This window comes from Rhizobium leguminosarum (assembly GCF_004123835.1).
Classification (GTDB): Bacteria; Pseudomonadota; Alphaproteobacteria; order Rhizobiales; family Rhizobiaceae; genus Rhizobium; species Rhizobium leguminosarum_M.
The window spans coordinates 1-55,411 of sequence record NZ_MZMU01000017.1 but is presented as its reverse complement, the minus strand read 5'-3'; the positions used below and the strand labels follow the sequence as shown (position 1 = coordinate 55,411).

The 55,411-nt window shown below is 60.0% G+C and carries 59 protein-coding genes and 3 pseudogenes (1 of these 62 cut by a window edge); 28 read left to right on the top strand and 34 right to left on the bottom strand.

The genetic code is table 11. The annotated features are described in order from the left end of the window. From B5P46_RS24660 to B5P46_RS24640, 5 genes are all read left to right on the top strand, one after another. Window positions 1–12, top strand: the end of a protein-coding gene (locus tag B5P46_RS24660) for a XapX domain-containing protein (RefSeq protein ID WP_129421020.1). Its footprint begins 279 nt before the window's first position; the window shows 12 of its 291 coding nt (coding positions 280–291); its start codon lies beyond the left edge, outside the window; the stop codon is at window positions 10–12. Next, window positions 12–1,994: an amidohydrolase gene (locus B5P46_RS24655; RefSeq protein ID WP_129421019.1), complete on the top strand. Its 1,983-nt coding sequence runs from the start codon at window positions 12–14 to the stop codon at window positions 1,992–1,994. The genes B5P46_RS24660 and B5P46_RS24655 overlap by 1 nt, the downstream gene beginning before the upstream one ends. 189 nt (window positions 1,995–2,183) lie before the next feature. After that, window positions 2,184–2,627 carry a DoxX family protein gene (locus tag B5P46_RS24650; protein WP_129421018.1) on the top strand — a complete coding sequence of 148 codons (444 nt, stop codon included), beginning with the start codon at window positions 2,184–2,186 and terminating at the stop codon, window positions 2,625–2,627. After that, window positions 2,624–4,222, top strand: coding sequence for an MFS transporter (locus tag B5P46_RS24645; RefSeq protein WP_129421017.1), 1,599 nt, complete (start codon window positions 2,624–2,626; stop codon window positions 4,220–4,222). Before B5P46_RS24650 ends, B5P46_RS24645 begins: the two co-directional genes overlap by 4 nt. A gap of 212 nt (window positions 4,223–4,434) precedes the next feature. Beyond that, on the top strand, window positions 4,435–5,271 hold the full coding sequence (locus tag B5P46_RS24640; RefSeq protein ID WP_432431488.1) for an alpha/beta fold hydrolase: 837 nt from the start codon (window positions 4,435–4,437) through the stop codon (window positions 5,269–5,271). 131 nt (window positions 5,272–5,402) lie between these two features. Here the strand turns inward: B5P46_RS24640 and B5P46_RS24635 are convergent, their stop codons facing one another. Next, the gene (locus tag B5P46_RS24635) at window positions 5,403–6,131 is read right to left on the bottom strand and encodes a helix-turn-helix transcriptional regulator (RefSeq protein ID WP_245456254.1); all 729 of its coding nucleotides are present in this window, start codon (window positions 6,129–6,131) and stop codon (window positions 5,403–5,405) included. Between B5P46_RS24635 and B5P46_RS35090 the strand changes: the two genes are divergently transcribed. Together B5P46_RS35090 and B5P46_RS24630 are read left to right on the top strand one after the other, a co-directional pair. Next, window positions 6,105–6,404: a hypothetical protein gene (locus tag B5P46_RS35090; RefSeq protein WP_245456252.1), complete on the top strand. Its 300-nt coding sequence runs from the start codon at window positions 6,105–6,107 to the stop codon at window positions 6,402–6,404. The two genes, B5P46_RS24635 and B5P46_RS35090, sit on opposite strands and share 27 nt — an antisense overlap. Window positions 6,405–6,598: 194 nt before the next feature. Beyond that, a complete protein-coding gene (locus B5P46_RS24630; protein WP_129421044.1) occupies window positions 6,599–7,432 on the top strand; it encodes a helix-turn-helix domain-containing protein in 834 nt (277 codons plus the stop codon). 95 nt (window positions 7,433–7,527) lie between these two features. On the opposite strand, the gene B5P46_RS24625 is transcribed toward B5P46_RS24630, so the two are convergent. From B5P46_RS24625 to B5P46_RS24615, 3 genes are all read right to left on the bottom strand, one after another. Continuing rightward, complete coding sequence (locus B5P46_RS24625; protein WP_129421015.1) at window positions 7,528–7,821, bottom strand: type II toxin-antitoxin system RelE/ParE family toxin; 294 nt, start codon at window positions 7,819–7,821, stop codon at window positions 7,528–7,530. After that, on the bottom strand, window positions 7,818–8,060 hold the full coding sequence (locus tag B5P46_RS24620; RefSeq protein WP_028739446.1) for a type II toxin-antitoxin system ParD family antitoxin: 243 nt from the start codon (window positions 8,058–8,060) through the stop codon (window positions 7,818–7,820). Before B5P46_RS24620 ends, B5P46_RS24625 begins: the two co-directional genes overlap by 4 nt. A 236-nt stretch (window positions 8,061–8,296) precedes the next feature. Continuing rightward, window positions 8,297–8,689: a winged helix-turn-helix transcriptional regulator gene (locus B5P46_RS24615; RefSeq protein WP_129421014.1), complete on the bottom strand. Its 393-nt coding sequence runs from the start codon at window positions 8,687–8,689 to the stop codon at window positions 8,297–8,299. An 81-nt stretch (window positions 8,690–8,770) separates the two neighbouring features. Here B5P46_RS24615 and B5P46_RS24610 point away from each other — a divergent pair, with 81 nt between their 5' ends. Beyond that, the gene (locus B5P46_RS24610; RefSeq protein ID WP_129421013.1) at window positions 8,771–9,502 is read left to right on the top strand and encodes an SDR family NAD(P)-dependent oxidoreductase; all 732 of its coding nucleotides are present in this window, start codon (window positions 8,771–8,773) and stop codon (window positions 9,500–9,502) included. Window positions 9,503–9,925: 423 nt separating this feature from the next. Here the strand turns inward: B5P46_RS24610 and B5P46_RS24605 are convergent, their stop codons facing one another. Continuing rightward, a complete protein-coding gene (locus B5P46_RS24605; protein WP_129421012.1) occupies window positions 9,926–10,786 on the bottom strand; it encodes a glycosyl hydrolase 53 family protein in 861 nt (286 codons plus the stop codon). A gap of 105 nt (window positions 10,787–10,891) precedes the next feature. Here B5P46_RS24605 and B5P46_RS24600 point away from each other — a divergent pair, with 105 nt between their 5' ends. Further along, on the top strand, window positions 10,892–11,185 hold the full coding sequence (locus B5P46_RS24600; RefSeq protein WP_129421011.1) for an I78 family peptidase inhibitor: 294 nt from the start codon (window positions 10,892–10,894) through the stop codon (window positions 11,183–11,185). Window positions 11,186–11,393: 208 nt separating this feature from the next. Here B5P46_RS24600 and B5P46_RS24595 read toward each other — a convergent pair whose 3' ends face one another. The 6 genes and pseudogenes from B5P46_RS24595 to B5P46_RS24570 all read right to left on the bottom strand — a co-directional run bounded on the left by B5P46_RS24595 (window position 11,394) and on the right by B5P46_RS24570 (window position 16,944). Next, complete coding sequence (locus B5P46_RS24595) at window positions 11,394–11,846, bottom strand: MaoC family dehydratase (RefSeq protein ID WP_129421010.1); 453 nt, start codon at window positions 11,844–11,846, stop codon at window positions 11,394–11,396. Window positions 11,847–12,106: 260 nt separating this feature from the next. Continuing rightward, entirely contained in the window at window positions 12,107–13,084 is a 978-nt protein-coding gene (locus tag B5P46_RS24590) for an aldo/keto reductase (RefSeq protein ID WP_129421009.1), read from the bottom strand. 30 nt (window positions 13,085–13,114) lie between these two features. Beyond that, window positions 13,115–13,961 (bottom strand): annotated as a pseudogene (locus B5P46_RS24585) (alpha/beta fold hydrolase). 28 nt (window positions 13,962–13,989) lie between these two features. Next, window positions 13,990–14,988, bottom strand: a complete 999-nt coding sequence (locus B5P46_RS24580; protein WP_129421008.1) for an NADP-dependent oxidoreductase — start codon at window positions 14,986–14,988, stop codon at window positions 13,990–13,992. Window positions 14,989–15,005: 17 nt separating this feature from the next. Next, a complete protein-coding gene (locus B5P46_RS24575) occupies window positions 15,006–16,100 on the bottom strand; it encodes an alkene reductase (protein WP_129421007.1) in 1,095 nt (364 codons plus the stop codon). A gap of 55 nt (window positions 16,101–16,155) precedes the next feature. After that, window positions 16,156–16,944, bottom strand: coding sequence for an SDR family NAD(P)-dependent oxidoreductase (locus B5P46_RS24570; RefSeq protein WP_129421006.1), 789 nt, complete (start codon window positions 16,942–16,944; stop codon window positions 16,156–16,158). 109 nt (window positions 16,945–17,053) lie between these two features. Here B5P46_RS24570 and B5P46_RS24565 point away from each other — a divergent pair, with 109 nt between their 5' ends. Together B5P46_RS24565 and B5P46_RS24560 are read left to right on the top strand one after the other, a co-directional pair. Beyond that, window positions 17,054–17,647 (top strand): TetR/AcrR family transcriptional regulator, encoded by a 594-nt coding sequence (locus tag B5P46_RS24565; protein ID WP_129421043.1) that lies wholly within the window; start codon window positions 17,054–17,056, stop codon window positions 17,645–17,647. Continuing rightward, window positions 17,634–18,095 carry a PaaI family thioesterase gene (locus B5P46_RS24560; protein ID WP_129421005.1) on the top strand — a complete coding sequence of 154 codons (462 nt, stop codon included), beginning with the start codon at window positions 17,634–17,636 and terminating at the stop codon, window positions 18,093–18,095. Before B5P46_RS24565 ends, B5P46_RS24560 begins: the two co-directional genes overlap by 14 nt. A 575-nt stretch (window positions 18,096–18,670) precedes the next feature. Here B5P46_RS24560 and B5P46_RS24550 read toward each other — a convergent pair. Continuing rightward, on the bottom strand, window positions 18,671–19,594 hold the full coding sequence (locus B5P46_RS24550) for an AraC family transcriptional regulator (protein WP_129421004.1): 924 nt from the start codon (window positions 19,592–19,594) through the stop codon (window positions 18,671–18,673). Between the two features lie 223 nt (window positions 19,595–19,817). On the opposite strand from B5P46_RS24550, the gene B5P46_RS24545 reads away from it, so the two are divergent. From B5P46_RS24545 to B5P46_RS35295, 13 genes are all read left to right on the top strand, one after another. Next, a complete protein-coding gene (locus tag B5P46_RS24545; RefSeq protein ID WP_129421003.1) occupies window positions 19,818–20,330 on the top strand; it encodes a nuclear transport factor 2 family protein in 513 nt (170 codons plus the stop codon). Window positions 20,331–20,562: 232 nt separating this feature from the next. Then, window positions 20,563–21,615 (top strand): aldo/keto reductase, encoded by a 1,053-nt coding sequence (locus B5P46_RS24540; RefSeq protein ID WP_206735397.1) that lies wholly within the window; start codon window positions 20,563–20,565, stop codon window positions 21,613–21,615. Between the two features lie 351 nt (window positions 21,616–21,966). Beyond that, window positions 21,967–22,851 (top strand): NAD(P)H-binding protein, encoded by an 885-nt coding sequence (locus B5P46_RS24535; RefSeq protein ID WP_129421001.1) that lies wholly within the window; start codon window positions 21,967–21,969, stop codon window positions 22,849–22,851. A 55-nt stretch (window positions 22,852–22,906) separates the two neighbouring features. Further along, window positions 22,907–23,662 carry an SDR family oxidoreductase gene (locus B5P46_RS24530; RefSeq protein ID WP_129421000.1) on the top strand — a complete coding sequence of 252 codons (756 nt, stop codon included), beginning with the start codon at window positions 22,907–22,909 and terminating at the stop codon, window positions 23,660–23,662. Window positions 23,663–23,804: 142 nt separating this feature from the next. After that, on the top strand, window positions 23,805–24,278 hold the full coding sequence (locus B5P46_RS24525) for a DUF6152 family protein (RefSeq protein WP_129420999.1): 474 nt from the start codon (window positions 23,805–23,807) through the stop codon (window positions 24,276–24,278). After that, the gene (locus B5P46_RS24520; protein WP_129420998.1) at window positions 24,269–24,742 is read left to right on the top strand and encodes a hypothetical protein; all 474 of its coding nucleotides are present in this window, start codon (window positions 24,269–24,271) and stop codon (window positions 24,740–24,742) included. The genes B5P46_RS24525 and B5P46_RS24520 overlap by 10 nt, the downstream gene beginning before the upstream one ends. A gap of 115 nt (window positions 24,743–24,857) precedes the next feature. Then, window positions 24,858–25,847 (top strand): AraC family transcriptional regulator, encoded by a 990-nt coding sequence (locus B5P46_RS24515; RefSeq protein ID WP_129420997.1) that lies wholly within the window; start codon window positions 24,858–24,860, stop codon window positions 25,845–25,847. A 253-nt stretch (window positions 25,848–26,100) separates the two neighbouring features. Next, window positions 26,101–26,775 carry a (2Fe-2S)-binding protein gene (locus B5P46_RS24510; RefSeq protein ID WP_164986544.1) on the top strand — a complete coding sequence of 225 codons (675 nt, stop codon included), beginning with the start codon at window positions 26,101–26,103 and terminating at the stop codon, window positions 26,773–26,775. Beyond that, complete coding sequence (locus B5P46_RS24505; protein WP_129420996.1) at window positions 26,775–27,779, top strand: FAD binding domain-containing protein; 1,005 nt, start codon at window positions 26,775–26,777, stop codon at window positions 27,777–27,779. The genes B5P46_RS24510 and B5P46_RS24505 overlap by 1 nt, the downstream gene beginning before the upstream one ends. Then, window positions 27,776–29,938 (top strand): xanthine dehydrogenase family protein molybdopterin-binding subunit, encoded by a 2,163-nt coding sequence (locus tag B5P46_RS24500; RefSeq protein ID WP_129420995.1) that lies wholly within the window; start codon window positions 27,776–27,778, stop codon window positions 29,936–29,938. The genes B5P46_RS24505 and B5P46_RS24500 overlap by 4 nt, the downstream gene beginning before the upstream one ends. 390 nt (window positions 29,939–30,328) lie before the next feature. Beyond that, window positions 30,329–31,264 (top strand): XdhC family protein, encoded by a 936-nt coding sequence (locus B5P46_RS24495; RefSeq protein WP_129421041.1) that lies wholly within the window; start codon window positions 30,329–30,331, stop codon window positions 31,262–31,264. 51 nt (window positions 31,265–31,315) lie between these two features. Next, complete coding sequence (locus B5P46_RS35415; RefSeq protein WP_348639866.1) at window positions 31,316–31,690, top strand: nucleotidyltransferase family protein; 375 nt, start codon at window positions 31,316–31,318, stop codon at window positions 31,688–31,690. Further along, a complete protein-coding gene (locus B5P46_RS35295; RefSeq protein WP_281023564.1) occupies window positions 31,687–31,821 on the top strand; it encodes a hypothetical protein in 135 nt (44 codons plus the stop codon). The genes B5P46_RS35415 and B5P46_RS35295 overlap by 4 nt, the downstream gene beginning before the upstream one ends. Before the next feature lie 952 nt (window positions 31,822–32,773). Here B5P46_RS35295 and B5P46_RS24485 read toward each other — a convergent pair. The 3 genes and pseudogenes from B5P46_RS24485 to B5P46_RS24475 all read right to left on the bottom strand — a co-directional run. Beyond that, on the bottom strand, window positions 32,774–33,193 hold the full coding sequence (locus B5P46_RS24485) for a type II toxin-antitoxin system VapC family toxin (RefSeq protein ID WP_129420994.1): 420 nt from the start codon (window positions 33,191–33,193) through the stop codon (window positions 32,774–32,776). Beyond that, entirely contained in the window at window positions 33,190–33,444 is a 255-nt protein-coding gene (locus B5P46_RS24480; protein WP_003550301.1) for a FitA-like ribbon-helix-helix domain-containing protein, read from the bottom strand. Before B5P46_RS24480 ends, B5P46_RS24485 begins: the two co-directional genes overlap by 4 nt. A 66-nt stretch (window positions 33,445–33,510) precedes the next feature. Further along, window positions 33,511–33,691: pseudogene (locus tag B5P46_RS24475) on the bottom strand (LysR family transcriptional regulator); the annotation flags it as partial. A gap of 154 nt (window positions 33,692–33,845) precedes the next feature. Here B5P46_RS24475 and B5P46_RS24470 point away from each other — a divergent pair. Next, window positions 33,846–35,390 carry a Fic family protein gene (locus B5P46_RS24470; protein ID WP_129421039.1) on the top strand — a complete coding sequence of 515 codons (1,545 nt, stop codon included), beginning with the start codon at window positions 33,846–33,848 and terminating at the stop codon, window positions 35,388–35,390. A 316-nt stretch (window positions 35,391–35,706) separates the two neighbouring features. Further along, window positions 35,707–35,874 (top strand): annotated as a pseudogene (locus tag B5P46_RS35085) (ribosome small subunit-dependent GTPase A); the annotation flags it as partial. A gap of 88 nt (window positions 35,875–35,962) precedes the next feature. Here the strand turns inward: B5P46_RS35085 and B5P46_RS35080 are convergent. The 14 genes from B5P46_RS35080 to B5P46_RS24395 all read right to left on the bottom strand — a co-directional run bounded on the left by B5P46_RS35080 (window position 35,963) and on the right by B5P46_RS24395 (window position 48,355). After that, complete coding sequence (locus tag B5P46_RS35080) at window positions 35,963–36,151, bottom strand: hypothetical protein (RefSeq protein WP_129421038.1); 189 nt, start codon at window positions 36,149–36,151, stop codon at window positions 35,963–35,965. 80 nt (window positions 36,152–36,231) lie between these two features. Next, the gene (locus B5P46_RS24455; protein WP_129420993.1) at window positions 36,232–37,593 is read right to left on the bottom strand and encodes an amidase; all 1,362 of its coding nucleotides are present in this window, start codon (window positions 37,591–37,593) and stop codon (window positions 36,232–36,234) included. 12 nt (window positions 37,594–37,605) lie between these two features. Continuing rightward, entirely contained in the window at window positions 37,606–38,826 is a 1,221-nt protein-coding gene (locus B5P46_RS24450; RefSeq protein WP_129420992.1) for an ABC transporter substrate-binding protein, read from the bottom strand. Beyond that, window positions 38,826–39,896: a CobW family GTP-binding protein gene (locus B5P46_RS24445; RefSeq protein ID WP_129420991.1), complete on the bottom strand. Its 1,071-nt coding sequence runs from the start codon at window positions 39,894–39,896 to the stop codon at window positions 38,826–38,828. Before B5P46_RS24445 ends, B5P46_RS24450 begins: the two co-directional genes overlap by 1 nt. Continuing rightward, on the bottom strand, window positions 39,889–40,221 hold the full coding sequence (locus tag B5P46_RS24440) for a hypothetical protein (protein ID WP_129420990.1): 333 nt from the start codon (window positions 40,219–40,221) through the stop codon (window positions 39,889–39,891). Before B5P46_RS24440 ends, B5P46_RS24445 begins: the two co-directional genes overlap by 8 nt. Before the next feature lie 57 nt (window positions 40,222–40,278). Continuing rightward, entirely contained in the window at window positions 40,279–41,160 is an 882-nt protein-coding gene (locus B5P46_RS24435) for a polysaccharide deacetylase family protein (protein WP_129420989.1), read from the bottom strand. A gap of 41 nt (window positions 41,161–41,201) precedes the next feature. Further along, complete coding sequence (locus tag B5P46_RS24430) at window positions 41,202–42,311, bottom strand: ABC transporter ATP-binding protein (protein WP_129420988.1); 1,110 nt, start codon at window positions 42,309–42,311, stop codon at window positions 41,202–41,204. A 74-nt stretch (window positions 42,312–42,385) separates the two neighbouring features. After that, entirely contained in the window at window positions 42,386–43,618 is a 1,233-nt protein-coding gene (locus B5P46_RS24425; RefSeq protein ID WP_129420987.1) for an ABC transporter substrate-binding protein, read from the bottom strand. Between the two features lie 110 nt (window positions 43,619–43,728). After that, window positions 43,729–44,496 (bottom strand): SDR family NAD(P)-dependent oxidoreductase, encoded by a 768-nt coding sequence (locus B5P46_RS24420; protein ID WP_129420986.1) that lies wholly within the window; start codon window positions 44,494–44,496, stop codon window positions 43,729–43,731. A gap of 13 nt (window positions 44,497–44,509) precedes the next feature. Beyond that, window positions 44,510–45,253: an SDR family NAD(P)-dependent oxidoreductase gene (locus B5P46_RS24415; RefSeq protein ID WP_129420985.1), complete on the bottom strand. Its 744-nt coding sequence runs from the start codon at window positions 45,251–45,253 to the stop codon at window positions 44,510–44,512. Then, a complete protein-coding gene (locus B5P46_RS24410; protein ID WP_129420984.1) occupies window positions 45,253–46,098 on the bottom strand; it encodes an ABC transporter permease in 846 nt (281 codons plus the stop codon). Before B5P46_RS24410 ends, B5P46_RS24415 begins: the two co-directional genes overlap by 1 nt. 2 nt (window positions 46,099–46,100) lie before the next feature. Then, a complete protein-coding gene (locus B5P46_RS24405) occupies window positions 46,101–47,000 on the bottom strand; it encodes an ABC transporter permease (RefSeq protein ID WP_129420983.1) in 900 nt (299 codons plus the stop codon). A gap of 60 nt (window positions 47,001–47,060) precedes the next feature. Further along, window positions 47,061–48,134, bottom strand: a complete 1,074-nt coding sequence (locus tag B5P46_RS24400) for an ABC transporter ATP-binding protein (RefSeq protein ID WP_129420982.1) — start codon at window positions 48,132–48,134, stop codon at window positions 47,061–47,063. A 2-nt stretch (window positions 48,135–48,136) separates the two neighbouring features. Continuing rightward, window positions 48,137–48,355 (bottom strand): hypothetical protein, encoded by a 219-nt coding sequence (locus B5P46_RS24395; RefSeq protein ID WP_129420981.1) that lies wholly within the window; start codon window positions 48,353–48,355, stop codon window positions 48,137–48,139. A gap of 374 nt (window positions 48,356–48,729) precedes the next feature. On the opposite strand from B5P46_RS24395, the gene B5P46_RS24390 reads away from it, so the two are divergent. Next, window positions 48,730–49,740 (top strand): GntR family transcriptional regulator, encoded by a 1,011-nt coding sequence (locus B5P46_RS24390; protein ID WP_129420980.1) that lies wholly within the window; start codon window positions 48,730–48,732, stop codon window positions 49,738–49,740. Between the two features lie 72 nt (window positions 49,741–49,812). On the opposite strand, the gene B5P46_RS24385 is transcribed toward B5P46_RS24390, so the two are convergent. Genes B5P46_RS24385 through B5P46_RS24365 form a run of 5 tightly spaced genes read right to left on the bottom strand, consistent with a single transcriptional unit; the run spans window position 49,813 to window position 54,071 of the window. Next, entirely contained in the window at window positions 49,813–50,784 is a 972-nt protein-coding gene (locus tag B5P46_RS24385) for a biotin-dependent carboxyltransferase family protein (protein WP_129420979.1), read from the bottom strand. Further along, window positions 50,774–51,649, bottom strand: coding sequence for a 5-oxoprolinase subunit B family protein (locus tag B5P46_RS24380; RefSeq protein ID WP_129420978.1), 876 nt, complete (start codon window positions 51,647–51,649; stop codon window positions 50,774–50,776). The genes B5P46_RS24385 and B5P46_RS24380 overlap by 11 nt, the downstream gene beginning before the upstream one ends. Continuing rightward, on the bottom strand, window positions 51,649–53,034 hold the full coding sequence (locus B5P46_RS24375; protein WP_129420977.1) for an acetyl-CoA carboxylase biotin carboxylase subunit: 1,386 nt from the start codon (window positions 53,032–53,034) through the stop codon (window positions 51,649–51,651). The genes B5P46_RS24380 and B5P46_RS24375 overlap by 1 nt, the downstream gene beginning before the upstream one ends. After that, a complete protein-coding gene (locus B5P46_RS24370; RefSeq protein WP_129420976.1) occupies window positions 53,031–53,273 on the bottom strand; it encodes an acetyl-CoA carboxylase in 243 nt (80 codons plus the stop codon). Before B5P46_RS24370 ends, B5P46_RS24375 begins: the two co-directional genes overlap by 4 nt. A gap of 21 nt (window positions 53,274–53,294) precedes the next feature. Next, on the bottom strand, window positions 53,295–54,071 hold the full coding sequence (locus B5P46_RS24365) for a 5-oxoprolinase subunit PxpA (protein WP_129420975.1): 777 nt from the start codon (window positions 54,069–54,071) through the stop codon (window positions 53,295–53,297). 284 nt (window positions 54,072–54,355) lie between these two features. Between B5P46_RS24365 and B5P46_RS24360 the strand changes: the two genes are divergently transcribed. Continuing rightward, window positions 54,356–55,264: a LysR family transcriptional regulator gene (locus tag B5P46_RS24360; protein ID WP_129420974.1), complete on the top strand. Its 909-nt coding sequence runs from the start codon at window positions 54,356–54,358 to the stop codon at window positions 55,262–55,264. Window positions 55,265–55,411 lie beyond the last annotated feature (147 nt).

The window sequence follows — 55,411 nt, the reverse complement described above, 5'->3', positions numbered from 1 at the left end:
GGGAAAAGCTGATGACGACACGGCGCAAATTCCTGGGCGCAGCATCAAGCCTCGCCTTTTCAAATCTGTTTACACCGGCCAATGCCGCCGATCCCATCAAGACCGGAGCTGCTTCCATGCACGCCGATATCGTTTTTCACAACGGACTGATCACGACGCTTGATCGCGCAAATCCGAACGCCACCGCTGTCGCCGTGAAAGACGGCCTGTTCCTCGAGGTGGGAACCGACAGCGAGGTGATGACGCTCGCCGGACCGGATACGAAGATCATCGACCTGAAAGGCAAGCGCATGCTGCCGGGTCTGATCGACAACCACACCCACGTCGTGCGCGGCGGCCTCAACTTCAACATGGAACTCCGCTGGGATGGCGTTCGCTCACTCGCCGACGCGATGGACATGCTGAAGCGGCAGGTCGCGATCACGCCGGCTCCGCAATGGGTTCGCGTGGTCGGTGGTTTCACCGAGCATCAGTTTGCCGAGAAGCGCCTGCCGACGATCGACGAGATCAACGCGATCGCGCCCGATACCCCGGTCTTTCTTCTCCATCTCTATGACCGGGCGCTCTTGAACGGCGCAGCACTCCGCGCCGTCGGCTATACCAGAGACACACCGAACCCGCCCGGCGGCGAGATCACCCGCGATGCCAACGGCAATCCGACGGGCCTTCTGCTCGCCAAACCGAATGCGGGCATTCTCTATTCGACCCTTTCCAAGGGACCGAAACTTCCGTTCGAATACCAGGTCAATTCCACCCGCCATTTCATGCGCGAACTCAACCGGCTGGGCATTACCGGCGTGATCGATGCGGGCGGCGGTTTCCAGAACTACCCGGACGATTACGCGGTCATCCAGAAGCTTTCGGATGAGGACCAGCTGACGGTACGCCTCGCCTACAATCTGTTCACCCAGAAGCCGAGGGAAGAGAAGCAGGACTTCCTCAACTGGACGCAGTCGGTGAAATACAAGCAGGGTAATGATTACTTCCGTCACAACGGCGCTGGCGAAATGCTCGTCTTCTCCGCCGCCGACTTCGAGGATTTCCGCCAACCGCGGCCCGAAATGGCGTCGGAAATGGAAGGCGAGCTCGAGGAAGTGGTTCGCGTGCTCGCTGAAAACCGTTGGCCCTGGCGAATGCATGCCACCTATGACGAGACCATTTCCCGTTCGCTCGACGTTTTCGAGAAGGTCAATAAGGACATCCCGCTCGAAGGTCTCAACTGGTTCTTCGACCATGCCGAGACGATCTCGGATCGTTCGATCGACCGGATCGCGGCGCTCGGCGGCGGCATCGCTACCCAGCACCGCATGGCCTATCAGGGCGAATATTTCGTCGAGCGCTATGGTCATGGCGTCGCCGAGGCCACGCCGCCGATCAAGCGCATGCTTGAGAAGGGCGTCAACGTCTCGGCAGGGACCGACGCGACGCGTGTCGCCTCCTACAATCCATGGGTTTCCCTTGCCTGGATGGTGACCGGGAAGACGGTCGGCGGCATGCAGCTCTATCCGCGCGCCAACTGCCTCGACCGCGAGATGGCGCTGCGCATGTGGACAGAGAAGGTCACCTGGTTCTCCGACGAGGAAGGCAAGAAGGGCCGGATCGAAAAAGGCCAGTTCGCCGACGTCGTCGTGCCGGACAAGGACTTCTTCACCTGCGCCGAAGACGAGATCTCGTACCTCACCTCGCAGTTGACCATGGTTGGCGGCAAGATCGTCTACGGTGCAGGCGACTTCTCGGCGCTCGACGAAAACAACGTCCCGCCTGCCATGCCGGATTGGTCACCCGTTCGCACGTTCGGCGGCTATGCTGCCTGGGGTGAACCGCAGGGTGCCGGCATGAATTCCCTGCGCCGGACCGCGATCTCGACCTGCGGCTGCGCCAGTTCCTGCAACGTCCACGGCCACGACCACGCCGGTGCCTGGACGTCGAAACTGCCGATCGTCGATCTCAAGGGTTTCTTCGGCGCGCTCGGCTGCGCCTGCTGGGCGGTATGATTTTTCAACATAATCCATGGGGCAGCATCACGTCGCTGCCCCTATGGAAGACTGTTGCGAATATCGCAAGAGAATCTCAATTTTTGATGCAATTGTTGGCGCTAATCTTTGCGGGCAATATCATATCGCTCCATCAGATGGAAACAACGCCGCAGCATGGACGGAGCGGCCAACATTGCAGGAGCCGACATGACTGATTACTCCCTCTCTTCCAACAGCTGGCGCCCGCGTATTGCCGGGATCGTTGCCGCACCCGTCAGCCGAACCTTTGCGCTCCTTGCCCTGTGCGCGGCCTATATCCAGGGGCCGCTGACCAAGCTTTTCGATTTCCAGAGTGCGATCGGCGAGATGGAGCATTTCGGTCTTCATCCGGCTGCCTTCTTCGGGGTCGCCGTGATCGTGTTCGAACTAACGGCCTCCGCAATGATCCTGTCCGGTTTCTTGCGTTGGCTCGGTGCGCTGGCGCTCGCCGTCTTCACGCTTCTGGCAACCTTCATCGCACTGCGGTTCTGGGAGTTGCCCCCAGGCATGGACCGCATGATGGCAACCAACGCCTTCTTCGAGCATCTCGGGCTCGCTGGCGCTTTCATTATTGTCGCCGCAAATGATCTGACCAAGGGAGCTGGCAAATGAGCACTACCAAATCCTCCGGGGGCAGCTTTGCACCCCTTGCCCAGCCAGTCTTCGCAGTTCTTTGGGCTGCAACCGTCCTCGGAAATACCGGCAGCTTTATGCGCGATGTCGCCAGTTCCTGGCTCATGACCGATCTATCGGCCTCGCCGGCCGCAGTCGCGCTGGTACAGGCGGCGGGAACCCTGCCGATCTTCCTCCTGGCAATACCTGCGGGCGTGCTCGCCGATATTCTCGATCGTCGCAAGTTCCTGATCGCCGTGCAGATCTTGCTCGCGTCAGTCAGCGTAAGCCTCATGATCCTGGCAAATACCGGCATGCTTTCGGTCAGTGCGCTGATCGGCCTGACGTTTCTTGGCGGCATCGGCGCCGCGTTAATGGGGCCGACCTGGCAGGCGATCGTGCCGGAACTGGTGAAGAGGGAGGACGTCAAGAGCGCCGTCGCGCTCAACTCGCTCGGCATCAATATCGCCCGGTCGATCGGGCCGGCTGCCGGCGGCCTGCTCCTTGCTGCCTTCGGCGCGGGCGTCACCTATGGCGCGGATGTTGCGAGCTATCTCGTCGTCATCGCGGCGCTCGTCTGGTGGCCCCGGGCAAAGAACGCCAATGATGCGCTGGCTGAAGGCTTCTTCGGCGCGTTCCGTGCAGGCCTGCGCTACACCCGCGCCAGCAAGCCCTTGCATGTCGTGCTTTTGCGCGCGGCGATCTTCTTTGCCTTCGCCAGTGCCATCTGGGCACTCCTGCCGCTCGTCGCCCGACAATTGCTCGGCGGTGACGCAGGCTTCTACGGTATCCTGCTTGGCGCCGTCGGCGCCGGCGCGATCGGCGGCGCATTGCTCATGCCTAAACTGCGCGAACGCTTTAATGCCGATGGCCTGCTTCTTGGTGCCGCTATTATCACAGCACTCGTCATGGGCGCTTTGTCGCTCGCGCCGCCGAAATGGGTCGCCATCATTGTTCTGCTCTTTCTCGGAGGCGCTTGGATCACGGCCCTGACCACACTGAATGGCGCAGCGCAGGCCGTGCTTCCGAACTGGGTCCGCGGTCGCGGCCTGGCGGTCTATCTCACCGTCTTCAATGGCGCGATGACGGCAGGTAGCCTTGGCTGGGGCGCCGTTGGTGAAGCTGCCGGAGTGCCGGGGGCGCTGCTGATCGGCGCGGTGGGACTGCTCATTGCGGGCTTCATCATGCATCGCTTAAAGCTGCCGGCAGGCGACGCGGATATGGTGCCGTCCAACCACTGGCCAGAACCCTTGGTCGCCGAGCCTGTCGCCCATGACCGTGGACCTGTTCTGATCCTGATAGAATACCACGTCGAAAAACAGCATCGCACAGCCTTCCTGCATGCGCTGGATGAGATGTCCCACGAGCGGCGGCGGGACGGCGCCTACGGATGGGGGGTGACGGAAGACTCCGCCGATCCGCAAAAGATTGTCGAATGGTTCATGGTCGAATCCTGGGCCGAGCATCTTCGCCAGCACAAGCGGGTTTCAAATGCCGATGCTGACCTACAAGGCCAGGTCCTCGCCTATCACTCAGGAACGGACAAGCCGGTCGTACGGCATTTCCTGACAATCAACCGGCCGGGGGCCGCCTAGCAACGCGCGAGAGCGGCATCCACCACTACCCTCTAATTATAGCCGTTAAAGGATCACGGTACGCGAAAATGACCGAGAAACTCCCCTCCATCATCCGCCGCAGCGCATTGCTTTCCGGAGCTGCCGCCGCAGCCGCCATGGTACTTCCCGCATCGTTTGGCCTGGCGGCCAACGCTGCTTCGACCACTACCTCAGCCAAAGGAGATAATACAATGGGCTATATCACCACCAAGGACGGCGTCGAAATCTTCTACAAGGATTGGGGCCCGAAGGATGCCCAGCCGATCGTCTTTCACCATGGCTGGCCGCTCTCCTCGGACGATTGGGATGCGCAGATGCTGTTCTTCCTGGCAAAGGGCTTCCGCGTCGTCGCCCACGACCGTCGTGGTCACGGTCGTTCGGCACAGGTTTCTGAAGGTCACGACATGGACCACTATGCCGCCGATGCCTTCGCCGTGGTCGAAGCGCTCGACCTGAAGAACGCCGTTCATATCGGCCATTCAACCGGCGGCGGGGAAGTTGCTCGCTATGTGGCGAAATACGGCCAGCCGGCCGGCCGCGTCGCCAAGGCCGTTCTGGTTTCAGCCGTTCCGCCGCTCATGCTCAAGACCGAGACAAATCCGGGCGGCTTGCCGATGGAAGTGTTCGATGGCATCCGCCAGGGGGTGGCTGAGAACCGCGCGCAGCTCTTCGTCGATTTTCCCACTGGTCCGTTCTATGGTTTCAACCGCCCTGACGCCAAGGTCTATCCGGGCGTTATCCAGAATTGGTGGCGGCAGGGCATGATGGGCAGTGCCAAGGCCCATTACGATGGGATCAAGGCCTTTTCCGAGACCGATCAGACGGAAGACCTGAAGGCAATCATTGTTCCGACGCTCGTTATGCACGGCAACGACGACCAGGTCGTGCCCATCGACAACGCTGGCAAGCTTTCCGTCAAGCTGGTGCAAAATGGCATCCTGAAGGTCTATCAGGGTTATCCGCACGGCATGCTGACAACGCACGCTGACGTGCTGAATGCCGACCTCTTGGCATTTATCCAGGCTTAATCGGACTGCCCGGGTGGGGCCATTTTGGCCGCACCCGGACCCGGCCGCACAAACTGGACCAATAGGCCATCACCGGGAGTTTTCTTTTCTGAAGCTCGGCTCAAGAGCAATGCTGCTCGATAGTTTTTCCGTCAGTGTCGGTTGCGCAAGCGCCACGCCGCAGGAGGCATTCCCTCGGCCCTCGTGAAGGTTGCGACGAATTCATTTTCGTCCGGAAACCCGCACTCTTCAGCGATCCGGGCAATAGTTTCACCCGTTCTGCTCAGTTGCGATTGGGCTCTGCTCATTCGATATGACGCAATCCATTCTGAAACAGACTGCCCGGTCGTGCTCAAAAATCCGGAACAGAGCTCATCGACTGAAAACCCGCACGCTTCGGCGATCTCATCGACCGGTGTGCCGCCCGATAGGTTCGCAGCTATGTACGCCCTAATGCGCTTTTCCTGCAGCGGAGACAACTGACCGGTGCCCGACAGGTGCTGGATGGGGGACCGTCCGTAACGATGCGCAAGATGGGCACTTAACGCCAATCCGATATGAGGAAGCAGTGTGTCTCTGGCCTCGTCCGGCATGTCGAACATAGGCATCAGCGCACCGCCGATGTTGCGGACCACCTGATCGTTAATCCCGCGGCAGGTCGTGAGGTCATCAATACGCGGCTCGCCTGCTTCCTCAGCGAGCTCGATAAAAAGCGCGCTTGGGATATGAAACGCGAGTGCTTCGAAGCAGCCACGAACCGAAATTGCGGCGCCATTCCTCAGACTGATGAGACACATAGAACCTCTGGAATAGGTCTTCAGGGGCGTCCGTGCTCCGTCCGGCAGGATGTCGCAATGATCAACGTCAACGAGATAGAGCATGACCAGAAAAGCGTCATCAGCTGGCAGGAAGATTGTATGTTCGCCATTGTCATAGGAGTGCTCGAGATGGACGACAGCGAGCTTGGCTTCGCAAAGAGGCCTGATTACCAGCGTCCTTACGGCTTTAATCCCAAAACACGCCGCAATTCTCTCACTGACCGTCAACGCTTCACTCACATGTGTCTCGATCATCCTGGCTGGGAACTGTATAGCCGTCCCGACGAGATGCTGCGCTTCAAAGTTTCCTACACAGATTTCAAACGGCAATATTGAACAAAAGGATCCTCGCGGGGCCGATTTAACAAATTGTCGTGAGGCAACTTAGCGTGGGAAAGCTACCAAGCCGGCATGTCCCGTGTTCGAGTGTCTAAAAATGAAAGAAGTGCGTCGTGGTCCAAGTTCTCCCCCTCCGCCACCAATCTTCCACTGGAAACGCGACCGACGGGTTCGGGTGCTCGTTGAAGCAGTTGTCGGTCAACCAAAGCCTACCTGGTTCAGACATCGATATCTTTCGGAAGGCGACAGTCAACACTCAACTCGATCAGGTCATGACGCCGGCAAACGATCGGGGGTTTGTCGTCGGGGTTTCCTCTCTCGGTGGCCACACGCGGCGCATCTTCCACAAACATCATGCGACCACCCACGAATTTACCGAGAACTCGATCTATATTCGCGATTTCTCGGACGCCTACAAGGCGGATCTCCGCGGTCCTTTCGATTTCGTGTTGTTTGAAATTTCGCCAGCGTCCCTCGGCAAGATTGCCGATGATGCTGAAATGCCCGGCGTGACGTCGCTGTCAGTTGAAACCGCGTCGAAAGATATTGTGCTTGCCAATCTCGCTCGGGCGCTGATCCCGGCACTCGAAAAGCCAGACGAAGCCAACGCGCTGTTCGTTGAGCAAATGACAACGGCCATCGGAACCTACCTGGTCCAGCGTTATGGCGGCCGGCCAACGGTAGCCTCTGATAGGTCGGGTAGCCTTTCGCGGACGCATGAGGATCTGGCGAAAGGTTTGCTTCTTGAGAACCTCGACGGCAACGTGTCAATTTCCGAAGTCGCGCAGATGTGCAATCTGTCGCGCGGCTATTTCATTCGCGCTTTTCGTGAGACGACCGGTATGACGCCCTATCAATGGGTTCTTCGTGAGCGAATAGACCGCGCCCGCAACCTCCTGCGGACCTCAAAGACTCCACTCGCCGAAGTGGCCATCGCCTGCGGCTTCGCGGACCAAAGCCATTTCACGCGCGTCTTTGCAAGTATCGTCGGCACCACGCCTGGCAATTGGCGGCGCAACACCTGATCCAGACGAGCTCTCTTGGAGATTTTCGAACCGGAAGCTCTTGACCCGATTCGAACCTGAGACACACCAAATCCCACAGCTCCATCCGAGGTGCGCTAAATTGATTCACTTGCCCAATCTTCATGCGCGTGGCGAATTCGTATTACAAAAATTGTCTCATCATCTTCGATCCGATAAACGATTAGATGCGCTTTGAAGGGATGAATTCCAACGGGCGGATCAATCTCATCCCGTTCGCGCGCGATGCGCGGATTGACAGCTATCAGATCAAATAATGCGAAAAGTTCATCGTGGTATCGGTTTGCCTGGCCTGCCCCGAACATGCGGACACCTTGCTCGGCGATCGCAATGATGTCCTCTTCCGATTCGGCAGAAAGCTTAAAACTCATGACTTGCTGGCACGAGCCATCGCTTCAGCAAAGAGTTCATCCTTTGATCGGATGCCGACACCACTTTGGAGCCCGGCCTCGACGAAGCTTTGCATGGCGGCAATCTTGTCGTTTCGCGTCTGGTCGCGTCGGATCAGGTCGCGCACGTAGTCGCTAGCATTCGAATATCGCCCGGTCCTGGCCTGGGCCTCCACCCAATCCTTCATCGGGCCTGGAAGAGATACGTTCATCGTGGCCATTGATAGCCTCCATTTGAAGGCAACATAACCGATTTTGGCAAAGTTTGTCAAAGGCTAGAACGCCATTGATGAGATGCGGACCACTTCATCTCGATAGCATCAACTTCAATGACTTAGCGACGCGTCGAGGCATATGGCGATTTATGGAACTTAGCTGGTTTTCTCGTTCATTCGTGGGCCGAAGAGGGCCAAGACTTCAAGTCTCTGAAGCGCTAGAAGCGGACACAGCGACGCCGTCAACGACGATTTCCCGTGTTGTCGTAGTGTAGCGTGGCCGCCTCGACCTTGTCGCCATTGGCCGCTGCCCACGCACACAGTGCTTCAAACGGCTCCCGCAGGGAATGGCCTAGAGAAGTGATTGCATATTCTACGCCGATCGGCTGTGTTGGGAGCACCGTCCTCGTGACAAGGCCGTTCCGCTCAAGTCTCTTCAGGGCATCGGCCAGAGCCTTGTGTGTGATCCCATCGAGACGCCGCTTGAGTTCGTTGAAGCGGGCAGGTTTCGGACAGATCACAGTCAGTATCAGGATCGTCCATTTATCAGCGATCTTGTCGAGCACCGGACGAACCTGCGCCATGTCGCAAAGTGCGCGATGAGAGAGGGCTTCCAGGTCGGTATACTCGTCCATATCTAGTCTATTCCAGGTGCGTAATTGATATCAGATATCCACCGTATATCATCGAGAGACCATTCAGTGAAAGGATTTACGATGGCTCGAATGATTAACAAGGTGGCTTTGGTCGTCGGTGGCGCGAAGGGTATCGGCCTGGCTATTGCAGAACGACTTTCTGCCGAAGGCGCACATGTCTTCATCACCAGTCGTAGAGGTGAAGATGCTGAAAAGGCGGCCAAAGAGATCGGCAACGGTGCCGTCGGTATTACCGCTGACGCAAGCTCTCCGGAAGACATGGTAGTTGCCGTCGAAAAAGCCCGCAAAGCATACGGACGTATCGACGCGCTTGTTTTGAATGCAGGTCTTTCCGAGCCTTCGCAGATCGCCGAGATTACGCCGGAGCACTTCGACCGCCACTTCGACGTCAACGTCCGAGGGATGGTGTTCGGCCTCCAGGCAGCTCTCCCCGCAATGACAGAAGGCGGCTCGGTCGTCCTCGTCGGGTCCATAGCCGGGAACGCGGGCTACTCGGCTTACGGAACGTACTGCGCAACCAAAGCGGCCGTTCGATCCTACGCCAGAACCTGGACGGCAGAACTCGCACCCAAAGGTATTCGGGTCAATGTCGTTGCACCCGGCCCCACGGATACGGACATGATGGCTGCTGTCGCCGACGACACTCGCGCGGCAATTGTTGCTCCGATTCCGATGGGTCGTATGGCACGGCCTTCAGAAGTGGCTGCGGCCGCCTTGTTCTTGTTGAGCGATGACGCGAGCTACATCGCCGGCGCTGAACTATGCGTTGACGGCGGCTTACGGCAAGTCTAGGGAGCCGCCGAAACGGTGTACCCGATCTCGAATAGGTCGGGTACACCAAAACGCGCTTGATGACAGAACGACTTCAAATTGAAGCCGTCCACATCGAAAAAAGGTCACTGAACACCGAGCGCGATCATGTTAGCGCCTCTGTTTTCGACGAGCCCGTCCACCTGTCGTGAAACGTCCGCTTCGTGCCCCGATTGCGGACGATCGCTCGACCTCCTTCGGCTAACGGATAGACGGGAAGAGCTTGACCTCAGCCCGCCGCCTGGAGAAGCGCCGCATCGCTGAAGGCGGGACCAACTACCCCGGCGAAAGACGCTCCATAGAACCTTTGGCTATGCGGCGTCGCTCATAGCAACCCGCCCCAGTTCTGCCGATAGCCATGGGTCCACCGACAGATCCTCTCGGATCAGGCCATGGCTCCAGCGGTTACGCGATTGGGGAGCATGCCAAGGTGGACAATCGACAATCGGGTATGCCAACGACATCGGCCCCGTGAAACCTGGCAATATCGACCTGCTCGCTGACATGCCGCAACCATGTGCCCTTGTTCAGCCCTGGATAACGGCGGTGATGCACGGGGTGCCCATCATGCCAGCTGGTTTCCGACACCATGATTGGCTTGCGATAACGCCGCCAGGTCGCCATCAACACCTTCACGAACGACGTCCGCGCCGTATGAGGATAGTAGTTGACCCCTACAACATCGACATGAACCGCAGAGACAATCGCGTCGGTCGCCTCGAACTGACGGTCGCCCACGCCGGTAATGGGATCGTTTGTAAGGATGCCGACATCGGGATGATGATCGCGAGCGACGCGGGCCATGGTTACCGCCATGTCGATCGCCTCGTGCCGCAGCATTCCAGCGATCGACGGGTACAGCGATGGCTCATTAACAGGACAAAGCCACAGCCTGCCCGGGTCATTCACGGCTAATGATGCCTCGGCAGCGATTCTGGCGCAGCGAACCGGATCCTGGTTACGATGGTAATGCGACAGATCCCAGATGCCCTCGACACCGGCACGCCTTGCAGCAGCAAGACGCTCGGCGACATGATGACCGGGCACGAGCCCGTCGCGCACGGTCGTCATCCGATGTTCACCAGCGATCCGGTAATGATCGAGCATGTGGGATTGTGCGGTGTGTCGCGTCGTGACGAGGAGGTCGTGGCGGCCGCCGTGGACCAGCCCGCACTCGAACCCCGCTATGACCGAGCTCTGAAAGAGGGGCTTGGTTTGAAAAGGAAGGGAATGCTGCAGCGACGTATTACCTTGCGTGGTACTCATTTCACGAGGTCGGAGTGATCAAGATTTCAACATAACTCCACCCCACAAACAAGCTGGCCCTAAATCAGGACACGATGTGTCGTCGACCCGAAGAGGCAAAAGCCAATGAAATCTGCTCTGCGTGTTACACCTATTCTGGTTTTCCGCAGCACGGTCCCGGCGTTGGTGGCTTGCTCCGCAGGCTCTAAAGTTCCCAGTGGTCGGTGCGATCCCGTAGCTGCACGGGCACTTAATGGGCAACCAAAGCCGACCCACGAGCAAGCCAAGCAACGAACTGGAGCGACAATCGTACGCCAGATCGCTCCCGGCCTGCCCGTCACCCATGATTACCGAGATAACAGGGTGACCCTCGAGAGCGATCACGCCTCAGGCCGCGTGGTGGGGGCGACCTGTGGATAAGTTGGCAACAAAAGGTTCTCGGATAAGTCGTCGTGATGTTTGATCAGCAGCCAGTTGGTGCGCTTGCCGCCGTCGGGCCAGCAACCGGCTCACGAAGGGCCTGTTCGATGAGCGGCTCCCCCTTTTTGTATTTCTCCCGCACATAGGCTTTCATGCTCATCTCGGTTCTGCCGCCCGAGCGTCTCGCGCAAGTCGGGTTGTCGCATTTTCAGGTCGTCAATCTTCTCTGCGCGACCAGATTGCCGACGGAGACCTGCACGGGTTCGTCATTCTGGTTCAGCGTGGTCGTGCGCACCTTGACCGTTCCCCGGTCGGGCTTCGAACGGGAGGGGCGCACCTCCAGCACCTCGATCAGCAGATGCAGCTCATCGCCCGGCCGGACCGGCCGCGGCCAGTTCAACTCGTCAAAGCCCGCGCCGATGACTCCGCCAGCCAACGAAAAACCGCTATCGACTGTCAGCCGCATGGTGATCGCCGCCGTGTGCCAGCCGCTCGCGGCAAGCCCGGCGAACAGCGTGGTCTTTGCAGCCTCGGCATCCAGGTGAAACGGCTGCGGATCATATTCCCTGGCGAAGCGATGGATGTCCGCCTCCTCGACCCTATGCCGCCCGCTCGTAAAGCGCTGCCCCTCGGACAGGTCTTCCAGATAGAGCTTCGTCATGCTTCCTCCCCTTTTCGTCATACAGTTGTACGCACTCCGCCAGCCTTCGGGTACACTGCCATGCAGGTCGATGTTCGCTGTCTGTGCAACTTGTCGTCTGCGCTTTCCGCCCTGCCCTCGCAGGCGATCATCGTGCGGCCCCGCGATTGGTGCCGTTATGTGTGCGCCGATCGCGGTACGGATCGGATGGGTGAGGGCGATATCGGTCTGTCCATATCACGACTCCTGCAAGCCCGCGCGTCCGGCCTTAAACTCCAGTGTCAGGCACGGGCGCGTGTCGTCGCGCGCGGCGCTCCCGCGGGTGCGCTTGCTGCATCGAGGCGCGCGATCTGCTCTGCCGAAAGGGTCAGCGCCGCCGCGCCGATATTGCTCTCCAGTTGGGCAAGCGATCGCGATCCGATGATTGGCACTGCGCCATGTGTCATGGCCCAGGCGATGGCGACCCGATCGGGACTGGCGCCAGCCTCGTCCGCGATCTGCAGCACCGCGTCGATCGTGGCGGTGCGAAGTGGCGTGTCCTCCGCCTGGAAGACGCGGCCGCCAAAACCTTCGGCGCGACCGGTCTCGCCCTTGCGGTATTTGCCGGTCAACACGCCGCCGCCCAGGGGCGACCACGTCACCGTGGCGATCTCCAAAGCGTTACAGGCGGGGAACAGGTCGGCCTCGGGCTCACGATGCACAAGGCTATGTTCGAACTGCGCGGCGGCAATCGGTACCGCGCGCGTGAATTCGGCTAGCGTCGCCGCGCGGGCTACGCGCCAGGCGGGAAAATTGGAGAGGCCAGCATACAGGATCTTGCCAGCGCGCGCGAGATCGTCGAGGCCGCGCACAATTTCTTCCATCGGCGTCAGACCGTCAGGATGATGAACCCAATAGAGGTCGATCCGGTCAGTCTTCAGTCGCTGCAGGCTCGCCTCGACCGAGGCGGCCATAGCCTTGCGGCTGTTGCCCGTCACCAGCCGATTGGCATTCGGCGTTGAGCCGCTGCTGAACTTTGTGGCAAGCACGAAATCCTCCCGCCGTCCTTCCAGCGCCTTTCCCAATATCTCTTCCGACTGGCCGAACTGATAGACATCGGCCGAGTCGATGAAATTGCCCCCTGCCGCGGCGTAAGCGTCCAAAATGGCGACCGCCGTCTCGGGATCGGCGCCATATCCCCAGCCGGTGCCAAAATTGCCGGTGCCCAACGCCAGTCTGGAAAGCTGAAGGCCGGTCCGGCCGAACGTCGTATAGTCCATTGAATATATCCTTGTCTGAGGTGCTGGCGGTCAGGCGGTCAGGAAGGTCTTGGCCTTCGCCAGGAAGGTGTCGTGATACTGGAAGATACCGCCATGCCGGCATCGGGGTAACGAGTTCGGCGCCGGGGATGCGACGCGCCAGATCGGACGAGTTCTCGCTCGGCACCATGATGTCATGATCGCCATTCGCCACGAGGACGGGCGTGCTGATGGTGTTCAAAGGTTGCTGCGCCTGGAGGCCCCAGGCTTTGATCGCCTTCAACTGACGGAGGAAGGCTTTCAGCGAGACCGTCTTGTCGCGATCGCCGGTGCGCTCCTTAAGCCGTGCGAGGAATGATTTTGCCGCTTGCCTGCTCTTGCTGCTCGACGTGAAGAACAGATAGAATTTTGGATCACGGAAGGTCAGCAGGCCCTTGATGATGAGCGGCCACGAAACCCGGCCAACGCGCTCGATCCCGGTCCCGCCCGCAGGCCCCGTGCCGGCAAGGATGGCGCGGCGGACGAGATCGGGTGCGTCGAAGAGGATTTGCTGCGCGACGAAGCCGCCGAGCGAGAAGCCAATCAGGTCGGCAGACTTCAGTCCCAGCGCCCGGATCGTGGCGATCGTGTCGGCGGCCATTTCGGCCACACTGAGCGGTGCCGTGCCGCCGGAATTACCGACACCGCGGTAGTCGAGCGCATAGACCGGCCGAACCGACGCCAGACCCTCGACGATCCTGGGATCGAAATTGTCGAGGTTGGCGCCCCAGTGATTGAGCAGCACAATCGGCACCCCAACATCAGGCCCGAGCCGGCGATAAGCGAAACGCGTGCCGGCAGCCTCAACGTGTTGGGTCGGTGTTATCTTCCAGTCTGCATCGTGCGTGTTGGTATTCATATTGCGATCCTTGTTTCGAGATATCGCGTCACTTGAGCGTGACGACCTTTCCCTTGGCGCGACCGGTGTCGATGTAGGCGAAGGCTTCGTTCAGCTTCTCGAACGCGAACGTACGATCCACGACTGGATGGATCGTGCCGTCTTCGATGAGTTTCGTGATCTGCTCGAGCTGGCTTCCGTCGGCGCACATGAACAAAAATGAATAGTCGGCGCCCGCGCGCTTCGCCTTGCGACGGATGGCCGAACTTAAGAGGCGCAGCACCAGCCGAAGCACTGCATTGAGGCCCTTGGCGCGTGCGAAGGCAGGATCGGGCGGACCGGAGATCGAGATCAGCTTGCCGCCGGGCTTGAGGACCTTCAGAGATTTTTCCAGCGTTGTTGCGTCGAGGCTGTTGAGGACGACATCGTAGTTCGACAGTTCTTCCTCGAACTTCTGACTGCGATAGTCGATGACGACATCCGCTCCCAGTTCCTTCAGCATCGCGGCATTGGCGGCGCTCGCCGTCGTCGCAACGATCGCGCCGAGATGTTTGGCGAGCTGGATCGCGAACGTGCCGACCCCACCCGACCCGGCATGGATCAGCACTTTCTGTCCCGGCTTGATCTGCGCGCGCTCCACCAACGCTTGCCAGGCCGTTAGGCCAACCAGCGGGATCGACGCGGCTTCCGCCATCGATAGATTAGCGGGCTTGACCGCCAGGTCGCCCTCTTTGACCGCTATGCGCTCGGCAAAGGCGCCGATCTGCCCGTCACGGGGACGTGCGTAGACCGCGTCACCGACTTTGAAACGCCGTACGTTTGCACCGGTCTTTATGACGCAGCCGGCCAGGTCATGGCCGAGCACAAGCGGCGGCTTGTAGGGGAGGATCGGCTTGAATGCGCCGTCGCGGATCTTGGAGTCGAGCTGGTTGAGACCGGCTGCCTCAACCTCGACCACCACGTCGTCGGGTCCGGGCACAGGATCGGGCATGTCGCCGTAACGCAGCGCCTGTTTTTTTCCGTAGCGGTCGAGGATGAAGGCCTTCATGATGCTGCTCCTCCCGATCAGGCGTCAGTGGATACGCGAGCGGTGGGATAGTCAGTGTAGCCTTCCCCGCCGCCGCCATAGATTGTCGCTGAATTCATCTGGGCAAGCGGAGCGCCGCTTTGCAGGCGCTCGACCAGATCGGGATTGGCGATGAAGTGGTGGCCGAAGGCGATCAGATCGGCCTTGCCCTGGCTGAGGCGCAAATTCGCCAGCTCAAGGTCATAACCGTTGTTGGCGATGTAGGTTTTGCGGAAGCGCTGCCGCAGCGCGTCGAAATCGAATGGCGTCGCATCGCGAGGGCCGCCGGTGGCGCCCTCCACCACGTGGATATAGGCGATGCCCAGTCCGTCGAGCGCTTGGACGACGTGGTTGAATTGCGGCTGCTCGTCACTCGCCGGCACGATGCCGCTGGCCGGCGACACCGGCGAGAGGCGGACACCTGTGCGATGCGCGCCGATCTCGTTCGCCACGGCGGCTGTCACTTCGACCAGCAGCCGGGCGCGGTTCTCGATCGAACCGCCATAGGCGTCGGTGCGGACGTTTGCGGTTTCGCGCAGGAACTGGTCGAGCAGATAGCCGTTCGCGCCATGCACCTCGACGCCGTCGAAGCCGGCCTCGATCGCATTGGCGGCAGCTTTGCGGAAATCCTCGACGATGGTCGGGATTTCGCCGGGCGCCAGCGCACGCGGCTCGGATACATCAGCAAAACCATTGTTCACGAAGGTCTTGGTCTCGGCGCGGATTGCTGACGGCGCAACCGGAGTTTCACCACCGTGAAGGTCGACATGGCTGACGCGGCCGACGTGCCAGAGCTGGACGAAGATGCGCCCGCCCTTGGCATGAACCCCGTCCGTCACCTTGCGCCAGCCCGCGATCTGCTCCGGCGTGTAGAGGCCGGGCGTATTCTGGTAGCCTTGGGCTTGCTGCGAGACCTGCGTTGCCTCGGTGATGATGAGTCCTGCGCTCGCGCGCTGGGCATAATAGTCCGCCGCCAACTGGCTGGGCACGAGGCCCGCGTCGGCGCGGTTGCGCGTCAGCGGCGCCATGACAATGCGGTTGGCCAGCGTAAGGCCGCCAAGGTCGTAGGGGCTGAACAGGTCTTTATCTGTCATTGTCGGTGTCTTTCGTTTTTTTGATCTAGATTCATCTCGGAGGTTGGAAGCGGGCTCAGGCGTCCGCGAGATAGCGAGCGGCCGGCCGGGATTGTCCAAAACCCGGGATCATGGCCTGACGCGCCGCCTCGAATGCGTCCCATTGGCCCACATCGTGCAGCGGCGGTATGGTAACCGCCTCGCGCCGGTCGAAGCCAGAAAGCGCGGCATCCACCAGATCGTTCACTTCCATCACCACCTGCAGTGTATCGACATCGATCCCGGTATGGTCCCAGATTTCGGTTCGGGTGGTGGCGGGCAACACCGCCTGGACATAAACTCCAAGCGGTCCGAGCTGCAGGTTAAGGGCCTGCGACAGGTGAAGCGCGAAGGCCTTGGTCGCGCCATAAACGGCCATACCGAATTCCGGCGCTAGGCCGACTACCGAGCCGATATTGATGATCGAGCCTTCCCCAGCTTGCGCAAGACGCGGAGCGATGGCGTGCGCAAGGCGCACCAGAGCGGTCGTGTTGAGCGTCACCAGCCGCTCGATGTCGTCCGTCGTCTGCTCCACGAAGGTCCCTGCCAGGGTGGTCCCGGCGTTGTTGACGAGGATCCCGATCCGCGCATCGTCGCTGAGCCGTGTTTCGACCACAGCGCGCTCTGCTGGATTGGCGAGGTCGGCGGCAATGATGTCGATTGCAACGCCAGTCTCAGCCCGCAGGCGTTCGGCCAGGGTCTCCATACGCGCTGTATTTCGCGCGACGAGTACCAGGTCGTGGCCGCGCTGCGCGAAGCGCTCGGAGTAGCCTGCGCCGATACCGGTAGAGGCGCCGGTAATGAGGACGGATGGTTTGGCGGTCATGGTATTGCCCTTTCGCGGCATAGAAACTATATTCATGATGATTGTCATCAATGAATCTAAATATGTTGGCTATCATCAAAATGTCAACATTGCTCGGAGAACAACGCAAATGAAAGTGAGCCCGGAGCAGAAGGCGAAGAACCGTGGCCGCATCCTGTCGGAGGCAGGACGCCTCTTCCGGCAGAAGGGTTTTGATGCCGTCAGCGTCGCAGAAGTAATGCAAGCCGCGGGGCTGACCCACGGCGGCTTTTACGGACATTTCCGGTCGAAAGATGATCTGGTCGCCCAAACCATTCTCCATGCCGTCGGCAGCCAATCAGCGACAGAGGGTATCAGCGACTGGATCGAGACCTATCTTTCTACGCCCCATCGTGACCATCCGGATCTGGGCTGCCCCATGGCCGCTCTCGCGGGTTTCATGCGGCAACAGGCTCCAGAGGCACGCGCTTCGATGGCGCAGGTTCTCGCCACGCAGATTGCCACTCTTACCGAGATGATCCCGGGTGTTGATCCTGTCAAACGCCGTACAGCTGCCATCGGCAGCTGGTCTGCAATGGTTGGTGCGCTCATCCTCGCCCGTTCGATTGATGATCCCACCCTGTCGGAAGAGCTCTTGTCCGGGACGCGGGCGTGGATCGACGAAAAAAGACGCCCAACGCGCCCGACCCTGCGCAGAAAGGCCGCGCGGCATGAACATCCTTGAAAGCAACCATGGTCTCGACGGTCACGACCAGTTAGAGGCCCTCATGCGGGCCGGTATTCAGCCGCCGATTGGTGAGACGCTGGAGTTCGCTCTTGTCGAGCTTGAGCGCGGGCGCGTGGTGTTCGAAGGAACGCCATCTCACAAGGTCTTCAATCCAATCGGCTCAGTACATGGTGGTTATGCTGCGACACTACTCGACAGCGCCTGCGGCTGCGCCGTGCATTCGAGTCTCCCGGCAGGCCAGGGCTATACGACGCTCGAATTGAAAGTGGCGTATCATCGCGCCTTGAGTGAGAGTAGCGGGCAGGTCCGGGCTGAAGGAAAGATTGTCTCACTTGGTCGACGTGTTGCCTTCTCCGAAGCGCGGCTGGTCGACTCGGAGGGCCGGCTCTGTGCGTCCGCAACCTCGACACTGCTTGTGTTCCCGATCGAGCCGCGATCATCTTGACGCAGGCCCATTGCGCTTGCGGAGGATTGCAGTTTCATCTCGGATCGCCAACCGCATACAGAGACAAATCATCTCATCACGAATTCATATAGAGAAGTCTTTCGCGACGAGCCCGCGAGCCCCGTGTGCGGGAAACGGGGCCGACGTTCAAAGCCGATATCTGCGTCGGCCCGCTGACCTGCCCGTCAGCGGTCGGCGAGTAGACTTGACGGTCGTGTCGCGTCGGTTCTGGTGCGATGCGGTTCCCTGCGGGCGGCGCATCTTCTGCGAACAGTTCGACAAAGATGGTCTGGCTCGCTATGGCCGCCGCACTCAACGGCTCGAGACGATCGTCCACCGTCTTGGTTTGGCGCATGGCAGCATACCAGCTGCAGCTTTTGCCAATCTTGTCTGATGATGCCGGCGACAATCTGGTAGGGGGTAGCGGGGCCAACCTTAATTGCCGGCCCTTTGCTGCAAACGATTGCGGCCTTGCCCTGCAACGCGCTTAACGAAAATCGTGTGTTTTCGTCAACCGTGAATGGGTTGATAGGATCTGCTGTTGCCGAAATAAAAACGGCAATCTATTACTTCGTTCATCGCTGCCTTGCTGTTTGAACGTCACGACGCGGAGGCGCGCCAAACATGCGAGAATACTCGCGGCTGAACTGGGGTACACTTTCGTATCCCACCCTGACCGCTGCGGTATTGGCATCGACCCGCTCTGTCAGCATGAGATTTCGGGCTGCATAAAGACGCAGGCTTTTTTGGTATTGAAGCGGACTCGTCCCGGTGAGACGTCGAAAATTATGGTGAAAGGTCGAGCTTGCCATCGCGGCCAGCGCTGCAAGCTCTTCTATCCGCAGCGGCTTCATATAGTTGCTCTTCAACCATTCGAGAGCGCGAACAACACCCGTGGTCCTGTATCCTTCGCTCGCCATACGCGTTAGCCAGTTTCCAGCCTCGCTTTGAAGCAGGCGCACGTAGATCTCGGACTGGATGATGTCCGCCAGCAATGGAATATTGTCGGGCTTGAGGGTTAGATCGACCAGGCGAGAGAATGCATCCAGCAATTCCGCGGACGCTCGGCCTCGTGCGATGCCGACAGGGTCGACCGAAGCATCCGGCTCCGAAAGTCCCATCTTTTTTGCTACGTCGTGAAGCCTGTGCAGATCGATCCGCATGACCAGAGAAACATAAGGCTTGGCTGCTGAAGCTTCGATCACATGCGCTGAGGTCGGAACATCGATGGAGGTGACGAAGAAGTCACCAGGCTGAAAGAGCATGTCATCCTGATCGAACATGACGCGCTTCGCACCGCTGAGAATGATCGCGATGCAAGGTTCGTAAAAACATCTGCTTGGTTCGTCCGGCTGTGAAAGCTTAAAAAACTTCAACCCGGAAAGTCTGCTTGGATTCGCGTTTTCACTGGCGCAAACGCTTTGTACCACCAAAGCCAATCCGAGAAGCGCAGTCTGTGATGATGTCCAGCGCTCATCGGTTGCCTGAAACTGTTTCATTTCGGCACCTCTCGTTCAACTCCGCAAAATGTGATCGCGAAGAAAGATCCGGCGATCAGGTATCGACAGGATTGTGCAAAAAATCAGTCGAATCAAGATCACGTCGGATGAAAGCAACTCCTATTCTTATCTCCAGTGGTTTTGGTTTCGCATCTAAAAATTGAGAGGCGGAAGCGTGACCCGAAGTCGAGCAAGAGACGGTCAATTCGTCACGGAGAAAAGATTGAAAAACATTATCCTCGCAGCGGCTCTCTCGCTGGCTGCAATAGCTCCATCCACAGCGTGCGCTCAGGAAGCCGTCGTCATATCGGACAATCCGGAAGTGCTGTTCACCAGCCCTGACCCGAATCTGAATGCCAACAAACAGGTGGTCTACAAGATCATTCTCGAGCTTCTGGAAGCTGGCCATTGGGACAAGGCCAGCCAGTATATCGCCGACGACTATATCCAACACAACCCGAATGCTCAAAGCGGACTAAAGCCGGTCGTTCAGTACTTCACCGAAGTGCTCAAGGTGCAACCCAAGCCCATTCCCGCGAAAATTAGCATGAAGATTGCCGACGTGGTTGCAGAGGGCGATCTGGTGGTCGTGACATATGCGCGGACCGAAAAGGATCCGAAAGATCCGTCCAAGACCTACAGCACGACGTGGTTCGACATGTGGCGCATTAAAGACGGCAAGGCGACCGAGCATTGGGATCCAGCCTTGCTCAACGAAGCGCCTGATCTACGCTGATCAGCACAGGTCCGAGAATCCCCGCCGGGACCATCTTGATCGCTAACACAGCCTATGCCGCCAGCCGCGCGGCGCAACGCTTTTACCTTCAGATAATCACCAGGATACTTTCATGGAACGTCGGAAATTTCTCGCCGTGGCGGCTGGCAGCGCAGCTGCCACGATGGTTGCGCCCTATCTTGCAAGCGCGCAGAGCCCATCATTTGAAGCGCAAACGGTACAGGGTACCGTCATGGCGACCCGCGGTGAGATCACGGGTACGACCCTCCCGCTTAACGGCCCTGCCGCCGATGGAATACGGTATCGCCCGCGGTTCCGCTTCGGAATGGGCGGAACCCAGATCGGCAACATATTCGCTCCCATCAGCGACGCTCAAGCTCAGGCAACCCTGCAGGCAGCCTGGGACGGTGGCGTCCGCCATTTCGACACATCCCCCTTTTATGGCCACGGCCTTTCGGAGCATCGACTGGGCGCATTCCTGCGGGATAAGCCGCGCGATGCGTTTCTGGTTTCGACCAAAGTTGGCCGTGTTTTCCACCCGAGCCGACAGCCCCTTGCGCCGACTCTTTGGGCTGAGAAGCTGAACTTCTCCTATGAGTATGCCTATACGGCCGAGGGCGTGCGCCGGTCTGTGGAAGATAGTCTGCAGCGCCTCGGCCTCGCCAGCATCGACATCGTTTATATCCACGATCTGGGTCCGGAAAATACGGAACTGCCGCAACCATGGACCCGCGCCTATGAGATCGCCCGCACCGGCGCGATGGTCGAACTGGAGCGGATGCGCGATGAGGGTTTGATCAAGGCATGGGGGTTCGGGATCAATCGTCCGGACGCTGCAGTAAAGGCGGCAACCGATGACGCCCCAACGCCTGATATCGTCCTGCTTGCCTGCCAATACAGCATCATTGACCACGAAGAGGCTCTGAAGACTACGTTTCCGGCACTTGCCCAGAAGGGTATTACCGTAACTTTGGGCACACCGCTGAACGACGGGTTTCTTGGCGGACGAAATCGTTACCATTTCAGTGACAAGCTGCCGGCCGGCGCTGTCGAAAAAAGGGCTCGTCTGGCCGCGGTCGCCGATAGACACGGCATTGATATCCGCACCGCGGCACTTCAGTTCGCGGCTGCGCCTTCGATCGTTTCCGCGATCGTGCCCGGCGCACGCGCTCCTGGACAGGTCGGGGCCAATATCCAGTCGATGAAGGTCGGCATACCGAAGGCTTTTTGGGACGAACTGCGCAACGAGCAAATCATTCTGCCTGAGGCACCCGTTCCGGCTTGACTTCCCCTCGTAAAACTCCACGCCGCGCTCAGGGATCCGGGCGCGGAAAAAACACAATACCACACATGTATAGCTCTCGTCACCATGGTCGGACCCAAGTGGCGGAGCTGCTTCTCCGAAGGATTTCGGTTCGCAGAACACCGACGTTTTCGTATTCCGCCAGCCAGACCCCGCGGACTTGCTATCGGCCGCGCGTTTGGCAGTACTTCGACCGCCGAGCTTCTAAGTTTTCGTGGGAGCTTTGTAGTGGACGATCAGTAGGGAAAAACGGACGTTCAAGCATACATAGTATCGACCCCTTGACGTATCGTGATCGTGCTTCCGCCATGGGGCGGATAAACGGAGATTGCAATGATCGTCATTACCGCTCCCACCGGTGACATCGGTAGCCAGGTGCTCGAGAAATTAGTCGGCGCTAGTGAGCCTGTCCGCGTCATCGCGCGTGATCCTTCGCGCATCCCCGCAGACATTCGCGCGAAAATCGAAGTCGTCCAGGGATCGCACGGCGACCTCGATGTTGTGAACCGGGCTTTCGAGGGCGCTGATGCGGTGTTCTGGCTCCTGCCTCCGGATCCTCACGCAGAGAGCGTCGAAGCGGCCTACGTGGACTTCACCCGACCGGCCTGCGAGGCGATCAGGAGACATCGCGTGCGGCGGGTCGTCGGGATCTCCGCGCTTGGTCGCGGAACGCCATTGGCCAAGGACGCCGGATTCGTCACGGCTTCATTAGAAATGGACGATCTGATTGCTGACACGGGTGTGAACTACAGGGCACTGACGATGCCCTCATTCATGGACAACCTTGCCCGCCAGGTCGAGACCATCAAGAACCAGGGGATGTTCTTCTCGCCCATCGCCGGCGACCGAAAGTTGCCGGCCTGCGCCTCCCGCGACATTGCCGCTGCCGCTGCCAGACTGCTCCTCGATTGCTCCTGGACGGGGCAGGGCCATCTCTCGGTGCTCGGCCCCGAGGATCTTTCCTTTAACGACATGGCGCAGATCATGACGGAGGTCCTGGGCAAACCCGTGCGCTTCCAGCAAATCCCTTTCGAGGCGTACAAGGCCCGTTTTGTCGGCTTCGGCATGTCAGATGCAATGGCGCAGGGCATGACTGACATGGCGTTCGCCAAGAACAACGGTCTCGACAATGGCGAGCCGCGGACGCCGGAAAATACCAGTCCGACCAGTTTTCGCGAGTGGTGCGAAGACGAGTTGAAGCCTGCTGTCCTCGGCTGACCCAAAGATCAGCCCTTCATCTCAACATACGATTTTTCCCAGAGGAGAAAGCGCCATGCTTTTGACCGGCAACAGGATCCTGATTACAGGCGGCACCAGCGGCATCGGCCGCGCGCTGGCCGAGGCCTTCCATCGGTTGGGCAACCAGGTCATCATTGTCGGGCGTCGCCAGGCGCTCATCGATGAAATCGTCACCGCCAATCCCGGCATGCGCGGTCTGCCGCTGGATGTTCAGGATCCGGCTGCCATAGACGCCTTCGCGGCCGAGATCCGAAAAGCTTTCCCGAACCTCAACGTGCTGATCAACAATGCCGGCATCTCCAGGGCTGAGAATCTTGGCAGCGATGCGTCGGACATATCGGTGTCGCTCACGATCATTCAGACGAACATCCTCAGCGTTCTCAGTCTCACCGCAGCCTTGCTGCCCGTCCTGAAACGCCAGCAGCAATCGACGATCATCACCACCACGTCGGGTCTGGCCTTCGTTCCCTTCGCACCTTTCCCGACCTATTGTGCCAGCAAGGCCTTTCTTCATTCCTGGCTGCAATCTTTACGCTTCCAGCTTCGCGAAACATCGGTGGAAGTCCTTGAGCTCGCTCCGCCTTACGTGCAAACCGAACTCGCCGGCTCGCGCCAGTTGACAGACCCCCACGCAATGCCGCTCGCGGATTACATCGAAGAAGTCATTCAACTCCTCGGCACCCCGGATCAGCCGCGCGGGGAAGTTCTCGTCGCGCGGGTCAAGACACTTCGATGGGCCGAGCGAGGTGGGGATTATGAGCGGATATTCGAGGCCAACAACAATCGGTGAGTGTTAGGATGCGTTGAGACAGAATTGTGGACTTGCCACATAGATCGGTCGCCTGGAAATCTCTCAAATAATCGGTGCCGACCGTCAGTTTTTTCAAATCTACCGCCTGCCAATCCGTCCGTCAGAAGGAAGAGTGCGTTCCATGAAAAACCCGTCCCGTCGTTTCATCCTCTCATCCGCATTGCTTGTCCTCGCTCTATCGGGCGGAGGAGTCCTTGCCCATCACGGTGTTACCGGCCAGTACGATATGAGCACTCCCATCGTTATCGGTGGAATGGTCACGCGGACGACTTTCGCACCACCCCACCCGATCGTGACGGTTCGTGTCGAGCAAACCGATATCCCTCCCGGCAATCTTGATCGCCCCGACGAATTCCGAGGGGAGTTCGTGGTGCGTCCCGAGGACATCGGTCAGGATCGCGAGGTCGAGTTGTCGCCGGTTCGCACATTCTACGATCTCGCAGACCGCGTTCGTGTCGGAGATCGGGTGCTGATCGTTGCGCTACGCAATTGCCTGGCGCCAAATCAGTTGCGGAGTTCATGGATCCGGCTCGCCGACGGTGATGTCGTCTCTTATGTCGGCGGTCTTCACCGGAGGGTGGACGGATGCAATTAGCGGAGCTTCTTCTTTGGATCGAGGGCGTTCCCGCTGTTCGCTTCATCTCGACGGCGACAGTGATTTATCCGATGATATCCACTCTTCATCTGCTGGGCATAGCCCTGCTCTTCGGCTCGATCATACCTGTCGATCTTCGTCTGCTGCGCGTTCTCGGACCACAATTCGATCCCGTGCTGCAATCGCTGGTCCGGTTTGCCGTATTCGGATTTTTGCTCGCCGCCATCTCGGGCGCGCTTCTCGCATCCATTCGCATCACGGACTATGCCGAAAATCGCGCCTTTCTGATCAAGCTGAGCATCGTGTTTCTGGCTGGCGTCAATGCCCTGGTTTTGCGCCTGAAGTCGATTACCCCTGGCATTGCCGACAGCGGCGGGCGACCGTATGGCCGGATCGCCGGAGCGATCTCCGTGTTTTTATGGACGGGAGCCGTGCTGGCTGGGCGTTGGATCGCATTCATTTGAGCGGCGATTTCGGCAGCACCCTCTTTTCGGTGTGTTGCCTGTGGTATTTTCACTCCCTAAGCAGGTTGGCGGTTCCCGTGATGACTGACGGTGCCAATTCGAAAGGGCGGTAGAGATGATCCTGATCGACGAAGTCCTTGAGGGGCTGCGTCTGCACAGCACGGTGTTCTGTCGCATGACGCTGTCGGGCGATTGGGGTTTCGCAAAGGACGCGCTGGGTGGAGCGCCGTTCCATCTGCTGCTGACGGGACGTGCGTCGCTTCTCAAAGACAATTTGGAGGAACCCATCCTGCTTGAGCCGGGTGACATCGTCGTTCTGCCCCGGGGTGAAGCCCATCGCCTTGTGTCCCACCCCGAAGCGGAGACCATCCCCTTTCATGAAGTTTCGACGAGCTTGGGTATGTCGCCTTGGACGCCGGGTACGCGATTTAAGGCCGTGGATCTGCGGATCGGCTCGGGCAGCCCGACCACCACATTGATATCCGGCGTTTTCGATTTCGGCGACCGCAGGCGCAATCCACTTCTGGCGGCTTTGCCATCGGTCTTCCTTCTGCGCGTCGCGTCGCAGACGCCCACAGCCAGCACGGTGGCGACGCTGACCACTCTTCTGGATTCCGAACTCCTCTCCGGCCTTCCTGGTGCAGAAAGCGTCAGCGCCAGGCTTGCCGACATTCTCTTCATTCAGGTCGTCCGCAGCTACCTGACGTCTGCCGGTGAGCTGCCAAGAGGGTGGCTGCGCGGTATAACGGACAGCGAAATAGCGCCTGCACTGGCGCTCATGCATCGTGCGCCGGAGCAACCCTGGTCTGTGGCGACGCTGGCGCGCGACATCGGTATGTCCCGCTCGCGTTTCGCAAGGCGGTTTCACGACGTCGTCGGGCAAGCACCGCTCGAATATCTAACGCATTGGCGAATGTATCAGGCGGCGGGGATCCTGGCGGATGGCAAGATCGCACTTCCAGCGCTGGCCGCCTCCGTCGGCTACAGGTCGGAAGTCTCGTTCAGCAAGGCCTTCAAGCGCTGGGCGGGGCGGCCGCCGGCAGAGTATCGCCGCTGGCTGTTGGCAAAAAAGTCTCACGAATTCGAGCAAGGCGAAAGCCAATAGACAGCGGCATAGCTGGACGATCGGTTCGGGACTAAAGACTTCCTCTATCGTGCGTATCGCTTCTGCGGTTGGTATTGTTGGCTGCTGGACAATGACGATCCTCAAAGGAGCCCGCCATGAACGCCATCAATGTAGCCGTCCAAGTGACAGGCATCTCGTTTCAAATGCATATTGGCATCGCTCGACCGGATGCGCGCACACGCGCCTCCCCCGACCTGGACGCTGAGTGTGCCGGACAAAAGGGGTACTTGGCATGAGCGCGCGCAAGAACCCGCCGGTCGAGACCAGCTCCGCCGACAATTGCGCTGGTCACAATGAACCTTTTGCGGTCTCCCGTCGAACCGTGCTCGGGGTTGGAGCCGCGGTCGTCGCCGGGTCCCTTCCTGCCAGCGGTTTCGGTCAAGGTTCCGAAATAGCTGAGATTCAAATCGAGCCATTGCCTGGTGACCCCGCGCATTCGCTTCAGCTTCAGACCACTGTCAACGGCCAGCCGGTCGCGGTTTTGATCGATGCGCGGACATCGCTTCTCGATCTGCTTCGCGAGCGGCTTGCGCTGACTGGAGCTAAGAAGGGCTGCGATCATGCGCAATGCGGCGCCTGCACCGTGCATGTGGACGGGCGTCGCGTCGCATCGTGCATGACGCTGGCCGCCAAGATGGAAGGCCGGCACGTGCTAACGATCGAGGGTTTGTCTGGCAGCGAAGGCCTGCATCCCATGCAGCAGGCATTCATCGATCACGACGCGCTCCAATGCGGTTACTGCACGCCGGGCCAGATCATGGCCGCGGTCGCCTGCGTGGCGGAAGGCAACGCGACTTCGCGAGAGCGGATTCAGGAGTTCATGAGCGGCAATATCTGTCGATGTGGCGCTTACGTCGGAATCGTTGCGGCGATCGAGGATGCCGCGGCCAAGATGGGGAGAGGCTGATGCAACCGTTCAGCTACACAAGCCCCCGTTCGGCACAAGAAGCGGTCGCGACGTTTGCCAATGCAGGCAGAGGCGCGCGCTTCATCGCCGGAGGCACAACGCTTTACGACTTGATGAAACTGGATGTCGAACATCCCGGTCATCTGATCGATATTACCGCGATCGAAGGTCTGAACGGCATCGACTCAAGCGGTGAGCACCTGCGTTTCGAGACGCTGGCCCTCATGAGCGCGGTCGCTGCCGACAGCGTTGTTGCGCGGGATTACCCGGTGCTCGCCGAAGCCTTGCTGAAGGCCGCGTCGCAGCAGATCCGCAACATGGCAACCGTCGGCGGAAACCTGTTGCAGAAAACCCGCTGCATGTATTTCCGAAACGGGGCGAACGGCGTCTACCCGTGCAACAAGCGCCAACCTGGCAGCGGCTGTGCCGCAATCGGCGGGCTCGATCGCGGTCAGGCCATTCTGGGCGCCAGCGGATCCTGCACGGCGGTCTCGCCGGGGGACTGGCCGGTTGCGTTGCTCGCCATGGACGCTTCGATTGAGGTTCTGGGACCGCAGGGCTCTCGCACCTTGCCGGTCGGGGATCTCTACAGGCTGCCGGGCAACACGCCGCATCTGGAATTCACGTTGGAGCCCGGCGAGATGATCACGGCGATCGTCGTGCCCAAGAGTCCGGCCGGCCTTCGCTCGACCTATCACAAGATCCGCGATCGCGAGTCCTATGCTTTTGCGCTTGCCTCCGCAGCCGTTGCACTCGAAACGGACGGTGACGTCGTTACAAAGGCGCGCATTGCGCTGGGCGGTGTGGCGACCCGTCCATGGCGGGCCCTTGACGCCGAACAGGTCCTCATCGGCAAACGGCTCACCCCTGATATCGCGCTTGCAGCGGGCCATGCAGCCTTCAACGACGCCCGCCCCGGTCGTCACAACGGTTTCAAGGCCGAACTCGGCGCGCGCACCATTGGTGACGCGCTCCTCATTGCTTCTGAAAGGAACCGCACATGACCGCTGCCCCGTTCAACGATCGCGCCCGCGTCGACGCCTATGACAAAGTGCGTGGCGTAACCCAATATGCTGCAGACATACAGTTTCCGCGCATGCTTTACGCGATGACAGTGCCATCGCGCGTCGCAAAAGGCCGCATGACCGCGATTGTCACCGACGCGGCGATGCAGGTGCCGGGTGTGGTGCGTATTCTGACACCGGCCGATTTCCCGCCACCCCCTGAACCGACCGGTGAAGACGGGCCACCACCGCCCCCGCCGACACTCGAAATGGAGATTGCCTATCGCGGACAGCCCATCGCCCTTGTGCTTGCCGAAACACTTGAAGCTGCAGTCCAAGGCGCCGAGGCGATCCGACAACGCTTCGCCGACGCGCCATTTTCATCCGTGATCGATAGCGAGGGCAGTAAGCGCGAGCCGGTCGAGGACTGGGTTGCGGGCAACGCGGAACAGGCTATGGCCGGCGCGGTCACCACTATCGAGGCGTCCTACGAGTCTCCGACGCAGCATCACAATCCAATCGAACTGCTAACGACTACCGCAGTATGGGCGGATGGCCGGTTGACTATCTATGAATGTTCACAGGGCGTGAATGTCACAAAGGGGTCGGTCGCGGCCGCTTTGCGCCTCGATCCGGCAATCGTCGATGTGAAAAGTGCCTATATCGGGGGTGGATTCGGCCAGAAGGGACTGGCACAACGGCAGACGGCACTCGTTGCTCAAGCCGCCATCCTGACCGGCCGACCGGTGAAACTGGTATCGCCACGGGGGCAGATTTTCCACGTCGCAACTTATCGCCCGAACAGCCGCCACAAGGTCCAGATCGGTGTTGACGTCAATGGCAAGATGATCGCAGCGAACTATCATGCCGAACACGAGCAGTCGCGGACGGGATTTTTCTCGCCCGCCGAATATCACGAATCGCCGATCCGCATGTACGGTATCGAGAATTACCGGGGTACGGCGGCGAACATACGGATCGACCGCCAGGCGCCAGGCTACATGCGTGCGCCGCATCCTCAGGCTTCGTGTTTCGCGTTCGAAAGTGCCGTCGATGAACTGGCCCACAAACTCGGCCGCGATCCCGTCGCCTTCCGGATAGAGAATGATACGCAGATCGATCACAAGACGGGAAATCCGTTATCCTCGCGTTTCCTGAACGAGTGTCTGATCGAAGGTGCCAGGCGGTTCGGCTGGGAAAGGCGTTCAGCAATGCCCGGATCGATGAAGGCAGACGACGGCACGCAGATCGGTTGGGGGGTCGCCGCCGGCTGCTATCCGTCGATGATGCCGCCGGCGATCGCAACGTTGCGGATCAATGCCAATGGAAGCACGCGCTTTGCGACCTCGGGTCACGAGATGGGACAGGGAATTCGCACAGCGATCGCCGCTATCCTTGTCGAAGGTCTCGATATCAGCACCGACAAACTCGAAGTGGTCATCGGCGACACGACTGCGGCACCTCAGCATATGACCGCTGGATCATGGGGAACGGCAGGCGCAATTCCCGCAACGGCCAAAGCTGTCGAGCGTATGCGTGCAGCGGTTGCAGAACTGCTCGAGGGCCGTCAGATCGCGGGCAATCTTCACCAGCAGCTTGCTTCCGTCCGGCGGCCGTTCCTTCAGGTCGAGGTGTCCGAAGTCGGTCCGGGCCAGAATGCCGATGCCATAGCGGCGCTGCGGCAGGGCGGGTTCGTGGTAGCTGGCCCCGAATATCCAGATTTTACCACGATGAGCTATATCGCCCATTTCGTGGAAGTTCGGATAGAACCGCGAACCCGGCGCATCCGCATGCCGCGAGTCGTCAGCATTGCAGATTGCGGCCGCGTGATCAGCCCCCGCACAGCGGAAAGCCAGATTCGCGGCGGTGTGGTCTGGGCGTTCAGCGCCGCCTTGCGCGAGGCGACCGAGATCGACCCGCGCTTCGGCGGCTATCTGAACAACGACCTTGCCGACTACGTTGTCGCCGTCAATGCGGATATCGGGGAGATCGATGTCGGTTTCGTCGACAAGCCGGACCTGCTGGCCAATTCGGTCGGCCTGAAAGGTCTTGGGGAAGTCGCTATGGTCGGCGCCTCCGCGGCGATCGCCAACGCCGTCTTCCATGCCACAGGCAAGCGCCTGCGCGAGCTGCCCATCCGTATCGAGCACCTGCTATGAGGCCCAGCGGCGCGCGTTCAGCTGTGCACGGACCTGAAGACCATGCCGGTCGAGGGCATCGATGCCTGGAGCGAGGAAGACAGCCCTTTCCTCACGGTTGCGACAATCACCGCCGGCCTGCAGGTTGCCTGAACCAGCGAACGCTCCGAAATAGTGGACGATGGCATGCATTTTTCGCCCTGGAACGGAGTAGCCGACCATCGGCCGCTGGGCAATATCATGCGCCTTCGCAAGCTCGCCTATGAGAAGTCGGCTGCTTTTCGCTCCGAACGCCACCGAACACCGGTCGCCGAGCCGATGGTCTGTCCGTTCGGTCACAGTGCTTCCAGCTCGACCGATTTACAAAGCCCACCTGATCGCAGCAGGCGACTCCACTCGAATGGACATATGATGCAGATGCTCCCGGCGCCTCTTCTGTTTCCAACACCGGTCCGGTCGCTGTTGACCGATGATCCCGCCGAAATTCTGGCTTTCGCTTTCAAATGCCACGAGGCGGGCATGGCTGTGGCCTTAGCCACGCTGGTCTCCATTCGCGGCGGCGCCGCCCGGCCGCTCGGGTCGCATGTGGCCGTGGCTGCCGACGGGCGCTTCTGCGGCTACGTTTCCGGCGGCTGCGTCGAAGCCGCGGTCGCCGCTGAAGCGCTGCTTGCAATGGCGGCAGGAGAGGATCGGCTGGTCTTGTTTGGCGAGGGCTCCACCCTGATTGACATCGTTCTGCCCTGCGGCGGCGGTCTGTCGGTGGCAATTCACCTGCTGCGTGACACCGCCGCGATCTCGCAAATCCTCAATAGCCTAAACGCCCGCCAGCCCGCCGCCTTGGCCTACGTGCCTGCGCGGCAAAGTCTGTCATCGTCAACGCCGCCGAAACGGTCCGGTTGGAGGGATGACGCGTTTCTGACGCTCTACCGCCCCCGCACCAGGCTTGTGCTCTCCGGGCAAACGCTTGAGGCAGAGACGGTTGGCCGCCTGGCGGAAGTGGCGGGATATGAGGTCGTTCATCTGCGCCGGGGCGCAAGCGGGACAGAGTTTTGTCCGGAGATTGATCTGCATACGGCCATCGTTCTTCTGCACCACGATCTCGATCAGGAAGAGGCGATCCTCAATGCCGCTCTGCAGTTGCCGGGATTTTATATCGGCGCACTGGGGAGCACACGCACCCATCAAAAGAGGGTCCAGCACCTCAAACAGCGGGGCTATGCGGACAGCGATATCGATCGCATCAAGGCGCCGATCGGAATGTTTGGCCCGGCGCGAGATGCATCCTCACTGGCATTGTCGGTCCTGGCGGATGTGGCTGCTTCACGCCTGATGGCGTTTGGGCCGTAGCCTTGCCAAATTGGGTCGCGCGGTGTTTTTAGGTTGAAAAGGGAGGAGGCGTTGACGGATATAAGGCGAGCCGATCGGTCCTCTGTTTCAGACGGTGTTACGAAGAGCTCAATCGCCATCATGCTTCTGGCAGCCGGCACGGCAAGCCGAATGGGTGATGGACACGCGCACAAGCTGCTGGCGGAATTCGACGGCATGCCTCTTGTCCGGCGGCTCGCAGCTGTTGCACTGAGCGTCAGTGCAGCCCCCGTGGTGGCTGTCACAGGACATCGCCACCGCGAAATCACCAGCGCACTGTGCGGCCTCGACCTAACTGTCGTTTACAATCCGGATTTTGAAACGGGCATGGCAAGTTCGCTCCGCGTCGAAAGCGCTGAGAAGGCCCGGTGGACAGCAAAAATGGCGTCACCAGCAACCTTTATTTGAATGCACAAAGCAAGCTGATCGACATCGAATTCGTCCAGTTTTCGGACGGCGTCTATGACGTGACCGCAGGCGTCTTCAGAGAAGATCCGAACGTCAACAGCCAGCCGGCCGCATCCGGCTTAGCAGTATGACGGTTTCAGAGGACCCGTCAAACGTCCGTCGGTGGTCCGCCAAGCTTGGACGCTTTGGAAGAACCGCGGCGGCGGCGCGGCATTGTCTTGATCCCCATCAAGGGCCTCGCCCTTGCCTCTGGGTTGAAGAGTGACTCGGAATTCCCGCGCTTGCAACGTCAACTTGCCCGCTTTCCCCTCTTAAAGAATATTCATCAAACCGCGCGAGCGGTCTACGACTTTACGGTCCTTTGCGCCCAAGTAATATCCGGTCCCAAGCCTCTCCACAGAAGCTACCCCAAATTGCTTCCAGTTATGATGGCTCCGCCACAGGACCACGTCTGGCCTGAAGTGTTCGCCACACTCGTTTATTGTCAGACGACACCGTATAGATTCGCCTTTTAATTTAGCCTACGCCTGTCATGAGCGCTTAATGTATGTTGTTTACTAAAAAAATCGATCAGACACCGGAACTTATTGTTGCGTGATCTGATTATGGGCGGATACGAAGAACGCGATATCTCGCGACCCCTTCTTCATGATCCACTTTTCCTGCATGCGAACTCAGCCCCGCCACGTGGCGGGGCTTTTTCATGGGCTACACCACGCAAGCTGCTCCGAGAAATTACCTATACCCCGGGAGGTTGGCCGCCCGCGTACCATCGGTGCCGAGGGTCAAGGGGGCATTGCCGAAAATGAGTTTGAAAAGCGTGCTCCGGATCAGGGGCAGACACCCTTTTCGCGCTGAGTTTTGCAGTCTCAGCGGAACGGAAATTAGCAGAGAGATTGCTGTCTACCATCGGACCGAAGTCCGACTCACTCGCAATAATTCGTCGATGTCAGCGCTGGTGCTTGTCCGGCGGATCAGCCGCCGGTAGCCGTCGGCCTTGATGTGGAAGACGCCGTGCTCGCCTGCGATGTCGATGAGCTGCCCCGGCTTCTTCGCCCAACGGTACCTAAAACCACATGATGTTCATGGGAGCCAGGGGTTAATCACTTTCAACCCAGCGGCCTCAAAAGGGCCTGTGTCGCGAGTTGCGACGGCAAGGCCGTTCGCTACGGCGGTGGCTGCAATATATCCATCCGCCTTGCTGATCGCTTTCCCGGATACTCGAGCGCGCGCCATCAGTTCCGAGTAGAATTGGCTGGCGGCAAGACCGAAAGGCAGGATGCGTTCGGCAAAATGCGGAAGCACTTCGTCCTCCAGGCGATCGCGAAGGATAGTTTGCCGTTTGCCTGAGGGCATGGCAGCGATCCCAAAACGAAGTTCTGCAATTGTTATTGCGGAAACGAAGAGAGTTTCGATGGCTTGGGCGTCCAACCAAGCGACCACTGCTCCATCAGGAACCGGTTTCCACGGCTCCGATATCACGTTGGTGTCCAACAGGATCATTCGAAAGTCATGGGTTCAGCAGGCGCCTTATCGCGATTTTGCTGCAAGGCTTCAACGTCGCTATTGGAGAGCTCAGCGTCACGACCGATGGCCGCAAGTAAAGAGCCGAGCTTCACGCGTTCAGACGGGCGAACGGCGGCCTCGATAATGTCACGGATTTCGGCCTCTGTGCTTCGGCCATGATGAGCTGCTCGCACCCGTAGGGCGCGATGTGTTTCATCAGACAGATTGCGAATGGTGACCGCCGGCATTGATGTCAACCTAACAAAAACGATGTCGCTGACATCAACATATGTACAATGATATCAAGCGTCAAGGATATTGATACGCGGCTTGCGGGCGATCTTTGAAAGGAACGCCGGCAGCACGCCGGTTGTGGCCCGATAGACGGTGCCGATCCTGATCTGCCGGATGGTCTTGCCGGCCACCGCCCGTGTGATCTCGGCACTAAGATCGACCTCGCTCAAGATCCCCGACGCAGCGGCCGTAGAAGGTCTCCGGTTGAAAGTCTTGGCTCATCGACCACCGACTTGCTCTTGGGCCTGGTGATTAATGTTCACAAAATGAAGAAGAGGTGATAGTTTTGCGCAAGTTGTGAAGGATTTTCACAGTTGGGCCCTAGACCAAGTGATCCAGTTTCGCGGAGACGTTGATGCGTGAATGGCCTACGCAGAGTGTGAGGGATCTTCACGGACGGCCGCTGCCTGAGCGCGGTGAACCGGCTGGCTATGCCGCGATCATGGCACGCTACGATCTGATCTTGCCGCCGCCTATACGGATGGCCGCTATAGCCGAGCGGCATCATCCGACATCAACCGAGGCCTGGTTGATGCTGACGCCCCGGTATCGTCCACAGCCCGAGCTTGGCTCTCATCTGGTTTTCGCCTTCAGATACGAAGGCGTCGATCTCCAGGTGTTATCGGCTCTGTTCCAGATCATTGAGACTGACGAGATCGAGGCTATCATCCGGGCGACGCCAACTGGCGCTTTCGCGCGACGCCTCTGGTTCCTGTACGAGTGGCTGACCGATCGGCAGCTCGATATTCCCGATCCCGGGAAGGTGCGGATGGTGACGATCCTCAACCCGGATCAGCAATATTCACTGGCTGAAGGCGATCCATCTCCGCGGCACAAGGTCTCGAACAATCTGCCGGGCACGCCGGCATTCTGCCCCCTGGTTCGCCGGACGCCGGATCTCGTCGCGTTCTCGCAAAAGGCGCTCGGCGAACGGGCACGCGAGGCGATGGGTCGCGTCCGTCCCGATCTAGTAGCGCGAGCCGCCGCTTTTATTCTGCTCAACGATTCTAAGTCCTCCTTCGCCATCGAAGGAGAGCGACCATCAGGCCAAAGGGCAGCGCGCTGGGGCCAGGCCATCGCGCAAGCGGGCGTGAGTCCGCTCAGCCTCGACGAACTCGATCGCCTTCAGCGCATCGTCATCGGAGACGCCCGCTTCGTGCCTCTCGGCCTTCGGGACGAAGGCGGTTTCATCGGCGTACATGACCGAGACACCAACATGCCCATCCCCGATCACATCAGCGCGCGGCATGAGGATCTGGAAAGCCTGGTGGGCGGCCTGATCGCATTCTCTGACCGCGCCGCGCGGGGCGCGATGGACCCAGTAGTAGCAGCGGCATGTCTTGCATTCGGCTTCGTCTACATTCACCCTTACGTGGACGGTAACGGCCGGCTGCATCGCTGGCTTATCCACCATGCGCTTGCCACCGCTTCCTACAGTCCTCCCGGTCTCGTGTTTCCAGTCAGCGCGGTGATCCTGCGCAACGTCGACCGGTACAGAGCGGTATTGGAGTCCTGGTCGGCGCCGCTCCTTCCGTTTATCGAATGGCGTCCGACCGTCTCGGGCAATGTGGAGGTGCTAAAAGACACGGCCGCTTTCTACCGCTATTTCGATGCCACGGCGCATGCGACCTTCCTCTATGCCTGCGTCGAACAGACGGTCGAACACGATCTACCGCAAGAGGTTCGCTTCCTGCAGGCGTTCGATACGTTTTCCGAAGGCATCCAGCAGATCATCGACATGCCAACGGCTCAAGCCGAACTGCTACACAAGTTCCTCGTCCAGAACGACGGCCGGCTGTCGCAGAGAGCACGCACGAAGGAGTTTGCTGCGCTGGACGACGCCGAGGTCGAAAGGATCGAGGCGCTCTATGCCGACGCATTCGAGCGAGACCGGGCCTGACCACCGCTTTCGCGTCTTTGTTCAATAGATCTAGTCGCTCTCGTCAACTGCGTCAGAGGTGACGCTCTTCGCCTGAATGGAGCTTCAACGAGCCCCCTGCGCGCTTGCAGTTAAAGCCAATCTGGCCAATCCGATCGTGTCACGGCTGAAGCCGGCAAGGTAAATCCGAGTATCGAGTCCTTTGGGCGATTGTCTCAGCAGCCGGAATTCCGTTTGACTTCCTTTTTGAGGATGAATCCTCAAACAGACGGCGGCGTCTTCGGGGAGTTACCGATCAAGCTCGGTCGCATCGCACCGGCTGATCCGGATCAAGGCCACCCATGCCCATGAACCTGGGTGCGCGGTCCAGGCAGCTGTCGCAAGCGGTGCCCTGGGCGCCGATCGCCTGGAACGCTGGCGGAGCTTGCTTGCCGAAAACCGCGACCGAACACCGGTCGTGAGCGGACCCCGCGGCAACAAGATCGTTCGCAAGAAGAAATATTGAAAGTGTTGAACGTTTGCGACGGTGCTCATCGGCGTCAGCCACGATCCGCCCACCTGAATTGGCTGGGCTGTGGTGATAGCGTCAGCGCTCAATGATTGGGATTGCGGTCAAGAAGAAGACCCTGCGAGCGGCCGCTCCCGCTTGTGAGGGATATATCTTTGAACAACCGCGACATGAGGCGCGGTCGCAATCCTTGCCTCTCATCGATGAGGAGGAATGACATCCTCTTTATCTCGATCGTGATCACGCCTGCGTTGTCATGCCGAGCGCGGAGCATCACGCTAGAAGGTAGTCCTCGCGAAGTCAGTAGAGACCGAGTGCTTCAGCAATCAGCAAGCATAGACAGTCAGATTGGAGCTATCGTATGGCTTCTTCTGTGGCCAGCGCGACCGAAAGCAAATGCTCGTCGCCATTCGGCAAGCCGGAAAGAAGCAGACCGACAGGCATGCCGGCGTCGCCGGCGCCACAGGGGATCGAGACACCGCAGCCGTCGAGGAAGTTGCCGATCAGCGTGTTGCGCAACGTCTTGGCATTGGTTTTCACGAAAAGCTCGTCGTTGGTCAAAAGCGGTGCGGTCAGGGGCGCGACATGCGGCAAGGTCGGCGACACGACCAGTTCGCCCGGTCCGATGCTTGACGCAAATTCCGCCATCAGATGCTCACGGGCGGCCAACGTCTCGATATAGCCTGTCATGGTGATCTTCTCGCCCAGCCGCGTGCGAGCAACCACGCGAGGGTCCATTCCCTCGGCCTCCGGTCCCGCCAAACGCTCCCGGTGCAGCACGAAGGCTTCGGCCGTCACCAGCGGGCCGTATTTCGCCATCAGCTCAAAGATTGCGGCATAGGCCGGAAACGCCTGCCGCCGAATTTTTGCCCCGGACTTTTCCAGCAGCTTCAAGGCCACCTCGAAGGCCGACACCACGCCCGCTTCCGCATCATCGAAAACGATGGTTTCGGGAACGACGAGCGAAAGACCCTCGACCGAGCTACGGCGAACATCGGGTGTGCCGAGGCCGCGCATCGCCGCATCGATCCACACCGCATCCTGCACGGTATGGCAGAGCGGCCCGAGCGAATCGAGGCTTTTCGACAGCGGGAAAACACCCCGCATGGAATAGCGGCCGCGGGTTGCCTTGTAGCCGACGATGCCGTTGAAGGCTGCCGGAATGCGAACCGATCCGCCCGTGTCCGTCCCGATCGAAACCGGCACCAGTCCGGATGCCACCGCAACGCCGGAGCCGGACGAAGAACCGCCGGGCAACCGTGCACCATCGGTCGAGGCCGGGTTCTGCGGCGTTCCGTAGTGAGGATTTATGCCGAGCCCTGAAAAGGCAAACTCGCTCATATTGACCCGGCCGATGCTGACCATGCCGGCCCCGGCAAGCGCCGCAACGACATCGGCGTCCCGAGTTGCGGGTACCGATGTTTTGAGCACGGTGGAGCCGGCCGTTGTTGCAAGCCCCTCGATATCGAAAAGATCCTTCCAGGCGACCGGAATGCCGTCGAGCAGGCCAAGCGAACGACCATCCCTGATGCGCTTGGACGAAGCGGCGGCTTCAGCCCTCGCCCGCTGTTCCAGCAGGTTGACGAAGATCGACTGGTCCTTGCAGCTGTCAATGGTGATAAATGTTTCCTCAGCGAGCGCCACCGGATCAAGCGCGCCGTTCTGGATCAGCACGGAAAGCTGGGCGACTGTTTTTCCACCGTGAGACGGCATCATCCATTTCCTCTTCTACCGTCCGACAAGCTGCATCCACCGGCGGACGAGATAATTGTGTTCATCCATCGTCGTGTTCCAAACGGCGATGCAGTTTGCCCTTTGCCAGTATGACCCGCCGGCCCTTATGCTGCCCTTGCGAATTCGCACCGATCCATCCGGGCCGGGAAGATCGGTGGCGGCAGGGTGCCCCTCGTACCAGTAATCCCACTCTGCCGGCATCATGAACTGCCGGGAACGTTGCGGCGTCGAGATGTAATAACCCTGACGCGCGACGACGGCACCGGGCCAGCCTGATATCCACCAGTTCAGATATTCGTAGGCGACATCGAGCATCCGGCCACTCAGATCCTTTGACAGGCACAGACCGCCATGCCAGGCTCGGTAGCCCTCGACGGGGACCGCCTGCTCGACGGGAATGCCCTGCCCATTCAGAATGTTAATCCCCGTCGACCACATGCTCTGTACATCGGTTTCACCGTCGACCATCAAGCGAGCGGCATCCTCTGCCGTTCGCCAGAACTCCCGGAAGAAACCGTCCTTCTTGCGTGCTTTCAGTAGATCGATCAGCCGGTCGATTTCGGCCACCGTCATATTGCCGATATTGTTGAACGACATCAGTCCTGCCGCCTGCGCGGCCAGCGCCGCATCGAAAATGCCGATGGCCGGCTCATCGACCAAGGAGACGCGGCCCGCCCATTTCTCGTTCAGCAGCGACGCCCAGGAATTCATCTCGATGGTATGCTTCACCACGTCAGTACGGTAGGCGAAACTGTCGAAATTGTGCGTCGTCGGCAACATCGAAATGCGCGGCGATGGCGTATCGCCAAGCGCGAGGTTCGGCTGTACGAACAGCTTCTTGGCCGGTACATCGCCCTGTCCCAGCCGCGCATTCGGGCCGATGTGCCCGGTCTTGGTGAGATCGTTGATCTCAGACCAGAGCTTGATCCGGCTGGTATCAATCGGTTGCACCGCGCGCCAGTACCAGACGATATCCAGATTGTGGAAACACTGGTCGTAAATATCGTAGCTACCCGGCTCCTGCGCCGCCTTATGCTGCGTCGTCAGGAAGTCGTTATTGTCGAAGGTGACGTCGATGCCGAGATCCTGCTCGGCCTGCAGACGTAGTTCCTCCAGCAGGGAAATCGCCGTGCCGAGTACGCGCAGCTTCGGCCTGCCCTGAAGATGGAGTGCAGGCGTGGCAGGTTGTTGCGGCTTTGGCTGATGCTTGTTCATCAAGAGGTCTGGACGTCCTGTCGTGCTGACGGTGCTCCCCCCGCCAGGGAGGGCTCCGGTCCTGCGAGGGTGAAGGCCTCGAAGGACCGTTTCAGCAGACTGGCATCGAGTCCGTCAACAATAAACACGATATGCGAGCGGCGATCGTCCGAGGGCCAGGCAGCCATATGCGTGGGCGGGTGAACAAGATGCTGCACGCCATGGATGGCCACGGGCCGGGCCTCGCCCTCAACATTGAGGATGCCCTTCACCCGCAGCACCCGTTCGCCGTGCCGGTGGAGTAACATGGTCAGCCAGACGCCAAACGCAGTCCAGTCTATGGCGCCCTCGACGCTCATGACGAAGGAGGTGACGGCCGCCTGATGGGTGCCGCCGTCGGCCGTCTCCAGCATGGCCGGCGTTTCGCAATAAAAGCCGCTCGGCGATTGAGCGATGCTGCCACGTGTGGCAACAGCCTCGTCAAACAGCCCCGCGACATCCAGCTCCTTATCGGCCGTCGATAGCAGAGCGGCATCGGGGTTGATCCGCCGCAGCCGCTCCCGAAGAAGGTCCAGACCGTCTTCATCGGCAATGTCCGTCTTCGTCAACATCAGCCGGTCGGCGATCGCCGCTTGCCGGTTGGATTCGATATAGGTATCGAGCTGGCGCATGCCGTTCACGGCATCGACCGTCGCGATGACGTTGCCCGGCCGGAGGTGATGCCGCAGCACCGGGTCGGCCTTCAGCGTCGACAGCACGGGAAAGGGATCGGCAAGGCCGGTGCTTTCGATCACCACGCGCTTGAAATTCGGAATGAGCCCACGCTCGCGCCTGGAATGCAGGTCGCGCAGCGCATCAGCCAGTTCACCGCGAACCGTGCAGCAGAGGCATCCCGATTGCAGCAACACCATCGTCTCATCGATCCGCTCGAGAAGATAATGATCGAGACCGATTTCACCGAATTCGTTGATGAGCACGGCCGTATCAGCCAGCGCCGGGTCGGTCAGCAGGCGTTTCAGCAAGGTCGTCTTGCCGGAGCCGAGGAAGCCGGTGAGCAGGTTGACGGGGGTAAAGGCAGGGCTATCAATCATGACGCCCGGCCTCCATCCGCTCGATGATGTCGATGTTCAGCGGATCGCAGATCCGGCCTGAAAGCCGCTCGGCAGCCGGCCAGAGGTGCCCGAGATCCTCGATGATTTCGCTTTTGCCGGTACGCGTCGCCAGCACGAAGGACGCCCCCTGCCAGTCCGACAACGTCATGCCGAAGCCCGCCAGCACCTGGTTTGCCACCCGCACCCGGTTGGCGCGCTCGCGACGCCGATCGATCCGCTCGACATTGCGCGTAAAAACGCCGGGCCGCGCCACCGCATCGGCCCAGTGTTCATTTCCTCCGAGAACCCCGCACAGCGAGCACATAGTATTTCCTTGAAATATGTGAAAGGAGCGGACACCGCCCGCTCCTCGTCTTGCCGTTTACTTTTTGCGCGGAAAGCGCTTGGCAAAGTCGTCGGCGATTTCATTCATGGTCACGAACTTGACGCCCGGATGCTTGCTCATATGCGCAAAAAGCCGCTCCAGCATCATCAGCACCTGCGGACGGCCGGCGACATCCGGATGGATGGTGATCGGGAAGACGGCATAATCCATTTCGCGATAGACCCAGTCGAACTGGTCGCGCCACATCTGCTCGATATCGTGCGGATTGACGAAACCGTGGCTGTTCGGCGCCTTCTTGATGAACATCATCGGCGGCAAGTCGTCGAGATACCAGGAAGCCGGAATTTCGATCAGGTCGGTTTCCTGGCCGCGCTTCAGCGGCACCATCCAGTCGGACGGCTTCTTCGAATAGTCGATCTTGGTCCAGCTGTCGCCGACACGCACGTAATAGGGCGTGAAGTCGTTGTGCATCAGCGAGTGGTCGTACTTGATGCCGCGCTCAAGAAGCAATTCATTGGTGACGTTGGAAAACTCCCACCACGGCGCGACATAGCCGGTCGGCCGCTTGCCGGAAAGCTTGGTGACGAGATCGATGCACTTGTCGAGAATTTCGGTTTCCTGCTCGCGGGTCATCGCGATCGGGTTTTCATGGGTATAGCCATGAATGCCGATCTCGTGGCCGGCATCAGCCACCGCCTGCATCTGCTCCGGAAAGGTCTCGATCGAGTGACCGGGGATGAACCAGGTCGTCTTGATACCGAAACGCTCGAACAGCTTCAGCAGGCGTGGGCTGCCCACCTCGCCGGCAAAAAGCCCGCGCGAAATATCGTCCGGCGAATCCTCGCCGCCATACGATCCGAGCCAGCCTGCAACGGCATCGACGTCGACGCCGAAGCTGCAAAAGATTTCCTTCGCCATGGGTTATGTCTCCTTTTAGTTTCTTGTCAGAGAGTGTCGTTTCAGTGAACGGGAATGACGGTTGCTTCCGCCGGATTCCACGACAGAAGAACGCCGGCGCCGACCGGAAAGGTCTCCGGCTGGTATTTATCGATATGGGCCTCGAGCGCGACGGAACGCCCGTCCGGCAGGCTGGCCGTCAGGTGCGAGACGTGGCCGACCACGGCGAAATGCTCGATCCGCGCATCGACGACATTGCCGCCGATCTTGCCGACAAGACGCTCGCGCAACTGGGTGTCGGCCGCATGCACCTCGATCGCTTCAGCGGGAATGACCAGATTGACTTTGGCCTTGCCGGGCACGGCACCATTGGCGCGCCCCGACAGCATGCCGACAGGTGTGGACACGACGGTGTTTTCCCCGTCGCCGCCCTGCACCTCGCCCTGAAAGATCGTGTTGCGGCCGATGAACTGCGCCACGAACGGCGTGTTCGGCCTTGTATAGAGCTGATGCGGCGGGCTGATCTGCTCGATGCGGCCCTGATTCATGACGACGATGCGGTCGGACAACGCCAGTGCTTCCGACTGCGCGTGGGTGACGAAGATGAAGGTGATGCCTAGTGTCTTCTGTAGCAATTTCAATTCGTTCTGGATCGCCTTGCGCAGATTGGCGTCGAGCGCGCCGAGCGGCTCATCGAGCAACAGTATATCCGGCTCCACGACGAGACCACGCGCCAGCGCGATGCGCTGGCGCTGGCCACCCGACAACTTGTCCGGCTTGCGATCGGCGATATCCTCCAGGCCGAGTGTCGCAAGGATGCGATCGACCTTGGCATCACGCTCCGCCCTTGCCATGCCCTTGACCTCCAGACCGTAGCCGACATTGCGGCGCACGGTCATGTGCGGAAACAACGCATAACTCTGGAAAATCATCGAGGTCGGCCGCCCCTGCGGTGACACGTCGTTCATCCGCACGCCCTTGATCATCATGTCGCCGGAGGAAATCCCCTCGAAGCCGGCGATCATCCGTAGCGTCGTCGTCTTGCCGCAGCCGGACGGTCCGAGAAACGCGATAAACTCGCCCTTGGTGACCGAAAGGTTGAAATCGATGACGGCCGGTGTGCCGTTGTCGTAGACCTTGCCAACATTTCTGAGTTCGAGGTCGTAGATCATGGGGTTGCTCCGGACGGTGTGGGATACGTCTGATTGTGTACCCTCCCCTTGAGAGGGGGAGGGTAGAAAGAAGCTTATGCGCTCAGGAACTCATCCCACTTCTGGATGAGGTGGTCGTATTCATCCGGCCACTGGTGCCAATAGGCGACATTAGCCGCGCGCTCCTCAAGCGAACCACCGTCCCGAAGATCGCCTTCCTTGATGCCGCGCTCTTCCGCGCCGACCCAGGGCTTGCCCTCATACCAGAAGGCATATTTCTCCGGCGCCATGACATCCTTGATGTTCGTCGAAGGCGAATAGTAGCCCTGCTCGGAAACCGCGATGCCCGGCTCGCCGGAAAGCCAGTAGTCGGCGTAGGCGATAACGGCTTCCTTGTTGGTCGTACCGGCAATCATCGTTGGGCCGATCGCCCAGCCGCGATAACCTTCCTTCGGCACCGCGTACTTGCAGGGCTTGCCCTGCGCCTTGACGGCCATGACCGCCGGCTGCCAGGCGTCGCAGACGACCATTTCGCCCGATGCCATCAAGTTGACGAGCTCGCCGAAATCACCCCACAGCGCGCGGAACTGACCTTCCTTCTTCTTCGAAATCAGGAATGCGGCCGCCTCGTCGATTTCCGCCGCCGTCGCATTGCCGGGGTTCTTGACATCGGAAAGGCCCAGCGTGTTCATCGCCATGATGGCCTGGCCGAAAGCGATCAGCGGGTCGGTGTTGAGGCCGGACTTGCCCTTCCACTTCGGATCGAAGATCGCCGCCCAGGTGTTGGCTTCCTCGGCGCTGACGACATCGGGATTGTAGCCGATCGAATCGTAGTTATAGACGGCAGGCACCATGTTGAGCGTGGTCTGCGCCTCGTCGGCCCAGATCTGGCCGGTGATCTGCGATTTCACATCCCACTTGTCGCTCGGCTTGGTGAACACCTCGCGAATGTTCGCCCAGTTCTTCAACGATGCGGCAGGGATCACTTCGACATTGTCGGTCATGACGATCGACGGCAGGCGCTCGGCGATGATTTCCCAGCAATCGTAATCCTTCGAACCGGACAGGATCTTGGTCTGTGCATCCGGGAAGGTCGCCGCCGTGCCGGACGTGCTGCCGACGCCGGACGCCTTCTTGAACTCTTCCAGAATACGCTCCTGAACCGTCACCGAAAGACCGATGGTGCGCAGGCTTTGGCCGGCAAGATCGGCAGCCTGGGCATAGGCTGCGCGAGACGACAGAAGATGCGTGCCGCCGCCCATGGCGAGCGCCATCATGCCTGCGGACCGCTTCAGAAGGGAGCGGCGATTGATTTCCATGTTGGACATGTCTCTTCTCCAGTTGATTGTTGTTCCCCGAACCCCGTTTGATCGCGGCCCATTCTTCAGTCTCCGCAGGCCGCAGGCGGCGATAACGCCCGCCATGCAGCCTTGACGGTTCAGTAGCGCCCCACCAAGAGGCCCCCATCCACGACCAGCACCTGGCCGGTCATGTATCTCGCGTCGTTCGACGCCAGAAATGCGATGACATCCGCTATATCCTCGGGCGTGCCGAGCCGCCCCATCGGGATGAATTCGGCGGCTTTTTCAGCGCCCGCCGGACCCAGAGAATTTTCTTCCGACAGAAGCTGCGCCGTGCGGATGTATCCGGGCGCGATGCCGTTGACCCGAACGCCGTCTCGCGCCAATTCCACGGCCAGACCGCGCACGAGGCCGATGACGCCGGACTTGGCCGCCGAATAATGCACATGCTCGTCCCAGCCATAGGCAATCCCCATGATCGAGGAGAGCGCGACGATGCTGCCGGATTTGCGCGAACGCATGCCGGGAGCCGCCGCCCGCGCCAGCCGGAAAATGCCCTTAAGATCGATATCGAAGGTCAGGTCCCACTTTTCGTCGGTGAGATCTGCCAGCGGCGTGCGGTGTGCGATCCCCGCATTGGCGACGACCACATCGATACCGCCGTGGCGGGTTTCTACGTCTGCCACCAGCGCCTCGGTGGCCTCGGTCGATCGCACGTCGTAAAGCTCGAATTCCGCCGATCCGCCAGCCGACAGAATGGCCTGCGCTGTCTCCATTCCCTGCTTTTCCAGAATGTCGGTGACGATGACGTGGTCGCCCCGCGCGGCAAGCGCCTTGGCCGTCGCCTGCCCGATGCCGATCCCGGCGCCGGTGACGATGGCAATACGTTTCGATGGTCCAGTCATGGTTTTGTCCCTCTCACAGCATCACATCGCCGGAATTCGGCCCGAGCGTCTGGCCGACGAACAGACTCGCTGCCGGCGATGCGAGGAAGGCGACCGTTTCGGCCACTTCCTCAGGCTCGCCGAAACGCCCAAGTGGTAGTTCGGCCTTCTTGGCGGTGCGCCAGTCGTCGGACAGCGCCATCACCAGCGGCGTGTTGATCGGCCCCGGCGCCACGGCGTTCACCCGCACGCCGCGCTTGGAAACCTCGCGGGCCAGCGCCTTGGTCATCCCGATGATGGCCGCCTTGGCGCTGGAATAATGCACAAGCTCGACGCCGCCGATCTGGCCGAGTTGCGAGGCGACATTGACGACGACCCCCTCGCCGCGGTCCAGCATCGCCGGCAGCACCGCCTTGGTCATCAGGAAGGTGCCGCGCACATGCACGGCGAACATCCGGTCGAAATCCTTGACCTCGAGATTTTCGAACAGCGCCTGATGGGCGATGCCGGCATTGTTGACGAGGAGATGCGTCTCGCCATGCGCCGTCACCGCAGCGGCGTGGACGGCAGCCACGTCGTCTTCGGATGACACGTCCCCGGCAATGGCGGCAGCCGTTCCGCCTGCCGCCTGAATTTCACCGGCGACCGCATCGGCCCGGACCAGCGACAGATCGTTGACCATCACCGCGTAGCCCACGGCCGCCAGCTTGTGGGCGATGGCCCGGCCGATACCGGAGCCGGCACCCGTGACGATCGCCGAGCGCTTTTGCGTCACCATCACGCCTCCTCCTGGATTGCCATCTGCTTGGCGCGGCGCACCGACAGCGTCATCAGCACGGCGTAGGTGCCCAGCAGCGCAAAGGAGAACAGTGTGGTCAGCACCCCGAAGGCGAAGACATTCGGATGCACTTCCACCGAGAAAGTGCCGTAGATGGCCAGCGGCAGCGTCAGGTCACGGCCCGAGGCAAACAGCGTGCGCGAGAACTCGTCGTAAGACAGCGTGAAGGCGAACAGCATGGCCGACAGCACGCCCGGAAAGATCAGCGGAAAGGTGATCTTGCGGAAGGTGCGCGCCGGAGAGACCCCGAGCGACCAGGCCGCCTCCTCGACGCTGGGATCGAAGCGGTTGAAAATGGCCAGCATAACCAGAAAGGCGAAGGGGAAAGTGTAGACGACGTGCAGCACGAAGGCCGTGCCCCACCAATGGCGGTCGATGCCGAGCGAGTTGGCAACCAGCGCCATGCCGAGGCCGACGAGCACGCCGGGCACCATCATACCGAGCACGATCAGATAGAACACAAAGCCCGAGCCCTTGAACTTGCGGCGGAACGCCTGCGCTGCCGAAACACCGAGAACCGTCGAGACGATCATCGTCATCACCGCCAGCCCCATCGACCGGACGAGCGCCTGCTCGATCGGCAACGGTGCGATGCGCGAGGGCGGCGTCAGACCGAAGAGATGCTTGTACCAGTAGGTCGACCATTCGATGATTGGAAACTGCGGTCCGCCTTCCGGCCCTGTCTGGAACGACAGGATCGCCAGAACCACGAGCGGCCCGTACAGGAAGACAAGGAAGAGCGCGGTATAGGTGCCGAGACCGAATTTGATGCCGGTTGCGTTCATGATCAGAGCTCCTTCCTGAGATCGACGATCCTGAGCAGGGCAGCGACCACGGCGCCCATGAGGATCGTCAGCACCACGCCGGCCACCGCCGCGAAGGCCCATTTGAGCGACCCGACCTGGGTAACGATGATGTTGCCGAGCAGGTTGACCTTGCGGCCCGAAAGTGCGGCCGAGGTGGCGAATTCGCCAAGAACCATAACCGAGACGAAGATGCCGCCGACGACCACGCCCGGCATGGACAGCGGCAGGATGATGGTGCGGAAGATGCGGCCGAAGCTGGCACCCAGATCCTGTGCAGCCTCGATCACCGATGGATCGATACGGCCGAGCATGAAAGCGATCGGACCGACCATGAAGACGCAGTAGATCTGCGTCATGCCGATAATGACCGACAGTTCCGAAAACAGCAGGATCTCGATCGGCTGCTGGACGACACCGATCTTCATCAGGATCAGGTTGATCGCACCTTCCTTGCCGAGCATCGGCCGCCAAGCCAAGACGCGGATAAGGAACGAGGTCCAGAAGGGAATGACGCAGAGGACCAGAAGAACGGTCTGGATCGTCTTGTTCCTGACGAACAGACCGACAAAAAGGGCGGCCGGATAGCCGACCAGCACCGTCGAGACCAGCACGATCAGCCAGATGCGCACCGTCGTCCAGAGCGCACCCAGATAGGTCTCGCTGCTGAAGAAGGTGATCCAGCTCTTCAGCGTCAGGGTCGGTTCGATCTTGAAGGTCGTCTGCGTCCAGAACGAGACATAGACCATCATCAGGATCGGCAGCACCAGAAACAGCACCATCCAGATCACGCCGGGCGCCAGCAGCCAGAGCGCGGGACCGGAGAGCTTCCGTTTGCTGGTCGTTTCGACCTGCGCTTCATCGCCAATCGCGACCATCGTCATCTCTCATTCTCCAGAACAGGCAAGGGCGTTTGCGACCGGACTTTTTCAGGCAGGGCGTTTTCAGGCAAAGACAAGAGCGTCCTCCCGCTTCCAGACCAGCGCGTAGCGGCCTTTCTCGACATAGGTTTGCGGTGCGGAGCGGCTGAGGTGCGTTTCCACCTCGAACACTCGGCCGTCATCGAGCGCAAAGAAGGAATTGATTGCCGCCCCGGAATATTCGCTGGCGACGAAATTGCCCTCCAGACGCACCTCCCCCTGAAGGACCGGCGCATTCTGCTCGCGGATATCGACCCGGTCGTAGCGGATCGCATAGGCAGGCTGCGATGCCGGCTGGCGAAAGCCCCCCAGCGCAAATCGTCCGGTCGGACTGACGAAAACATCACCGGCAACACTGCCGGCAAACAGATTGTAGCAATTGAGAAAGCGCGCGACGGCAGGCGATGCCGGGCGGTTGTAGAGGAGATCGGAGTGAGCGGACTGGGCGATGTGCCCACGGTCGAGCACCAGCACCGTATCGCCCATGGCGAGCGCCTCGCTTTCGCTGCCGGTCACATGCAGGAAGGTGACGCCGCAGCGCTCGCGGATAGCACGCAGTTCGGTGCGCATCCGGGAGCGCAGATTGGCGTCGAGCGCACCGAGCGGCTCGTCGAGCAGAACCATCTTCGGCTCGGTCACCAGCGTGCGGGCCAGAGCGACGCGCTGGCGCTGGCCACCGGAAATCTGCGTCACGGCCCGGTCTTCAAGGCCCGTCAGTCCGACCAGCGAAATGATGTCACGCACCCTGGCCTTGACGCTGGCGGCATCGGTGACCGGGTTGAGCTCGCGGTTGACAAGGCCGAAGGCGATGTTTTCCGAGACCGAAAGATGCGGAAACAGGGCGAAATTCTGGAAGACGAAACCGATACCGCGATTGTGCGGCGCGATGCCGTCGATCCGCTTGCCGCCGAACAGGATCGCGCCCTGTTCCGGCTCCTCGAAACCGGCAATCACCCGCAGAAGCGTGGTCTTGCCGGACCCGCTCGGGCCGAGAAGCGAGATATAGGCATCATCGGGCAAGGCCAGTTCGACCCTGTCCAGCGCCTTGAGGTCGCCGTAGGATTTCGAGACGTTCATGAGTTGAAGAGCTGCCGACATCGCTATTCTGCCAGTTCCAAAGGCAAGGAACATTCTTCCGGCAAAGCTTCGCCCATACCCGAACCGCTGATAGGTCCCGGCAGGCAAGCAAAAGCCGTTCGCGCAAACATCACACGCGCGTCAAGAGATGTTCCTTGGCGTTTTAAGAAAGTTCCACCTGTTACGCTTCTTGCGAGCGCCTGCATTACAAAAACTATGACACGAATGATTTTTGTATTCAATAGGCTTTTACAGAATCAAGACATGTCGGCTCGGTGCACCCCGAACACACAGGGTCACCCTTCAAAAGCCAGCGCATCTCTTTCGCGCCGCAGACGATCCACGCAAATCCAAAACACACTTCGCAGCCTCATAAGAGAACTATTCCCACCAAAACTGGCAATAAACCGGAGCAGGTCATCAAGCAGCAGAACGCGCGTGCCTTATCAGGTCGACCTCAGCCCGAGGTCGCTACCCGTTCATTCATTCTCTCGACAAAATGAATTTTATTGTGACATTGTATTCAATAATCATTTTATTTTTGCCCTGTCTTTACTCCCTGCAAATGCGTAAAACTGAATTTAGGACATGGGCCAGAGGGAAAGCGCCGGATTTCATGACCGAAGATCGAACCAGATCGACCGCACAGAAGCGATACGAAATCGCCGAGGATATTCTGCGCAGTAACATTATCGACGGCTTTCTGCCGGAGGGTCTGGTGCTGCTCGAAGGTCCCATTGCGGACATCCTGCAAATTTCCCGCGCGCCCGTTCAACGTGCGCTGCAAACCCTTGAAATCGAGGGGCTTCTGCATCGCTTCAGCGGCCGGGGCTATCTCGTCGGAGCGCCGAATCGAGGCATCGAGCCCAACCGCACCGATATCAAGACGCTTGGACTGCACATTACAAGCCATGCCGACGAGGCACTCCAGAGCCGGTCGTCCTGGGAGCGCATCTATAATACCGTCGAGGCGGATGTGGCCGGATGCGTCGTGTTCGGCCAGTACCGCATCGTCGAGATCGAGCTTGCAAACCATTTCAACGTCAGCCGCACCGTCGTGCGCGACGTGCTGACCCGGCTGCGCGAGCGCGGGCTCGTGCGCAAGAACCAGAGTTCGCATTGGATCGCCGGTCCGCTGACGGCCCAGATCGTCAAGGATCACTTCGTTCTGCGGCGCATGCTGGAGCCACAGGCTATCGTTGTCGGAGCAGGGCATATCGACCACGCCGTCCTGACCGATCTGTTTACCCGCCTCTCCACGCTGGAGCAGCAACAGCCGAAAGATTATCTCGGTGCGGTCGAGGCCATCCAGTCCAACTTCATCGAAACCTGCGTTCTGGCGACACCGAACGAACGGCTGAAGGATCTGATCCGCAACAATCTTCTGCCGGTGACGGCGACCGAGCGGCTGCTTCGCCGCCTTGGCCTTCCCGGCGATCCGGCGATCATCACCGAGCTTCGGCTGATCGCCGAGCTGCTGATGCGTGGCGCGGCGACGGCCGCTGCCGCTATGATGGAGAGCCACCTCGATGCCTCCGTCAACCGCACGATCGCCCAGATGAAGATCGTTGCGATCATTCCGGGCCCGAGCGTCACGGCCGATTATCTGACGCGGGTGATGGAATAGCGGCAGCACCGACTTGTCTTTCCCGCTGCCACAGTCGCCATGTCGCAAAGCCCGCATCGGATCGCCCCTTCCTTAGGCCACTGCCCTGCGAAGGCTGGTCAACAGGGCTTGCCGGTCCGCCCGCGCCTTAAGCGCCTCGTCCATCGTCACCTTGACGAAGCGGGTGGGCGTATGAGGCTGGAGCTGGCCGATAAGATCCATGTCGGCGGAGATGACCGTTCCAACCATGAAGTAGCCGCCACCCGAGACGGCGTCCCGGTGCAGGATGATCGGTTCGGTGCCGCCCGGGACCTGAATGGAGCCATAGGGATAGCAGCTGTCGACGATGTTCGACGGATCGGAACCCGCACCAAAAGGTTGCTCGCGCTCAACGAAATCGAGCTTGCGTCCGCCCTTGAAGCGATAACCCATGCGGTCGGCCTCGTTGGCGACTTTCCATTCGTCGGCGAAGAAGTTTTGCTGCGATTCTTCCGTGACGCGGTGCCAGTAGAGGCCCGGCAAAACGCGAAGCTCCGCCAGCATGCCCGGCTTACGGCGCAAATCATCGGTGACCGTCCGACCCTCGGTCGCAAGGCTAGCAGTGCCGACCGGAAGCTCGTCGCCGGCTGCGATCGCCCGGCCCTTGTAGCCGCCGAGTGCGCCGATCGGATAGGTCGAGCGGCTGCCAAGTGCTTCCGGCACATCGATACCGCCCGAGACAGCGATGCAGATACGTGCGCCGGATTTGAGGTAGTCGAAGGTCAGGGTCTGCCCGGCCTTGACCTTGAAGGCGGTCCAGCCGGGTTGCGCGACGCCGTCGACCTTGGCCGGCATCTCGGCGCCGGTGACGGCAACCAGTACATCCTCGGTGAATTCGAGCTTCGGCCCGATGAAGACGGCTTCAAGCCCGGCAGCACCCTCGTCATTGCCGACGAGCAGGTTTGCCGCCCGCATCGCGTAACGGTCCATCGCACCGCCGACGGGTATGCCGAGGTGGAAATAGCCGGGCCGGCCGAGATCCTGGACGGTGGTGGCGAGACCATGATGGAGAACCTTAATGGCCATTGAGCATGCCCTCCAGCGTGGCGTTGTAGCCGTCGATGTCCTTCTGGAACTCCCTGAGATCGAAGCTGACCTCGCGGATCGGCGGAGCAAACCGGCCCTTGTCGACATCCTCGACCGCCTGGTCGTAGGCATCGCGGCCGATCGGCTGGAACTTGACGATGTCGCCGGGGCGGAAGAACACCATGAAGTCTCGGAGATAGCTGGTGGTCTGGGTCGGATCGAAGATCGGCATGGGGGTGATGCCGAACATCTGGTAACCGCCCGCACCGCGCACGGAGTAGATGCAGCCGAAGCAACCGCCATGGCCGACGGTCAGTCTCGGGGTATCGGTGCGCGGGCGAAGATATTTCGGAACCTGGATCTGCCTTTGGCGCTCGACCATCTGGTACATGAACGGCAGTCCGGCCACGAAACCGACCATGGAGACGAACCAGGGCGAACCGGAATGGGCGGCGACGAAATCATCGACCGAACCGAAATTGTTGATGCGGGCGGCGTAGTCGAGATCGGTACCCGCGGGATCCTGGTGGCGCTCGCGGAAGCGCATCAGCGTTTCGTGCGTCCAGGGATCATTGTAGAACACCGGAATTTCGACGATCCGGGTCTTGATCACCGGTTCGGCCTTGCTGGCGGCTCCTTCGATCGACTTTACCTCCCGTAGGATATCGTTGGGGTGGATGATGTCGGGATTGAACTTGATCTGGAATGATGCGTTGGCCGGGCAGATTTCGGACACGCCCTTGATGCCGCTTTCGCGCACCCCGGTTGCCATTGACAGACTGGTGAAGAAGGCTTCAAGCGACATCTCCTCACTGCATTCGATGAACAGATGCTCATCGCCCCCGAACGAATATCGTATGCTCATCAGGCAACCTCCGCGGTCTTGCCGGAAAGACCGGCGAATTCGGTTTCAAGCCATGTTTCGAGGAAGCGAGTGTGGAACGCGCCGCGGCGGACGCTCTCGTCGCTGGCAAGCGCCAGATGCAGCGGCACCGTCGTTGGAATGCCGGTAATCGTCAGGCCCTCGAGCGCGCTCTTCAGCCGCTCAAGGCATGCGTCGCGGCTTTCGGCCCAGACGATCAACTTGCCGACGAGCGAATCGTAGAACGGCGGGATGGAATAACCTTCGTAGAGCATAGTGTCGAAGCGGATGCCTTTGCCCTCGGGAACTTTCAGCGTCTCGATCCGCCCAGGTGCCGGCATGAAGTTGCGGGACGGATCCTCGGCATTGATGCGGCATTCGATGGCGTGGCCGCGCGCGACGATATCCTTCTGGGCGATCGACAGCTGGGCGCCGCCGCAGACCTTGATCATCTCCTGCACGAGGTCGATGCCGGTGATCATCTCGGTCACCGGATGCTCGACCTGGATGCGGGTGTTGACCTCGATGAAGTAGAATTCGCGGGCGATCTCGTCGTAGAGGTATTCGACAGTGCCGGCGCCGCGATAGCCAACCTCCCTGGCAAGCGCGACGGCGCTAGCGCATAGCTTTTCACGCACGGCCGCTGGCAGCAGGAAAGAAGGCGCTTCTTCCCAGACCTTCTGGCGACGGCGCTGCAGTGAGCATTCGCGCTCAAAGCAATGAACGAAATTCTCGCCGTCGCCAAGAATCTGAACCTCAACATGACGGGCCGTGGTGATAACCTTCTCGAGATAGAGCCCGCCATCGCCGAAGGCGGCAGCGGCCTCCGCCGAAGCCTGCGGGAAATGCCGTTCCAGGTCCGCCATGTTGTCGGCGATGCGAATGCCGCGCCCGCCGCCGCCGGCAGCGGCCTTGATCATGATCGGGAAGCCGGTGTTGTTCGCGATGACGCGGGCCTCGTCGAGGCTGGCGATCCGTCCGGCACTGCCGGGAACGGTCGGCACGCCGGCGCGGGCGGCCACCGCGCGGGCGGCGACCTTGTCGCCGAGCAGGCGGATCGCGTCACCCTTCGGACCGATGAAGATCAGGCCGGCAGCCTCGACCGCTTCGGCGAAATCGGCATTTTCGGAGAGGAAGCCATAGCCCGGATGCACTGCATCGACGCCGGTCGCCTTGGCGGCAGAAACTACGGCATTGATATTGAGGTAGGATTTGGCGGCGGATGGCGGGCCGATGTTGACGGCCTCGTCGGCAAGCTTCACGGCCAACATATCGGCGTCCGCGACGCTATGAACCTGTACGGTGCGGATGCCGAGCGCCTTTGCCGCCTTGATGATACGCACCGCGATCTCGCCGCGGTTCGCAACGAGGAGCGAGCGGATGGTCATGCCTCCACCACTGCGATCACCTGGCCGGCCATCACCGGCTCTTCATTGTCGACGAGGAAGCGGATGGCCGTGCCGTCGATGCCTGCCGGGATTTCCTGGAATGTCTTCATCACCTCGATCATGCCGATGGTGTCGGCACTTGCGACCGCGTCGCCGTCCGCCTTGAACGGGGCCGCGTCCGGCGCCGGCGTCCGGTAAAACGTGCCCGGCAAGGGCGATCTGATTTCCAGCTTGCTCATGTCTCTCTCCGCTTAAAAGTCTCAGTGGCGTGCGATTTCCGAAATCGGCGCGATGCGGATGCCTTCGGCATTCAACGCCTCGCGCATCTGGCGCACGATATCGAGCGCGCCGAGCGTATCGGAATGGAAGCAGATGGATTCAAAGGCGATGTCGACGTCCCCTCCGGTGACCGTCCTGACCTTACCTTCCTTGCAGGCGCGCACGACCTTTCGGGCAATCGCGGCGGGATCCGGACGCCCGGCATCGCGGGTAAAGACGATTGAGCCGGTGTCGTCATAATCGCGGTCCGCGTAGAACTCGCGCACGACCGGCTGCCCGGCTTCCTTTGCGACCCGGTAGGTTTCCGAACCGCCCATGCAGAAGATGTAGGCATTGGGCTCGACGGTGCGCATGTATTGCATGAAGATCTGCGAGAGTTCGGCGTCGACAGCCATTTCCATATAGAGAGCGCCGTGCGGCTTCACATGCTGCAGGCGGGCGCCGTGGCGACGGGCGAACTCCCGCAGCGCGCCGACCTGATAGACCATGTCGTTGACCAGTTCCTTGGCAGTTCCGGCAATCTTGCGGCGGCCGAAACCCTGAAGATCGTTATACCCTGGATGCGCGCCGATGCCGACGCCATGCTCCGTTGCGAGACGAACCGTCTGGTCCATGAGGTTCGGATCGCCGGCGTGAAAACCGGCGGCGATATTAGCCGAGCTGATCTGCCCCATCAGCGTTGTGTCGTCGGTATCGCCGACGCGCCACCGGCCGAAGGCTTCGCCCATGTCGCAATTGATGTCTACTGCATCGATCAACGTACTGTTCCTCGCCTGCCTGCAATGGGGCCACGTTTCCGTCTGCCGCTTTTTTGACGAAATCAGGCTAGGACGAATTAATTCATTTGAAAAATTAAATTTTTGTATGCTTAGTATCTGAAAATCAGAATGCAGTGCTCAAATTTGGCGCACCCAAGAAACACGTAATTTCAATCAGTTGAGACGAGTGTGCACCTTTGCGTGCTGATATATGCTGCTTTTTGGGTCGGCTCTTCTGATTTTCCGATGGCATGTTTTGGTTTATTGAATAGAAAGGCATCGTCATGGCGCTCAGTCTCCGGCAGCTTCGTTATTTTGTCGCGACCGCGGAACTCGGCCAGATATCGCAGGCTGCGGTAGATCTTTCCATTTCGCAGTCCGCCGTGACGACGGCGATCAAGGAACTGGAGCAGACCGTCGGCGCCAGCCTGTTCATCCGTGCCCCACACGGCATGGACCTGACGGCGGCCGGACGCCAGTTCCTGTCGCATGCCTATGACATCCTGAAAAAGGTGGATGAGGCAACGCACCTGAACGTCGTCAACAACGACGTCGAGGGTACCCTGACGGTGGCGGCAACCTATACCGTCATCGGTTATTTTCTGCCCCTGCACATCGAACGGCTGCGGCGCCTCTTCCCCAAGCTCGATATCCAGCTCTTCGAATTGACACGGGAATCGATCGAGGAAGGTCTTCTGACCAACCGCTATGATATGTCGGTGCTACTCACCTCCAACATCCTCAACCCATCGCTTGTGACGGAAAAGGTGTTGAGTTCGACCCGCCGCCTGTGGGTGCCGGCACAGCATCACCTGCTACAGGCAGATTCGGTGGGTTTGGAGGAAATCGCCGAGGAACCTTACATCATGCTGACCGTCGACGAGGCCGCCCATTCGTCGCTGAAATACTGGAGTGCCTCGCCCTACCAGCCCCAGGTGATCCTGCGCACATCGTCCGTCGAGGCGGTGCGATCCCTCGTCGCCAACGGCCAAGGCGTGGCTATCCTCTCCGACATGGTGCACCGGCCTTGGTCACTGGAGGGTCGGCGGATTGAAACCATCAATGTTCGCGACCCGGTGCCGGCCATGGATGTTGGTCTTGCATGGCGTAAGAACATCGAACTTTCACCGCCGATGCTCGCCTTCCGATCCTATTTCCAGCAGGCATTCCACCTGCCAGGGAATGCGCGCTGAGACTATAGTTTCGTATTGCTCGCCTTGAAAGGAGTCGAACCGCCGGCGCTACTATCAGATCTTTTCGAGCTCTGACAAATCACCCGTTTGAGCGCGTGGCATGCCTTTAGGGACTAACTATTTGAATTGCATCTCGTAAACCTATAT

Coding starts and splice junctions, on each gene's coding strand:
- B5P46_RS24405 (WP_129420983.1), bottom strand. CDS start 47,000: ATGACGATGGTCGCGATTGGCGATGAAGCGCAGGTCGAAACGACCAGC.
- B5P46_RS24450 (WP_129420992.1), bottom strand. CDS start 38,826: ATGAACAAGCATCAGCCAAAGCCGCAACAACCTGCCACGCCTGCACTC.
- B5P46_RS24635 (WP_245456254.1), bottom strand. CDS start 6,131: ATGCTCTATCTCGTTGACGTTGATCATTGCGACATCCTGCCGGACGGA.
- B5P46_RS24625 (WP_129421015.1), bottom strand. CDS start 7,821: ATGAGTTTTAAGCTTTCTGCCGAATCGGAAGAGGACATCATTGCGATC.
- B5P46_RS24425 (WP_129420987.1), bottom strand. CDS start 43,618: ATGTCCAACATGGAAATCAATCGCCGCTCCCTTCTGAAGCGGTCCGCA.
- B5P46_RS24655 (WP_129421019.1), top strand. CDS start 12: ATGACGACACGGCGCAAATTCCTGGGCGCAGCATCAAGCCTCGCCTTT.
- B5P46_RS24575 (WP_129421007.1), bottom strand. CDS start 16,100: ATGACAGATAAAGACCTGTTCAGCCCCTACGACCTTGGCGGCCTTACG.
- B5P46_RS24410 (WP_129420984.1), bottom strand. CDS start 46,098: ATGAACGCAACCGGCATCAAATTCGGTCTCGGCACCTATACCGCGCTC.
- B5P46_RS24470 (WP_129421039.1), top strand. CDS start 33,846: ATGCGTGAATGGCCTACGCAGAGTGTGAGGGATCTTCACGGACGGCCG.
- B5P46_RS24600 (WP_129421011.1), top strand. CDS start 10,892: ATGAAATCTGCTCTGCGTGTTACACCTATTCTGGTTTTCCGCAGCACG.
- B5P46_RS35080 (WP_129421038.1), bottom strand. CDS start 36,151: ATGCTCCGCGCTCGGCATGACAACGCAGGCGTGATCACGATCGAGATA.
- B5P46_RS24650 (WP_129421018.1), top strand. CDS start 2,184: ATGACTGATTACTCCCTCTCTTCCAACAGCTGGCGCCCGCGTATTGCC.
- B5P46_RS24540 (WP_206735397.1), top strand. CDS start 20,563: ATGGCGACCCGCGGTGAGATCACGGGTACGACCCTCCCGCTTAACGGC.
- B5P46_RS24495 (WP_129421041.1), top strand. CDS start 30,329: ATGCAGATGCTCCCGGCGCCTCTTCTGTTTCCAACACCGGTCCGGTCG.
- B5P46_RS24375 (WP_129420977.1), bottom strand. CDS start 53,034: ATGACCATCCGCTCGCTCCTCGTTGCGAACCGCGGCGAGATCGCGGTG.
- B5P46_RS24610 (WP_129421013.1), top strand. CDS start 8,771: ATGGCTCGAATGATTAACAAGGTGGCTTTGGTCGTCGGTGGCGCGAAG.
- B5P46_RS24595 (WP_129421010.1), bottom strand. CDS start 11,846: ATGACGAAGCTCTATCTGGAAGACCTGTCCGAGGGGCAGCGCTTTACG.
- B5P46_RS24455 (WP_129420993.1), bottom strand. CDS start 37,593: ATGATGCCGTCTCACGGTGGAAAAACAGTCGCCCAGCTTTCCGTGCTG.
- B5P46_RS24525 (WP_129420999.1), top strand. CDS start 23,805: ATGAAAAACCCGTCCCGTCGTTTCATCCTCTCATCCGCATTGCTTGTC.
- B5P46_RS24385 (WP_129420979.1), bottom strand. CDS start 50,784: ATGGCCATTAAGGTTCTCCATCATGGTCTCGCCACCACCGTCCAGGAT.
- B5P46_RS24620 (WP_028739446.1), bottom strand. CDS start 8,060: ATGGCCACGATGAACGTATCTCTTCCAGGCCCGATGAAGGATTGGGTG.
- B5P46_RS24505 (WP_129420996.1), top strand. CDS start 26,775: ATGCAACCGTTCAGCTACACAAGCCCCCGTTCGGCACAAGAAGCGGTC.
- B5P46_RS24445 (WP_129420991.1), bottom strand. CDS start 39,896: ATGATTGATAGCCCTGCCTTTACCCCCGTCAACCTGCTCACCGGCTTC.
- B5P46_RS24435 (WP_129420989.1), bottom strand. CDS start 41,160: ATGGCGAAGGAAATCTTTTGCAGCTTCGGCGTCGACGTCGATGCCGTT.
- B5P46_RS24580 (WP_129421008.1), bottom strand. CDS start 14,988: ATGAAGGCCTTCATCCTCGACCGCTACGGAAAAAAACAGGCGCTGCGT.
- B5P46_RS24420 (WP_129420986.1), bottom strand. CDS start 44,496: ATGACTGGACCATCGAAACGTATTGCCATCGTCACCGGCGCCGGGATC.
- B5P46_RS24485 (WP_129420994.1), bottom strand. CDS start 33,193: ATGATCCTGTTGGACACCAACGTGATATCGGAGCCGTGGAAACCGGTT.
- B5P46_RS24645 (WP_129421017.1), top strand. CDS start 2,624: ATGAGCACTACCAAATCCTCCGGGGGCAGCTTTGCACCCCTTGCCCAG.
- B5P46_RS24430 (WP_129420988.1), bottom strand. CDS start 42,311: ATGATCTACGACCTCGAACTCAGAAATGTTGGCAAGGTCTACGACAAC.
- B5P46_RS24550 (WP_129421004.1), bottom strand. CDS start 19,594: ATGAAACAGTTTCAGGCAACCGATGAGCGCTGGACATCATCACAGACT.
- B5P46_RS24390 (WP_129420980.1), top strand. CDS start 48,730: ATGACCGAAGATCGAACCAGATCGACCGCACAGAAGCGATACGAAATC.
- B5P46_RS24560 (WP_129421005.1), top strand. CDS start 17,634: ATGAACATCCTTGAAAGCAACCATGGTCTCGACGGTCACGACCAGTTA.
- B5P46_RS24535 (WP_129421001.1), top strand. CDS start 21,967: ATGATCGTCATTACCGCTCCCACCGGTGACATCGGTAGCCAGGTGCTC.
- B5P46_RS24400 (WP_129420982.1), bottom strand. CDS start 48,134: ATGTCGGCAGCTCTTCAACTCATGAACGTCTCGAAATCCTACGGCGAC.
- B5P46_RS24605 (WP_129421012.1), bottom strand. CDS start 10,786: ATGAGTACCACGCAAGGTAATACGTCGCTGCAGCATTCCCTTCCTTTT.
- B5P46_RS24360 (WP_129420974.1), top strand. CDS start 54,356: ATGGCGCTCAGTCTCCGGCAGCTTCGTTATTTTGTCGCGACCGCGGAA.
- B5P46_RS24615 (WP_129421014.1), bottom strand. CDS start 8,689: ATGGACGAGTATACCGACCTGGAAGCCCTCTCTCATCGCGCACTTTGC.
- B5P46_RS24500 (WP_129420995.1), top strand. CDS start 27,776: ATGACCGCTGCCCCGTTCAACGATCGCGCCCGCGTCGACGCCTATGAC.
- B5P46_RS24510 (WP_164986544.1), top strand. CDS start 26,101: ATGAGCGCGCGCAAGAACCCGCCGGTCGAGACCAGCTCCGCCGACAAT.
- B5P46_RS24370 (WP_129420976.1), bottom strand. CDS start 53,273: ATGAGCAAGCTGGAAATCAGATCGCCCTTGCCGGGCACGTTTTACCGG.
- B5P46_RS35090 (WP_245456252.1), top strand. CDS start 6,105: ATGATCAACGTCAACGAGATAGAGCATGACCAGAAAAGCGTCATCAGC.
- B5P46_RS24530 (WP_129421000.1), top strand. CDS start 22,907: ATGCTTTTGACCGGCAACAGGATCCTGATTACAGGCGGCACCAGCGGC.
- B5P46_RS24380 (WP_129420978.1), bottom strand. CDS start 51,649: ATGAGCATACGATATTCGTTCGGGGGCGATGAGCATCTGTTCATCGAA.
- B5P46_RS24515 (WP_129420997.1), top strand. CDS start 24,858: ATGATCCTGATCGACGAAGTCCTTGAGGGGCTGCGTCTGCACAGCACG.
- B5P46_RS24640 (WP_432431488.1), top strand. CDS start 4,435: ATGGGCTATATCACCACCAAGGACGGCGTCGAAATCTTCTACAAGGAT.
- B5P46_RS24480 (WP_003550301.1), bottom strand. CDS start 33,444: ATGCCGGCGGTCACCATTCGCAATCTGTCTGATGAAACACATCGCGCC.
- B5P46_RS24415 (WP_129420985.1), bottom strand. CDS start 45,253: ATGGTGACGCAAAAGCGCTCGGCGATCGTCACGGGTGCCGGCTCCGGT.
- B5P46_RS24520 (WP_129420998.1), top strand. CDS start 24,269: ATGCAATTAGCGGAGCTTCTTCTTTGGATCGAGGGCGTTCCCGCTGTT.
- B5P46_RS24565 (WP_129421043.1), top strand. CDS start 17,054: ATGAAAGTGAGCCCGGAGCAGAAGGCGAAGAACCGTGGCCGCATCCTG.
- B5P46_RS24590 (WP_129421009.1), bottom strand. CDS start 13,084: ATGGACTATACGACGTTCGGCCGGACCGGCCTTCAGCTTTCCAGACTG.
- B5P46_RS24440 (WP_129420990.1), bottom strand. CDS start 40,221: ATGTGCTCGCTGTGCGGGGTTCTCGGAGGAAATGAACACTGGGCCGAT.
- B5P46_RS24570 (WP_129421006.1), bottom strand. CDS start 16,944: ATGACCGCCAAACCATCCGTCCTCATTACCGGCGCCTCTACCGGTATC.